The sequence below is a fragment of the Balneola vulgaris DSM 17893 genome, from assembly GCF_000375465.1.
GTDB classification, from domain to species: domain Bacteria; phylum Bacteroidota; class Rhodothermia; order Balneolales; family Balneolaceae; genus Balneola; species Balneola vulgaris.
In genome coordinates, this window is the sequence record NZ_AQXH01000009.1 from 1 (window position 1) to 50390 (window position 50390).

Here is a 50390-nt window from a genome sequence, read left to right on the forward strand (position 1 = left end):
TGAGGCCCGCCTACCGATTTAGGTAGGTTCGACCTGGTCGCCGTTGCGACCTCCTCTCGTGAGCACATTTGCAAAGCCTGTTTCATTTTTGGAACAGCCTTTTTTTATTTGGGGAAGTCGTTTTGAAATAGACTTAAAGGATAAATGGCTTAACCTGTCTACTGCTTGCCTTCCATGAAAACAGATTCAAGATTTTAGAATCCTAGATACTTTTCCTTTTAAGCAATCAAGTTTAATTCAAGTATCACATCTATTCCAGCTTTAGTAGTCTAATTCTGCTTTCAGGTTCAAACTCAATCGAATAAAGCATATTATTATCATCTAAATAGATGCTTATAGAAGAGTGATCTAACTTGTATGTTGCAATCTTATTCAAATTCCAATCATATTTGATTACATATTTACCTAAAGATGAAGATGGACCATTTGATACCTCACCTGAATATAGAGCATAAATAAAATCATCATTCGAGGTAGCAGCTATAAAAGCTCTCATGTCTGCATCCGCAGGGTAAGCATTACCATTATTAACCTCAGTTAGTGGTACGCCAAAGTGTGAATCAATTTCTTCTTTCAATATGGATCCACCAAAATCAATCAACGCAGCTCTAATAGCGTGTCGATAAAATAATGCGATTCTATTTTCTTTAAAGTTTATCACGGCATAAGAATGCCATCTTTGAGCTTCAGTAATAATTGATACTTCTGTATTAAGATTTAGGTCGGGATGCTTACCGATGCAATCCACTTTTTTCCCATCAATATCAAAAACTAATAGTTGACATCCAGGTGTAATACCAGCTCCGTAAAAGACATTATTATTAGTAAATATATTAGTAAAGAAATTTAACCCTTCTAAGATGATATAATCATTCTCTAACAGCTCAAATTCATTACTATAAGTTGCAATTCTTTTGTTAACTGCGTCATATACATATAGCATACTAGAATCATCATTTGAGAACATCACCCAAGGGTCTTCAAAATCACCTGGGCCTCTACCTTTATTACCAAAAGAATTTATTTGCTTAAGTTGAGTCTGATTTTCAAAAGTGAAGACATGTACAATAGGGGTATTTAGTCTATCAGTAACAATTACTTTTCCGTTTAAAATTAACAGATCGTTTGCTTGATAAAACTCAATATCACTTTCAATTATTTCAGAGGTACTATTTTGGATAGTGTTTTCATTTATTCCATATACCTTGCTTTGTGCATGTAAAGCTGTGTTGACTGCCGCAAAAATCAAAAAAGCAGTAGCAAAGAGGTTATATTTTGTGAAATTATTTGAGTACATATGATTCGAATTTTAAACCTGAGTACATATAGAATCTACTCAGGTTTTAAGGTTAATCTCAGTCGGTTAGCAACGGAAGTATTCAATTAACCACTACTGCTTTCCTTCCATGAAAACAGATTCAAGATTTTCTAGCCTCATTCTAACTTCACTAATGCTGGAGTTTCGAGCTCGGACGATAACAGTTAGCGTTGAGATAATTGAAAATCCTAAAAAGAATAAAAAGGTAGCTCCAAAGCCAAGTGTGATGCCAATAGTTTCAGAGATAAATTGAAATAGGGATGGTTTGAAGTTTCCAGCAAAGTCATAATCGAATATATCAGCAGGTAATGACATAAATTTCGTTGAAAGTAACACAACGAATGAAATGGTAATTATAAAGGTGATAGCCCAAGATGCCATACAAATTCTTTGTAGAATTTTGCTGTTTTTATTCTGTTCCTGAATTTTATTCATAATGTCTTCTTTGATAATATTCATGGCTATTTGTGTTTATTAATGTGTTCAAAATTCAATTTGGCCCGAATTGCTTTTTTACCGTAATAAATGCGGGATCGCACAGTGCCCAATTTTTCACCAATGATTAGAGCAATCTCTTCATAGGTCATTCCTTCCCAGTACTTAAGCAGCATAACCTCTTTCTGTGGAGCTGGAAGTACCGAAATAGCTTCTAACAGTGAGTCGTTTATTTCATTCAAAAAATCATCAGGTTCTTCTAGTGTTACAGCATCTTCAGAAATTTCATCAAGCTCTAATTCATAGCTTTTGGGCAGTTTATTTTTTAATCGAAGGTGATCGATTGCTTTATTTCTTGTTATCCTAAAAAGCCAAGTCTTAAACCCATGTGGGTTCATTAAATCTTTAATATTTAAATACACAGAGACCCATAGGTCTTGTAAGACATCCTCAGATTCTACAGCACCGATTATGTTTTTAATATGGGTGTGGGTTCGGCTACTAAACTCATCATAAAGTTGCTCGAAAGCCTTTATATCACCAGCTTGGCACCTCGTCACAAGTAGGTATAATCGAATGTTCGCTTTATGCTCTGAAAGGTTGTTCACAGTTTCTAGTTTTCTTAGTGACGGTGCATAAAACTGATAGTTCAAAAGAATGTAGAATTAATTCTGACTTACTGAGTGATAGATATTTAAAAGAATAGGGAGAGATTAGTTATCAGCGTGTAGATAGAAAAAGCAATAAGAAATTTACCAACGAATGCATTCGTACATGAAAGAAGATTCTGAAACTGAACCCCTTAGGAAAACAGCCCAGATTATTTCACCTTTCTACAAAATAATAGTGCTTGCGGAAGATGCTACATCGTTGGTTGAGGCACTTAGTTTGTGTTTAGCATCAATAAGTTTAGGAAACAAAGTGTCTATATTAAATTGACCAAACATGCCTAAATAGGCACCCGAAGTAGTATTCAATAATTGAAAAGAGTTAACTAATACTTCCTTGTAATCTTTGTTAGGTTGTAACTTAGTCCATAGTTCTTGGGCTTCCCTAAATTGATCAACAACTGCGATGCAAATAAAATTACTGTTCATATAATCCGCGATTGTACGATTACTAAAACACTCATCCTTTAATCGATTATGTTTCTCCGATTTTGGATCATAAAAATAGAAAAGCAAATGTTCACACTTAAACTCATTACTATATGAACTGAAGCTTTTACTTGGGTTGTAATTTCTAAACTCCACTAATGATTCAAACATTGGTTCTCCCCCTGTTGAAGATAAATGAGTGTTTTATTCGCTTACTCTGTTTTAGAAGGAAGCCGTTTAAAACATTTATCTAAATAATAAACAGTATGCTACAGTTAATTACAAGTTAAAAGTATGCGCTTGTTCTCGTAGCTCAGTTATAGGGTTCCACTACTAGCGATGAAAATGAAGGGCACAAAAAAAGCCTGTTCCAAAAATGAAACAGGCTTAACGCTTTTAGTACCGGAAATGTCCGATGCTTCAGGCGTAGGCGAATGTGCTATTAAGACGACATCGCCTAGCTTGAAGTTTTAAATTTCTTCGCCTTCGTCTTCTAATTGGCGACGTGCATACTCATTATCAGGATCGATTTTGAGGGCTTGCTCGTAATAGGTAGCTGCTTTATCCGACTGGCCACCACGCTTGATCATATCGCCCATTAAAATCCAGTTTTCAGCATCACGTGGATCTTTTTTGATGCGATCGATAAGGTATGGAATGGCTTCTTGGCCACGATCAGTCATCAGCATCAACATCACTTTACTACGATGTGCCGCAGAGAAGTCGCTTATTTCAATAGCTTTGTCAAAGTCAGCTTCAGCTTTTTCAAGATCTTCTTTTTGCATGTAGCTGTTACCACGAAGATTGAAATACACGGCATTGTCATCAGCAAGCTCAATAGCCTTGTTGATGTTCTCCATGCTTAAGTCGTGTTGACCTAATTGTTGCATGATAAGAGCCTCAAGGTAATAAGCCTCATGAGACTCTTCGTTTTCTTTTTGAAGCTCTCTAGCTATGTCTAAGGCGTGGTCAATGTCTTTATCTTGTAGTAACTCAAAGCCTTTGTTTAATTTCTCTTCGAAATTCATGGATTATTTTTCTTTGTGGGTTATATCTTCGTAGTCAGCGTCTTCTATCTGATCAATATTCTTTTTACGAGAAGTACCTGAGCTGGTGGTCCCTCCAAATCCCTGGAAGGGGTTAAATTGACTATTTTTCTTCTTGGAAGGTAAGAACATTCTGTTCACGTATCTCAAAAAAAATATAAATCCTACAATAAGTAGTAGTTTGATTACCATAATTCTTAAGGAGCAATATGAATATGTGTGTTGGAATGCAGAGGCATTTCAAAAATTTGTTGTTCTATATACTTGAGATGATCAGGATTGTTAACAAAGTCTATCTCGGTAGCGTTTATAGTAATTAACGGAGAACGGGTATAGTGATAGAAAAAATGATTGTACGCATCATTCAATTCTTTTAAATACTCTGGGGTGATGTGCTTCTCATAATCACGCCCACGTTTGGTAATGTTTTCCATTAACCGCTCAACAGAAGATTGCACAAAAATGACCAAATCTGGTTGTGGAGCTATGCCCGACATGATTCCATATATATTATCATAAAGAGCCATTTCGTCGTCATCTAAATTCAAGCGAGCAAAAATACGGTCTTTATCGAATATGTAATCTGATATGGTAAGCTGACTAAAAAGGTCTTGGCTCATCATATTTTGTTGTTGCTTAAAGCGACTTGCTAAAAAAGCTAGCTGCGTTTGGAACGCATAGCGCTCACGGTCTTCATAGAACTTAGGTAGAAAAGGATTTTCTTCGAATTCTTCGAGTACAACTCTGGCATTTTTTTTCTCAGCTAGAAGGTTTGCGAGCGAAGTTTTTCCGGCTCCAATCACGCCTTCAATAGCAATAAAATCAAATTGGTTCGACATCTACCAGCTTAGTTGAGTTTTCTCGATTCGAATTGTTGGAGCATGATCCATCATTTCTCCAATAGTTTGAGCATCCTTTGGGTCGTGCCAATCAGGAAAAACCTCCTTGAGAGGTTCTAAAACGAACAATCGCTTTTTATACTCTGCATGTGGAATAATAAGGGTATCTGTTTCAAGCACCAAGTCATCATAGGCGATAATATCAAGATCTATCGTGCGAGATGTCCACTTAGGATAGCGGGATGGGCGCCCTTGTTTTTTTTCCTGATTTTTGAGCTTTTTAAATAACTCTTCAGGGGAAAGTTCAGTGTTTATCACCATCACGGCATTCAGAAAATCTTGCTCACTTGGTCCTACAGGTTCCGACTGATATATAGAAGAGCAAAGAGGTTCAGATTCGCTTAAAGCACTTAAAAATTGCCGTGCTTGTTGTAACTGATTGTGAGGGTCGTCTAAGTTAGATCCTAAGCCAATAATTACCTCGGCCACGACAACACCACCTCCGAGTATGCCGTCTCGCCATCCATGGGAGGATTCAACTTTCGCAGGCGCACTTCTAGTTCTTCGGTTATAAAACTATTGTAGAGTTTTTCACCAATGTGTAAAGCCAAGTGCTCAATTAAATTCTTAGAGGGACCATTCATGATTTCAGCAACGATATCTCGTGCTTTGGCATAGTCGATGGTGTGAGCCAGCTCATCCGAAATAGCGGGGCGTTGAAGGGAAAGGGTGAAGGTTAAATCGATTTCAAAGTCATTCCCTTCTTTTTTCTCATGGTCGAAGTAGCCATGAAAGCCGCGAAATTTTAGCCCTTTGAGTATGAGCTGATCCATAGAACTAGAGACTTGCTACTTCAATACGCTGTTGTAACTCGTCGAGCATCTTCTTGTGTTTAGCACTCGTTGTTACACGCTCTTCTACCGTTGATATAGCATGAATTACTGTAGAGTGATCGCGACCACCAAAATGTAAACCAATGGTTTTTAAACTCGACTTAGTGTATTTCTTGGAGAAGTACATGGCTATTTGGCGAGCTTCAACAATCTCTTGCTTTCTCGTTTTCTCGCGTACTTTATTGGTGTCGATACCAAAGTAGTCGCAAACATAATTTTGAATAGACTCAATAGATAGCTGTGTATTCGACTCCTTCACCATGTCTTTTAATACACGCTTAGCCATGGCAAGGTCGATGTCATCAATGTTCTGTAGTGAAGCGTGAGCTAATAACTTGATGATGGCACCTTCTAAATCACGAACGTTAGATTTGAAGTTGTGTGCAATGAATTCAATAATCTCAGGATCAATTTCAATGCCGTTATCTTGAGCTTTGCGCTCTAAAATAGCATAACGCGTTTCGTATTCAGGCATCTGAAGGTCAGCACTTAATCCCCATCCAAAACGAGAAATTAAACGCTCTTCAATATCCGGTACATCTTTTGGAGCTCTATCACTACTGAGGATAATCTGTTTTCCATCTTGATGCAGTGCGTTAAAAATATGGAAGAACTCTTCCTGAGTTTTCTCTTTACCGCTGAAGAACTGAATGTCATCAACAATCAGCACATCAATGTTACGGTAAAACATCGAGAACTCACTAGCTCTGTTATTTCTGATAGCATGAACAAATTCATTGGTAAACGATTCCGATGAGATATACAGAACCGATTTCTCTTCGCCGAACTTCTGCTTAATCTTATTCCCAATACTTTGAGCTAAATGCGTTTTACCGAGTCCAGTAGGACCATAGATAAATAATGGGTTGAATGAGTTGTTGCCAGGGTTGTCGGCAATGGCCATGGCTGCAGAGCGAGCTAGGCGGTTACAGTCGCCTTCAATAAAGCGATCGAATACATAAGAGCTGTTTAGATTGGAGTCTACTTTAGTTTTACGGATTCCAGGAATAACAAAAGGATTCTCAATTCGCTCTGGGTAATAATCTTGATAGCCATTCATCTCCTGAGGCTGTACAGGTCCCATCGGGCGTTGCGGTAAGCGGATGGCACGGTTGTGCTCCATGTGTTCCGACTTCTCCATTACTATAGAGTATTCGAGTTTGCCCTCTGGCCCTAGAACTTTTGCTAGGGTAGAGCGAAGCATCGCAAAGTAATGCTCTTCAAGCCATTCGTACCAAAATTGACTAGGAACTTGGATGGTGAGTGTGTGCTCTTTTAGACTCACTGGTTTGATTGGTTCAAACCACGACTTAAACTTTTGGTAGCTAATGTTGTCCTTAATAATGTCTAAGCACTCGTTCCATGCCTCTTCAGCAGATATCATCCTCAATTCTTAAACTCCTACAAAATATTACGTGCTTTCCCTTTCCCGAAAAGAAAGCTTAGTTATCCACAGCGATTGTGCGCCGATTAATTTTTAACTCGATTTGAAAATGATGAATTATTCAACGCAAGTCAAACACTGAAAGTAGGGTTAGTCAAAAGTTATCCACATTTATATAAGCATGTTAAATGCTTGGGGCACAATGAAATAAAATTTAACTACGTAATTATGCCAATTGTTCTTGACAGGCCATAACATTGCCGTAACAAAGAATTAACCCAAGGATAGGTAGCTTAAGTTTTTTTTAATCTTTTTTTCCACAAGTTATCCACATTGTAAAAATGAGAGATTTTTACTGCTACTTCGTAAAAAAAATAGTCTAAAATCAACGTTGAATTACAACAAATCTATCTTTCTCGTCAAGATCTTTGAGCAAGCTTGTTTTCCAACCATGCTCATTAAATACACGCTGGGTTTCATCGCCATATTCTTCGTGGATTTCGAAGTACGCTTTTCCATTATCACTCAAGTTTTTATCGCAAAAGTCTGAGAGCGCTTTGAACATAGATGCAGTGCTCTCACAGAACAATGCCAAGTGGGGTTCAAACTCTTTTACTTCCGTGTCTAAATGGTCCAATTCACCATATAATATGTAAGGGGGATTCGAAACAATGAGATCGAATGGTGAAGTGTTATTCATTAGAGGTTCAAATAAACTGTGAACCTTAAAATTTATATCAACGTGATTTAGAGTGGCGTTCTTTTGGGCAAGATCGATGGCTTCTTCCGAGATATCAATGGCATGAACGTCCCAGTTTGTGCGTTCCATTTTTAAAGCAATAGGAATACAGCCAGATCCTGTTCCGATATCCAGAACTTGTAAAGAAGTGTCTTTAGAATATTCGTCGAAGATAAGTTGAACGAGTTGCTCGGTTTCTTGCCGAGGTATCAACACTCGTTCATCCACTTTAAGGGTGGCATTATAAAAGGTGGCTTCACCTGTTATATATTGGAGTGGTTCGTGAGCGGCCCTTCGTTTTACAAGAGGGCGCAGTATAGCTAATTCATCTTGGGTTAAAGGGCGGTCGTAATTGATATAGAGATCGAGTCTCTTTATTTCTAAAACATGAGCCAATAACCATTCAATACTCATTCGGGGGCTCTTAACTCCTTTCTCTTCAAAAAAAGGAGTAGCCCACTCTAACATGGAGAGTACAGTCCACTCATTCTGAGTGTTCGACATTATTAGATCTCGTCTTTGTCTTCTTCTACTACGTCTGAAACTTGTTCTTCTTGAACGGTTAGGCCAAAGCGCTTACCAAAGTCTAAAATGAAATCAATCACATTGGCTTCAACATTTCGGTCTTCTGAGAGGGAGCTTCCGCGAAAGCCCATGCGACCACCCGTTTTTTTCAGAATTATTTTATTCTGACGAGGGGTGCTTTCAAAAATGCAGGTTAAAGTAACACTTGAATTAATCTGCTTTTCATATTCCTCATATACCGCAACAAAGAGTTTTTCTTTATCACCTTCTTGGTGGTGCTCGTATAGAAATTTTGGTGGATAGTCTTTAAACATCTTCGCAGACATTCTCTTAAGAGTAGCTGCTGGACCAAACACTAAAAATGTGGTATGTGAGTTCATACGCAAATTGAATGATTTATTAAAAAAATTTGTGCTGAAAATAACATGTTATTCACTTAAGGCAATAAGAAAATCACTTATTTTTCGTTGATTTTATATTACCTTAAGTCTCTCTATTAAAAACACGGTCATGAAAAAATTATTTTTACTAGGCTTTATTCTAAGTTTTGCACTCACTTCAACTTCAGTTTTAGCCCAATTTGGGGAGCCAGAAGTACGTAGGCCCGATTCTCCCAAAAATTTATATGACGAAGGATACCGATCAGGATTCGGTTTTTTTGTGGGTGTTAGCGACTTCGGTTTAGGAGTGGGCGCCCAATATCGTAAGGTTTTCAGCAAATATACCGAGGGTCTCATCAACTTTAAGATTTCCGGAATCAAAGATCCTAGAGAGCAAACGTACATCGATTACTTCTTCGGCACCAAGACTATTCCAGATAAATATCGAAAGGTTGTTTCCTTTCCGTTAACCGTTGGTTTAAAAAAGCGACTGTTTGCCGAAACCATATCAGACAATTTTAGAGTATTCGCCAGTGCAGCAGGTGGCCCCGTATTAGCTTATACCTTCCCTTATTTCCAAGACATTAATGGTAATGGCTTCAGAGAAAACAATGTTTTCATTTATAACCTGAATGAACCAACCTACGATATTTTTACAGGTTGGAAAGATGGAGAGTCTCATTTTGGATGGACCGGTGAGATCCAGATGGGAATAGATTTCAATAGTAACTTTGCACGATTACAAAGCATGCAGTTCGGCTATACCTTTATGTACTTTGATGAAGGTCTACAGATTATGCAACCAAATCGTCCTGATTTAGACCCTCAAGGTCGAATTCAGTATGATGCTCAAGACCGTTTAATTGTTGAGCCAGACTATGACGCGAAAAGTTTCTACGGTACTGCGCAAATTAGCTTTGTATTTGGCTGGATGTGGAAATAGCCATAAGGCTCTTCCTATAATGATGCATTGTTGATGAGCTGATTGAACCAAACTTCCGGCTCCGATAAGTTATGCAATACGATATCGGCATCGGTTTCCATCAGCTCTTCATAACTATAGTTGCCCGTTGCAATAGCCACGCTTTTCATCCCGGCAAACTTCGCACATTCCACATCTTTAGGGGTATCACCAATTATTAAGAATTTGGAAGGATCAGGTTGAACCCCTAAACGATCTTTAACTTCATCTAGAGCAAGTAGTGGTAGATCATTTCTGTTTTTATGAAACTCGCCAAAGATGCCGAATGAGAATGGGTACTCAATTTGAGCTGCACGCAATTTAGCTTGTGCCGACCGTGGATAATTTCCTGTTAATAAACCCACTTCAGCATTCATAGCATCAAAAAAATCTATGGCTTGGTGAATGTAGGGTAGAGGCTCAACATGTTCGGGGGCAAGTAAAGTATCCGTTTGTTGGATATACCGTTCTTTTATCTGAGAATATAGGCTGTTGGAATAGCCATGGTTCACCAAAAAGGAATTTAGAATATCATGGTCAGTTCGCCCTGAAAAAGCGTCCTTTTCCATATTAGGGTAATCAATTTCAAACTCCTGCAAGATGGCGCGAAGCATAGGTCGAACAAAGGAGTGTTGAACTCTTAATAGAGTTCCATCAATATCGAAAAGGGCAATCCAAGGATGTGGCATATAATAATTGGGTGAATAAGAGTTAAAATAAGAATTCTTCGCGGAATTGGCTTTAAGAACATATTAAATCGTGGTACCTTTACGAATTCTTAAATTTTAACATGGAGAAGATTAATGAGTTTTATCGAAGACGTAGTTGCACGTCAGATTATTGATTCCAGAGGTAACCCAACCATTGAAGTAGATGTAATTCTTGATAGCGGTGCATTAGGGAGAGCAGCCGTACCATCAGGAGCTTCTACCGGTGAATTTGAAGCCGTTGAATTACGTGATGGTGATTCAAACGTGTACCTCGGCAAGGGAGTTCAACATGCCGTTCAAAATGTAAACACCACCATAGCTGAAGAGCTTAGAGGATGGCCTGTTTACAACCAACCGGCTATTGATCAGCTACTCTTAGATATAGATGGAACTCCAAACAAAGGTCGTTTAGGTGCAAATGCTATTCTTGGTGTTTCTTTAGCCGTGGCTAAAGCAGCTTGTAGTGAATTAGGTATGCCGCTTTGGAGATATGTAGGTGGGGTGAATGCTAAAGTTATGCCAGTGCCTATGATGAATATCATCAATGGTGGCTCGCACGCTGATAACAGTGTAGATCTTCAGGAATTTATGATTATGCCAGCTGGAGCAGAGTCATTCAGCCATTCTTTACAGATGGGAGCTGAAGTATTCCATAATCTAAAAAAAGTGTTAAGCGACAAAGGGTATAGCACCGCTGTTGGCGACGAAGGTGGATTTGCGCCGAACCTAAAGTCGAATGAAGAAGCATTAGAAGTGATTCTTCAAGCGATAGAAAAAGCGGGCTACACTCCTAAAGACGATATTTTAATCGCACTCGATCCTGCTTCGTCTGAGTTCTATAATGCAGACACAGGACTATATGAATTTAAGTGGAGCGACGGTTCTACTCGGGATACCGATGCTATGGTTGAATTCTGGCAAAACTGGGCAGACAAATACCCTATCATATCTATTGAAGATGGTATGGCAGAAGACGACTGGGATGCATGGAAGAAACTTACCGAAGCGATTGGCGACCGAGTACAGTTAGTAGGCGATGATCTTTTTGTGACGAACACGGAGCGTTTAGCCAAAGGGATCAATAACAACATTGCCAACTCTATCCTGATTAAAGTGAATCAGATTGGTACTCTTACGGAGACTTTAGATGCTATCGAAATGGCACATAAAAATAGTTACACATCGGTGATCTCTCACCGCTCGGGTGAAACCGAAGATGTTACTATTGCTGACCTTGCCGTGGCAACCAATGCAGGGCAGATCAAAACAGGATCTATGAGCCGTACAGATCGTATTGCAAAGTACAATCAACTGCTCCGCATTGAAGAGGAGTTAGGAGATCAGGCGATTTACCTAGGCCATGATGCATTCGGTTTAGATTGATCATTATCTCATATTTTTAAAAGGCAGTCTTTATTTTTTAGAGGCTGCCTTTTTTCATTTTTTGGTGCGAATATTTGTACTATTAACCTATGCGAATCACAGAACAGGAGCTCTTACATTTTAGAAATCACCTTAAGACAAAGGTAGAGTGGGCTCCACATCTTAATGTGATTACAGGCCCCAACGGTGCCGGTAAAACCAGCTTAATTGATGCCATCCACTTCCTATGCATGTCGAGAAGTTTTGTGGCCACTACCGATCAATATGTGATCCATAGTGATGAATCTTATTTCATGATTAATGGCCATTTTGAAGGGCAAATCCGTGCTTCATTTGATGTGGCTTGTTCCTATTCACGAGGTGAAGGAAAAAAGATTTTCGTGAACGACTCGCCCCTTGATCGCTTGTCTGACTTAATAGGAATGGTGCCCGTTGTGGTGCTTGCCCCCGACGATAAGAAGCTAACGCTTGAAGGCCCTGTAGAACGTCGAAGCTTTTTAGATTCTTTTATCAGTCAAATCTCCCCCGCCTATCTACGCGATCTCTTGGATTACCGTAAAATCAGAAGGCAACGGAATACACTACTCAAAGACTTTAAAGGACCTGTTTCAGTGTTGAAGTCCTATTTAGAGCCTTGGAATATGCAATTAGTAGAAACGGGCTCTCGCATTATCGCTATGCGCTATCAGGTACTTGAGAACTTTAAGGCATACTTAGAAAAAGACTATGCGATGATCTCGGGGATGGATTTAACTACAGGGTTGAAGTATCAAACGTTTTGCGAACCCTCAGCTGATGTGGAAGTAATAAAGGCTGCTTATGAAAAGGCTTTAGAGGAAACGGTAGATAAAGAAATTGAACGCGAACAAACATTAACGGGTCCGCATAAAGACGAAGTAGTTTTCTATTTAGATGATTTCGAATTGCGACGTTTTGGCTCTCAAGGGCAACATCGACTTTTTGCTCTTTCTTTAAAACTAGCGCAGCTTCATTATTACTCGGATGAGCTAGATGACTTGCCCATTCTTATGTTGGATGATGTTTTTGGTGATTTAGATCCCAAGAAAACAGAAGTGTTGTTGAAGGCGTTACAGGAACATGAAGGACAGATTTTTATAACCTCAGCCAATCCAGTACCTTTCGAAGAATATGTTAAGTTTGATGGCGACAGAAATAGATTCTACAAAGTTGAACATGGCAAAGTAGAGAGCATTCATGCGATTTGATGTACCTAAACCTTTAAGCGACTCCCTCCAGAAGTATCTGGATAAGTTTCCTCATAAAAAGAAATTGAGGCAGGGGATGGTACTGGCTGTATGGAATGAAGTGGTTGGGGAACGTATCTCTTCTCAAGTTAAGGACGTTCATTTTGAAGGCGATAGGCTAGTTGTGAAAGTAACCAATCAGGTATGGAGGCATGAAATTCATGCGAATAGGTTCGGGATTGCGAAGCGATTAAACACACGGGTAAAGTCGCAAGTTGTAGGGGAGATAATTGTTCGAAGTTAGTTGAATAAGCGGCTACACCCATCTATATTGAAATCATGTCAAACGCCCCAATACAAGAATTTAAAGAGCGAATTCTCGCCTTCATCCGAAAGGGTACTAAGCCAGGTACCGAGGAGGAAGACGCACGCATTTGGAGTAAAGAAAATGCCATTGTGTTTGTTGTGGCGTTCATCATCGCACTTAGTTTATGGTTTGCGGTAAACCTTAATGGCACTTTCAATATTACCGTTAATATGCCGCTTGAAATCGGAAATGTACCCGATGAAATGGCGCTTACCGATAAACTGCCTGAAAGTGTAGAAGTAAGCTTGAGTGGAACAGCACTACCACTTATCAGCCTCTATAACAATCCTCCAGCCATTCAAATTGATGTGGATGAAGCCGAAGTAAACATCTTCAATCAAGTCCGTCAACGAATGAATTCTGTTCAAGAAGTGGATGTAGTAAAGGTGGAGCCTTTGATTGTATCGGTGAACCTAGAGGAGAAAATCTCGAAAAAAGTACCAATAAAACTGAATTGGGAATTCGATTTCGAAAGTAGATATGGACTGATTAGCGGTCCAACCATAACCCCTGATAGCATCACTATTACAGGAGCGGCCTCTCATATTGCTAATTTTGATGAATGGGTTATTGAAGACACTCTTCGACTTGAAAATGTAAGTGACGATGTTCATGAGCTCGCTATTATTACCAATAACGATCCACTCGTTACTATTTCTCAAGATGTGTTAAGTATTGAAGCAGATGTATCGGAATTCACTGAAAGTGAAGTGAGTGTGTACATCCAAACGAGAGACCTTCCTCGTGGGCAAAGCATTACGTACAATCCAGCTTCGGTAACCGTTAAGTATGATGTGCCTCTCGAGCAATTCGCCGAAATTCAAAATACAATCCCATACGTTGTGTATGTGCCTTATCAAAAGATAGAAGAGGATATGAGCGGATTTGTAACGCCTGACGTGGAGCTCGTATCCACTAAGTATGCATTGAAACTACGCAGCTTCCAACCGAAAGCGGTAGCTTATTTTAGTGTAGTAGATCAGTAGTATACGTGTGACTAAGCTTCTGAGCTAATCGTTTCGAAAGGAACGATAACGTCATCCACTTCTTTAGTGCCCTCAAAATACGACAGTACTTTTAACATCACTTCATCCACCAGTACATCTGGACAAGATGCCCCAGAAGTAATAGCAATGCGAACTGGATTCTTTGCGGTATCCAACCAATCCTTTGTTTGTAGAATTTCTTTCTTCCACTGATCAAAATGGATGATTTCATCTGGGCCATGAAGTTCTCCGGCATCCCTTACATGATAAGTAGGGAAGGAATGCTCCAATATTTCCACTAGGTGCATGGTGTTGGATGAGTTATATCCACCAACAACGAGTGCGATATCCGCATCCATTTCAGCTAAGGCAAGCGTAGCCGATTGGTTTTCGTTGGTAGCATAGCATAAAGTATCGGAGGTGTCTGCAAAGTGTTCGAGAATATCCGATTCACCAAACTTTTGTATAGCCGCTTCCCTCAGGATTTCCATAACCTCCTGAGTTTCGGTAGCTAGCATGGTCGTTTGGTTGATCACACCAAAGCGTTTGAGGTCTTCCAATGGATTAAACCCTGGCGTTGCTTTATGAGCGAAATGTTCATCAAAATCTGAAAGTGGGCGCTTTTCCGTCATGATCTCAGCTAAGACTTTAGCTTCTTCGGGATTGAGCACCACTACTACTGCTGAATGCTGAGCGCTTTGTGAAAACGTAGCTCTGGTTTCCTCATGGCGATGTTTACCATGTACCACCAAGCTGTATTCTTTCTTCCCCAATTGTTTACCGCGCTTCCATACCTTTTCCACAAAAGGACAGGTAGTATTAAATTCGTAAGGATCGATTCCTACTTTTTGAAGCTCTTCTTGGATTTCCACTGTTGTACCAAATGCAGGTACAATTACAATATCGTCACTGTTTAGTGAGGAAATCGGAATACGCTCAGTTCCATCTGTATCAAATAAAAACTGCACGCCTTTGGCTAATAGATCTTCATTCACCGTTGGGTTATGAATCATTTCACTCAATAGATAGATGTTCTTATCCGAGTGCTCTTCTACGGCGCGATAGGCGATATCAATGGCGTTTTCAACGCCATAGCAAAACCCAAAAAATCGTGGCACATAAAATTGAACGGGACCAAAATCGAGGGTGGTTGGCTCCAAATCCTTCTTCATAGGATCAGTGATTTTAGTCGCTTCTTTCACCTTGCGGATGATAGGCGACTTATACATGTCTGGAATCTGGAATTTTTTACGAGCCAAAATGTGATCTATTGAATGTTGAGTGGTATCAAGCAGTATCTATCGAAGGGATAAATATACGGAGCTTCTGCAGAAACATCAGGAGGAAGAGGAGAGTTTCTTGGATCTTAGTTTTATTAAGCGATCTCGTCTACATCGCCCATTTTTACGCCAACTAATCGACTTACCCCTGTCTCAGGCATCGTTACACCGTACATCATTTCCGCTTTACTCATCGTCTTTTTGTTATGCGTAATGATGATAAACTGAGTGTCGTTACTGAAGTTCTTAATCATCTTTGCGAAACGTTCGATGTTGGCATCATCTAAAGGAGCATCTACCTCATCCAGTACACAGAATGGTGAAGGTTTTACCAAGTATATGGCAAATAGAAGGGCAATGGCGGTCAACGTTTTTTCTCCCCCAGATAGCTGTGAGATTCCCGAAGGACGTTTACCACGAGGTTGGGCTAAAATTTCAATCTTAGCTTCTAGTGGATCTTCCACATCTTGTTCAATAAGGAGATCGCAATTGTCGTCTTCAAAGAAAAGCGTTTTGAATACTTCCTGGAAGTTAGTTCTAATTTTCTCGAAGGTAGTGTTGAAACGCTCGGTGGCCGTTTCATTAATTTCATGAATGGTTTCTAGCAGCTGAGATTCAGCTTCCGTCAAGTCATTAATCTGCTCTTCGTAGAAATCTAGACGTTCTTTCTCTTCCTTGTATTCTTCAATAGCGAGTGGGTTTACTTCCCCAATGCTATTTAATTTTTGACGAAGCCAACTAATACGTTGTTTTGCTTCATCTGGAGTTTTGTCTTCTGGTAGCTCGCCTTCAACTTGCTTCATCAATACGCCATAGGTCTCCCAAATATGGTCAGCAAGCGATTGCGACTGCATCTCCATTTTCTCCTTAGCCATCGCTAAGTGATGAACCAGCTCTAAATTCGTTTCTTTTTTGCGGCGAACTTCTTTCAGCTCTTTATCAAACTGATTGATTTTACCACGTTGTATTGCCGCTGCTTCTTCTGCTTTCTGAAGGGCTTCATCAGCTTCTACTTTCAGCTCTTGATTGAGTTCAAGCTCTTCTTCAAGGGTGCTAATTTTAGCTGTGTATTCTTGAATGCGCGTCTTACTTTCTTCAGTAAGTTTATTGCGGTTTTCAATGCGGGCTTGAAGACTTGAAATACCCGTTTCTGCTCGGCGAACATCTCGTTCGTGGTTCTCAACTTTGTTCTTTAAATCCTGATGCTTCAGTTGGGCATCATTATAGCGCGTTTGAGCAATGCCACGGTCTTCTTCTAGCGACTCCAGTAAATCTTTTTTGTCTTGCTGCTGCTTGTCGAGCTCAAGCATATTGTTCTGAAGTTCGCGCTGTTTAGGCTGAATAGTATTCAACTCTTCCTGAGCGGTACCTTCATTCGACTTCAAGCTGTCTTTACGGTTTACTAACTCACCAATATTCTTTTGATATACCTGAATCTTTGAACTTAAGCTATGTTGCTGCTGCTCAAGTCGCCGAACTTCTTGCTCTTTTTCTTTTAAACCTTGGCTGAGAACACTAATATCAAGTTTCTGATATTTATCTACTATTTGAGCTAGATACTCTTCCAGCTTCTGAATTTCTTTATCGGTCTTGGTTTTTTCCGCTTCGAGCTTTTCGATTTTATCCTTTAAACCAACCCGAATTCCAGCATTCTTGTTTTTACTTCCACTTTGGTAAAAACCGGAGTTGGTAACTACTTCTCCGCTATAGGTAACTCCAATTGCGTTTTTGCTCTTTAGTTCAGAATAGGCCGATTCAACGTCTTCAAATACTTGAACATTACCGAGTAGTAATTGCTTTAATGCCGAGTATTCTCTTTTCGATTTCACATGATCAAATAAGCTGCCATCCTCAACATCGTAGGTTGCGGCAAGTTGATCTAATGGGATGAAGGTAGCTCTACCTTTGTTATTCTCTTTAAGCAACGTAGCGGCGCGCTTAGCCTCGCCAAGGGTCTTCACCACCACATAGTTCAATGCATCGCCTAGAGCCGCTTCAAGAGCTACTGCGTGCTTCTGATCGGTATCAAATATCTCCGATACTGTAGTCATGTCTTTGAACTCGAAGCGATGTTTTTCAATCAGGTACTTTACACTACTTGGGAAGGCTTCATTAGAGCTTGCCAAGTCGTTCATTAATCCAATTTCGGATTCGAGCGAAGACCTACGGCTTTGAAGGGTGCGCAGTTCGTCTTTTATCTCATTCTGCTTTTGCGCGAAACCTTCACGTTTTTCACGGGCTTCTTCTAACTCTTTTTCAAGATCGTCACGCTCTTCAGTAAGCGATTCCAGCTTCTTCTCAATAAGCCCCTGTTCGCCATTTAAATTGTCTATCTCATCGTTCAGGTCAACGATTTCATCATTAATTCGCTCTAGATCACCTTCTGTGTTCTCTAAACGCGATTCAATTTTAATTCGCTTTGTTTGAAGTTGACTCAGCTCGTTGTTAGCACGACTTAGTTGTACTTCAATTTCGTACAACTCATTTCTTTCGCGATTGTACTGTTGCTGAATCTGTGAATACTGCTTTTTTGACTCTTCAAGAATTCGTTCTGATTTCTCTAAATCTTCATCAAACGACTCTAACTTGGAACGACTATTGGTCAACAAATCCATGAGCTCTTTGAGGTCAACCTCGCCTTGCTCAATGTCTTTCTTGTACTCGTTGATAACCTTTTCTTCGTTCTGAATCTTTTCTTTTGTAATACGAAGCGAAGTGTCTGCTTCTCGGATGGCATTATGGAGTTGGCTCACTCTACGTTGAGCATCCGATTGTTGACGTTCTTTCTCGATTAACTGAGCACGTGCTTTTTCTTCAGCCGTTTCATACTCCTCGGCTGCTGCAGTAATCTCTTTCTTCTCTTTTTCAGCGTTACTTATTCGTTCTTGAAGTGGCTCTAATTCTTCTTGAATTTTTTTAAAGTCATGCAGAGTAAGCGCTTTATCTAGATGCTCTAGTTCTACCTTGTACTTCTTTGCTTTTTCAGCTTTTTCAGCCTGAATCTCTAACGAACGAGCTTTCTTTCGAAGTTCGATAAGGAGGTCATCAACACGCTGTAAATCTTTTCGAGTCTCATCCAGTTTACGTAGGGTGCGCTTTCTCTGGTCTTTATAGCGCGTAACACCAGCGGCTTCTTCAAATAATCGGCGGCGGTCGTTATTCTTATCATTAAGAATTTCTTCCACCATCTTAAGCTCAATCACAGAGTAAGCATCCGATCCCATTCCGGTATCCATGAATAACTCCATGATATCCTTCAGGCGGCAAGAGGTGTTGTTGATCAGGTATTCACTATCTCCTGAACGGTATAGCCTTCGGGTAATGGTTACTTCACTGTATTCGATGGGTAGAATGCCTTTATCATTCACGAAAGTGAGTGAAACTTCGGCCATACCCAGGGCTTTTTTCTTAGCCGTACCATTGAAGATTACGTTACTCATCGCAGATGAACGCAGCAACGACGGGCGTTGCTCACCCAGAACCCAGCGAAGGGCGTCTACGATATTGGATTTACCACAACCATTAGGGCCCACAATAGAGGTGATACCACTATCGAAAGAAACCTTGGTTTTATGAGCAAAACTCTTAAATCCCTGTAAACTGAGTTCGGATATATACATATGTTAATTCAATCTGCTCGGATGTCGAGATATAAGCTGATTTAATGGCCTTTCAACATCCATCAAACGGTTTAAACCGTCATGATTTCCTCTTCTTTCTTAGAGAGGGTTTCTTCCACTAGAGCAATGTTCTTGTCAGTGATTTTTTGTACTTCGTCCTCAGCTTCGAATTTTGAATCCTCAGGGAGAGAATCAGCTTCTACTTTCTTTTTGATTTCATCATTAGCATCACGGCGTGAGTTGCGGATACTAATACGAGCTTGCTCAGCTTTGTCTTTTGATAATTTAACGAGTTCCTTACGGCGTTCCTCAGTTAGAATAGGAAGCGGGATGCGAATAAAATCACCATCATTCATAGGGTTAAGCCCTAAGCCAGCGGCCATAATCGCTTTTTCAATATCGGCTAAAGCGGATTTGTCGTATGGCGATACCATCAACAACCGTGGTTCTGGAACCGATATGTTAGCGAGCTGTTGAAGCGGAGTTTGAGATCCATAATACTCAACTTTAACCCCTTCAATAAGTGCTGGATTTGCTTTACCCGCACGAATGTGAGAAAACTCTTTTTTTAGATATGCTACGGCATCTTCCATTTTGATGTCCGCTTCGTCGATAATTTCTTGTAATTCCTCTGGAATCATAACTAAAATGTCTTGTTAAATAATAAATGAGCCACTTTTATAACTTTGCGAAGTTACTAAAACTCATGGTTATTTCTTAAAGGTTTTTGTTAGACTGATTTGAATTGAAATAAAAAAGGGAAGTTCCTGAATTTCAGAAACTTCCCTTAAGAAAATAGTTTGAGGGCTTTACTCCCAAATTACGGTAGTACCTAAAGCTTCGCCGTCTACCACAATCTTCTTGAAATTCCCTTTAGTATTCATATCAAATACGATGATAGGGGTGTTGTTTTCGCGGCAAAGGGTGAAAGCGGTTAAATCCATTACCGAAAGCCTACGTTGAAGAACGTCATCACCGGTAATCACATCAAATTTTTGTGCATCAGGATTCTTTTCTGGATCTGAATCATAGATACCATCCACACGAGTTCCCTTAAGGATTACATCGGCTTCAGCTTCAATGGCACGTAGCGCACCAGCTGTATCGGTAGTGAAGTATGGGTTTCCAGTTCCAGCGCCGAAAATTACTACCCGTCCTTTTTCTAAGTGACGAACTGCACGACGACGAATGAATGGTTCTGCGATGGCTTCCATACGGATAGCGCTCATCAGTCGGGTTTTTACCCCTTGGCGTTCAAGTGCATCTTGAAGAGCCATACTGTTAATCATAGTTGCTAACATACCCATGTAATCGCCTTGAACACGATCCATACCTTCAGTAGCGCCTTTAACACCTCTGAAAATATTACCGCCACCAATAACGATGGATACTTCTACTCCCGCTTCTTGTACGCTTTTGATTTCTTCGGCGTACTGGGTAAGGATGTCACCGTCTATACCGTGACCTTGTGTCCCTAATAATGCCTCTCCGCTTAATTTTAGTAAAATGCGCTTGTACTTATTTGCCACTATACTCTGTTTTAAAAAATTAAAGGCCAAAAAAAAGGCCGTTCCGAATTGGAACAGCCTTAATGTAAGAAAAAAAGATTAAGCCTCTTCGCCTAATTGAATTCGACGGAATGACTTAACTAATGGAGTGTTGTTTTGCTCCAAATATTGTTTGATTGAGATGCCGTTATCTTTAACGAACTTCTGCTCAAGCAATACACGTTCTTCGTAGAAACGACGAAGTTTACCTTGAGCTGCTTTTTCAGCGATCTCAGCAGGCTTGCCTTCGTTGATTAACTGCTCTTTAGCAATTTCCAATTCTTTCTCAACAAGTGAAGAATCAACTTCGTCACGAGTAGTAGCAATTGGGTTCATTGCAGCAACTTGCATAGCTACGTCGCGAGCAACATCTTCGTTCTCAACCACGCCATCAAATTCAGCAAGTACACCTAGTTGGTTTCCAGCGTGGATGTAATCGATTACAGTTCCTTCAGTTTTCACTAAAACAACGGTAGAGATTTCGATTTTCTCACCAATTTTACCAACCATTTCTTGAAGGTGATCAGCAATAGTTTTGCCGTCAACTTCTTGAGCTAATAGAGCTTCTGGGTTTTCAGTTTCAGCTTCGTAAGCTGCATCTAAAAAGCTTTGTGCTTGTGCTTGGAAATCTTCGTTACGAGCTACGAAATCAGTTTCGCAGTTAATCTCGATAGCTACAGCTTTTTTAGCATCATCGCTTACTTTAGAAAGTACTAAACCTTCTTTAGCATCACGGTCGGCACGCTTGTCGGCTACTTTTTGACCTTTTTTGCGAAGAAACTCAACAGCAGCATCAAAATCGCCGTTGGTTTCAGCTAAGGCCTTTTTGCAGTCCATCATGCCCGCACCGGTCATGTCTCTTAGTTTTTTTACGTCAGCAGCAGAAATACTCATTTCTCTGAATAGTTTATAGAGTTAAAATTATTCTTCTTCTTCAGATCCAGCGTCAGCTTTGTCGGCGTCGGCAGTTTGGTCTGCATCTTTGCTTTTTCTTTTTCTTGAACGAAGCTTAGTTTTAACATCAGCTGAATCGTCATCCGATCCTTCTTTTGCTTCAACAGCCGCTTGTTCCATAAGCTCTTCTTCAGCGTTAGCTTCTCTTTCCGCAGAGCCTTCAATAATAGCGTCTGCAACTTGTGAAGAGATTAACTGAATAGTACGTGCAGAATCATCGTTACAAGGAATGATGAAATCAGGTACATCAGGATCACTGTTAGTATCTACCATTGCGATAACTGGGATATGAAGCTTGATCGCTTCGTTCACAGCAAGGTGTTCTTTAATGATATCTACTACAAAAATAGCACCTGGAAGACGACCCATGTTAGCGATACCGCCAAGGGTGTTCTCAAGTTTTTCCTGCTCACGTTCTAACATCAAGCCTTCTTTCTTAGTAAGCTCGTTGATAGTACCTGTAGTTTTCATTTTTTCAATCTCTTCCATACGGCTAATGCTCTTGCGAACCGTAGAGAAGTTTGTAAGCATACCGCCTAACCATCTGTGCGTTACAAAAGGCATACCCGCACGGATAGCTTCTGCTTTGATGATTTCAGTAGATTGTTTTTTCGTACCTACGAAAAGAATAGTCTTGCCAGCACGAGAAAGCTTTTGAATCTCGTCGAGAGCGTCTTGTAGGTAGTGTTGAGTTTTTTTGAGGTCAATGATGTGGATCCCGTTGCGTTGCATGAAGATAAAATCTTTCATTTTCGGGTTCCAGCGGCGAGTCAAGTGGCCAAAATGTGCACCTGACTTCAGTAATTCTTCTATTGAAGCTGCTTTAGGCATTTTTTCAGATATGTGTTTAGGTTTATCCGCTATGTGGGTCTTCCTTAACAACCAATCCTGACCTTATATCAGAACACCAGGTGTTAAGTCGCCACATATGTGTGGTTAAATTGTGTTGTATCGAAGTATAGCGAAGTAGGTATTAACGCTTAGAGAACTGGAACTTCTTACGTGCTTTAGGCTGACCGTATTTCTTACGTTCTACCATTCTATCGTCACGTGTAAGCAATCCATGCTCCTTAAGCATGCTGTGTACGCCTTCGTTCTCGCCGTCTAATGCACGTGCAAGAGCGTGTTGTACCGCACCTGCCTGACCAGATTTTCCACCACCACGCACAGTAACTTTAATGTCGAACTTGCCTTCAAGTTCAGTTACGTGAATAGGTAATAGCGCTATGTTCTGCATAGCTTTTACCGGTAGGTATTCTTCGATAGGAGTATTGTTGATTAAGAAAGAACCTTTTCCAGGCTTGATGTAAAGTCTGGCAGTTGAGGTTTTTCTTCTTCCGATGTAATTAGCTTGTGCCATTATTAAGATCGATTAAAGCTCGATGATTTCAGGGTTCTGAGCTGTCTGGTTATGCACTGGTCCAGCATAAACACGTAGGTTAGTCAATAAACGACGACCTAGTCTGTTTTTTGGAAGCATACCTTTTACAGCTTTCATTACAAGAGAGGTAGGATCTTTCTTAAGCATGTCTTCAGCACTTGTAAAACGCTCACCACCTGGGTAAAACGTGTGGCGGAAGTACATCTTATCAGTCATTTTCTTACCAGTAAGCTTCACCTTCTCTGCATTGATAACGATTACGTTATCGCCTACATCCATGTGTGGAGTAAAGGTTGGCTTATTTTTTCCTCTCAATATTGATGCTACAACAGTACTCACGCGACCTAACGGCTGATCTTCAGCGTCGATCAAAACCCACTTCTTCTCGATATCGGAAGCTTTGGCTGAGTATGTTTTAAAACTTAAAGTATCCACGATTAAACTCGTTTTATATGTTTTCTTGGAAAGTCGAAAAAGATAGGGGTATTTAAGTTAGATATCAATATCTAATTATACATTTGTTCCTCACAAGCAAGGGCAAACTCAAAAAAAATTACTTCTGCTCTTCTCTATCTCTCTCTTTAGGGTTATTGAGCTCGCTTAAAGAGCTGAATTTAACGAATTAAGAATGATCATGTGAAATCTGTTTAAGAAAAAGACAATGCTCAAAAAGATTTGTATCTTTATGGTCTATTCGAATTCAAAAACACATTTATAATGAGCGACAAATTTAAGAGCACCAAACTGACCTTTGATACAGGGAATGGTGAAGCTAATTATTACAGCCTGCCTAAGCTTAAAGAACTAGGCTATTCAAATATTGATACTCTCCCGTTTTCAATTAAAATATTGCTTGAAGCGGTATTGAGAGAATTTGATGGATATGCTATTACTGAACAGGATATTGAAACCCTTGCAACCTACAATGCTGCAAGCCCGCAAGGGGAAATTCCATTTAAACCATCTCGAGTAGTACTACAGGATTTTACAGGCGTACCTGCTGTAGTTGATTTAGCAGCATTACGTTCTGCTATGAAGCGCATGGGTGGTAACCCAACCGACATCAACCCTCAAGTACCCGTTGATCTTGTGATTGACCACTCGGTACAAGTGGATATGTTCGGGCAAGATGCAGCGTTGATGTTCAACGTTGAAAAAGAGATGGAGCGTAATAACGAGCGCTATGAGTTTTTGAAATGGGGTAAGGAAGCCTTTGATAACTTCCGTGTAGTACCTCCAGGGCGTGGTATTGTGCACCAGGTAAACCTTGAGTATTTAGGTCGCGGTGTATTCACCCGAACTGAAGAAGATGGTAGCATCACTGCTTACCCAGATACCTTAGTAGGTACCGATTCGCATACCACTATGATTAACGGACTTGGTATTCTAGGCTGGGGTGTTGGTGGAATCGAGGCGGAAGCAGCTATGCTTGGCCAACCAATCTCTATGTTAGTTCCGGAAGTAACAGGAATGAAGCTTACTGGGAAACTTCGTGAAGGCGTAACAGCTACCGATTTAACCCTAACCGTTACTCAGATGCTAAGAAAGCATGGAGTAGTAGGTAAGTTTGTTGAATTCTACGGCGATGGTATCAGCAACATGAGCTTGCCAGATAGAGCAACAATCGCAAACATGGCTCCTGAGTATGGCGCAACAATGGGCTTCTTCCCGATTGATGATGAGTCGTTACGCTACATGAGAAGAACGGGTCGTTCAGAAGAACTCGTTAAATTGGTTGAAAATTACACCAAGGCTCAAGGCTTATTCAGAACTGATGATATTCAAGATCCAGTATTCTCATCAACACTTGAGCTTGACTTAAGTACGGTTGAGACTTCGCTAGCAGGTCCTAAATTGCCACACGATCGTATTGCACTAAACAATATGAAAGAGGCTTTCAACAACTCGCTTACAAGTGATAACCCAACAATGGGCTTCAACTTAACGCAGCAGCAGTTAGCGAATAAAGGACTTTACAAAAATGGACAAGAAATTGAGATGAACCACGGTGATGTTGTAATCGCCGCGATCACTTCTTGTACCAACACTTCGAACCCAAGTGTAATGTTGGGTGCAGGTATCGTTGCTAAAAAGGCAGTTGAAAAAGGCCTTAAAGTTCCAGCTTATGTGAAAACATCACTAGCTCCAGGTTCTCGTGTAGTAACTGAATACCTAAATGAAGCAGGCTTAACAGAGTACATGGACAAGCTAGGCTTTAACTTGGTTGGTTATGGTTGTACTACGTGTATTGGTAACTCAGGACCACTTCCTGAGCCTGTAGAAAAAGCAATCCGCGAAGGTGATCTTATTGCCGCAGGTGTGCTTTCAGGAAACAGAAACTTCGAAGGTCGTATTCACCCATGGGTAAAAGCGAACTTCCTAGCTTCACCTCCATTAGTAGTAGCTTATGCTTTAGCGGGTACCGTTAACATCGACTTGAATAGTGAGCCACTTGGCCAAGACAAAGATGGAAACGATGTATACCTAAAAGACATCTGGCCAACTACTGAAGAAATTGCAGAGCACTTAGACAATGCAATTCGCCCAGACCTATTTGATAAGATGTATGGCGATATTTTTGAATCACCAACTTGGGAAGCAATTCCAGTATCAGGTGGTGACCAATTTAATTGGGACGAGAAGTCTACCTACATTCAAGAGCCTCCATTCTTTATGAATATGAGTGAAGAGCCACAGCCTATTAAGCCAATTAATGGCGCTCGTGCTCTTGTGAAAGTAGGAGATTCAATCACTACCGATCACATCTCTCCAGCAGGTGCTATTAAGGAAGACGCGCCAGCCGGTGAGTACTTGAAAGCCAACGGTGTTGAGAAAAAAGATTTCAACTCGTACGGTTCTCGTCGTGGTAACGATCGTGTGATGACACGCGGTACTTTTGCAAACGTTCGTTTTAAGAACCAACTAGCTCCAGGTACAGAAGGTGGTTACACTACCTATCTACCTACCGGTGAAGTGACATCTATTTATGATGCTTCATTAAAGTACAAAGAGAGCAATACACCACTTATTGCCATTGCTGGTAATCAGTATGGTACAGGTTCTTCTCGCGACTGGGCAGCTAAGGGTACTAACCTATTAGGTGTGAAAGCAGTTATTGCTGAGTCGTATGAGCGTATTCACCGTTCGAACTTAGTTCAAATGGGAGTACTACCACTTCAGTTTAAGTCTGGTGAAACTCCAGAAACATTAGGTTTAGATGGTACTGAAACATTCAATATCGATGTGGATGATAACATCAAAGCTCGTGGTGAAGTTAAAGTAACGGCTATCAAAGCGGATGGCACGGAAATCAACTTTATCACTGACAGTAGAATTGATACTCCTGTGGAAGTTGATTACTACCGCAATGGTGGTATCCTTCATACAGTACTTCTTGACTACCTAAAAAAGAGTAAAGCGTAAGTAGATTTACTTTTTATAGAATTCTCTAACCCTAGCTTTTTTTAAGCTGGGGTTTTTTGTTTTAAGGAGTGAATAGAGCATCTTTGAAGACTTGTAAAGAATGCCGGAAAATCACCAACATATGAAACTCCTTCTGCATGCGATTGAAGGGATAAATCGCACAGCAGAATTAAAACAGTTGCTCCTCAAGTGTATGGAGTCGGTATGTACGGTTATTAAATCAGAGGCGAGTTCTCTGATGTTACTCGACAAAGCCACAGGCCGCCTTCATTTAAGTATTCCTACCGGACCAGTTAAAGATCAAATTAAAGGCATGGTTATTCCTCGTAATAAAGGGGTAGCGGGATGGGTACTTAAAAATAAGAAGCCCTATCTGGTAAATGATATGTCAGAAAGTGAAGAGTTTTACGGAGATATAAGTGAAGACTTTACCACAAGGAATATGATTTGCGTTCCTATGTTCGATTCAAACAATGAAGCAGTAGGAATCATGCAGGCGTTAAATAAAAAAGGCGGCAAAGACTTTAATGAGAAAGATATTGAAACCCTTAATACACTTGCTGGGCATGCATCTCTTTCTATAGAAAAAGTGCAAGAAGTGGATACGCTCAAAAATGAGATTAATGAAAAAGATGAACGACTAAAAGAGCTCCACAAAGGTTTCGAAAATAACTTAAATGCCTTAAGTGCTTTTGTGCAATTGCAGGGTAAAATGCTTAGTGATGCTTCCGTTGAATTCATGATGAAATCAACGGGTGCCCGCATTGAAGCTATAGCTCAAGCTCATGAAGTGCTGTTCAAAACAGATAGTGAGCAAGAAGTTGACTTAGGTTTTTACTTATCACATCTAACCGAATCGATTTCGAATATATTTGAAGATCTCCCTAAAGATATTCGATACTCCTTCGATATTGATAAGGTGCATTTGAAAACAGATGAAGCACTAACTGTTGGATTAATTGTAACAGAAGTGATATTGAATATGTTTAGAGAGGCCTTTACCGGAATGGATAAAGGGGTGATTTCTGTCGCAATTAAAAAAGATGAGGGCGATAAAGTATTGGTGAGTGTTTCGGATAATGGAATAGGTTTATCTGCATTCCTTGATAGTACGGTAGATGAAAACCTGGCTTCGGTAATCATTAAAAAACTAGCTAGTTCGTTAAAGGCCAATTCGCAACAGATTCGAAATATAGATGGTGGCACTACATTCACCATTTTCTTTGCCCGCCAAGTGGATACCAAGTATTCGCTAACGCTCTAAGGAAAGCATAGTAAATTGTTTAGCGGCCATTGTACGTAATGGGCTTTTCAAGATTGTTTGAATCGCAAAATTGCGAAGAAGCGGTAAACGTTGTTTCCTCCCTAGCTTCATGTTGATTTCAGCATTTCTCGCAGCTTTTTTCACAATCTTACGAAAGGTTGTTTCAAATCTATCGAGTTGTTCTGGAATGCTATCTGCTTGAGTAGAGGCTAAAATTTTAGCAACTCTATATGCACCCATCCATCCTAAATTCATGCCTTGCCCTCCAATAGGACTAACAATATGGGCGGCATCGCCTAACAATATGCATCGATGATGAACAAATTTAGAAGCTACATAATGTTGTACTCCAAACGAACTGAGCATATTTACTTGCAACCCACTTAATTCAATGTTCAGTCGCTCTTTTACGAGTTCAGTAAGATCTGAAGGGGAAGGTTTTTTTAGCAACTTTGGAGTTTTTACAACCCACCTTCTCATTTTGTTAGGAAGTGGAAAGCATTCAATCATGCCTTCAGATGGCAGGTAAACCACAGCATCATCACCGAATGGGGTATTATCTTCGAAGTCGCCCATAATGTAGGTGTCGGGATAGGAATGCCCATTAAATGGTATCCCTAAAGTATCTCTGCAAAAACTGTTCTTACCATCACAAAGAAGCAGATAATCGGCTTCAATAATATAATCCATGTTATCACGTGTGTAGGAAACATGGCATGACTGTTTATGTGAAGTCACATTCGTAACCCGAGCTCCGGTAAGTAATGCATTTGGGTTACTACGATTGATATGCGCACGAAGTATAGTCTCTGTTTTAGACTGTGGACAGGCTAGTATATAGTTGTATGGTTCCGCTAGTTGGGCAAAGGAAATACTTCCTAACTTTTTATCAGGGGTATAGGCATGTCCATTATAAATTTTTATCCCTTCAGTTATGAAGGCATCTAAAACACCGATCTCGTCTAAGTATTTCAATGATACGGGATGAATACCTAGGGAGCGCGAATCAGGAACAGGCTCCAATCTTTTCTCTAATATGGTACAGTCGAATCCTGCTTGGTTTAGCATGATGCCTGCAAAAAGGCCAATAGGTCCGCCACCAACTATCACTATTTTCTTCATGCTGAATGATGTGAATAGGTGAGTAACAATCGAAATGGAAAGAGTCTTTGTACTTGCCAGTTTATGGGTGCACGTTCCGTTAATTCATGGTGAGTATAACTGCGTCGAATGGAAATAAGTCCATCAACTACTATCAGTGAATTTCTGAATAACAACCTTGCAAAGGTGGCAAATAGGGCGTAGCCTATATCGCTTCGTTCAATATCGTTGAAGATGACTTTGTGTGTAGATAGTTGTTCTGCATCCTTACAAACAGCATCGAATTCGGAGCTGTTTAAGTGATGTAATAAATGATTGGAGATAACGAAATCGAAAGTTCTTCCCTCATCCACTAAGTCAGAGCTTAGACCTTGCCTGAAAAATATATTGGAAGGGCAATCTAGTGAACGAACAAAGTCTAGTGCCCGGCGATCTAATTCTATACCTGTTATATCGAGTGTGTATCCTTCTTCAGAGGCTAAATCGTGTAGTAAAAAAGCAATGTCACCTCCACCAAAACCAATATCTAAAACGGTTGCCTTGCCATTGTTGGCTTTTAAAAAGGGGGAGATATGTGATTTGTAGATTTTCCGCCATTGTGAAAGTAGATTGTTAATGGTGTAGAATTGTTGGTAGGTAGCTCTTATGAGTTCTAAACTACATTCCTCACTATCCATATGTTCAGTTAAGTTCGTCGCTCGCTGTCGAAGAAATAGTGGCATATCAAATCATTGTGAATAGTCCGCTTTCAATGGTAAGACCAGGGCCAAAGGCCATAGGTAATACTTTATTACCACTTTGGTAATCCACATTCAACAAATCTGCTAAAACAAATAGTACCGTTGCACTACTCATATTTCCATATTCTTTTAGCACGGTTCTTGATGAGTGAATTTGTTGAGCTTCGAGCTGAAAGTGTTCTTCAACTTTATCGATAATTGAACGCCCACCAGGGTGGATGGCCCATTGATCGATGTCTTGATGAGACAATTCAAATTGATTGAATAGTGGTTGTAACACATCGTCTAAGTTTGCCTGAATTATATCGGGCACATAGGTAGATAAAACCATTTCGAAGCCATAATCACCAATATCCCAAGCCATATCCTTCTCCCCACTATCAGCTAAGGAGGATGCGAAGTTATTTATTTGAAAGCCGTGGTTTTCTGGTTTTTGAGCACTCATAATTAAACCAGCAGATCCATCCGCAAATACAGAACCTGATAATAATTGATCAACATCGGTGGAGCTTTGAAAATGTAAGGAACATAGCTCGGTGGCTACAATCATTACCACAGCATCTGGATCATATTCACAAAAAGCTTGAGCCATTTTCATTGCAGGGAATGCAGCATAGCACCCCATAAATCCAATATGAAATCGTTGAGTAGTCGGTTTTAGATGTAATGCTTTAACCAATTCATAGTCAGGTCCTGGTGCATAAAAACCCGTACAGGATACAGTTATCACATGGGTAATATCCTCGGGAGCGAAAGAACTTTCTTTTAATAACTTTGCGCCTGTTTCTTTAAATAACCGTGATGCTTCTTTCTTATAAACGTCATTTCTTATGGCCGTAGAGGGAGGAGCTAAAGTCGTAGTTCCGTTTAAAAATAAAGCTTCACCATTGGGTTCTTTGTGAAAGTCGGTAATAACGGAATGTCTTTTCTCAATACCAGATTGGGTGTAAATGCGATGTAGTATTGCTTGTGTTTTCCGATCTCCTTGTAAGTAGTGCTTCATGAGTTCACGGATGTTCTGCTGATGATTAAAACCATCAGGAACGGAGGTGGATATGCAATGGATATAAGAAGACATAGCGTTGTATTTATATACTAAATAAATACGCAGAACTAAAGGAGATAGTTCAAACTGTCTTAGGCAGAAGTGAGTTTGTTGAAGCGATAGTTATGCAGTACTGCAGCCACGCTTAAGCCTGAGATTAAACCAATCCACAGCCCTTCTGGCCCGAAGTCGGAGATGATGCCGAGGTAGTAACCAACGGGGAAGCCAATAAGCCAATAAGAAATAAAGTTCACAATCATAGGAACTCGTGTGTCTTTTAATCCACGCAGAGCTCCAAAGCCCCCTACTTGTAAGCCATCGGATATTTGAAATAACCCAGCCATAAATAGTAGCGACACAGACATTACACTAACCAAAGGATCATTGGTGTAAATAGCGATGATGGCATCAGGAATAGTAAATAATACAAGTGCGGTAAGAGTCATGATGCCTGCACAAATACCGATTCCTACAAAACCTCTAAATCGAGCTTTCGACATTGATCCCTGCCCCAGTGAAAAACCTACTCGTTGTGATATAGCTATCGATAAACCAAATGGAATCATATAGAGCGTAGCGGCCACATTAATAGCTATTTGATGGGATGCGGATGCTTCAACGCTAAGCGTTCCCATCAACACACTAACAGCTGCAAAGAGCAATACTTCCATAGCTGAACTAACACCATTAGGTAAGCCTACAGTGAGTAACTCTTTAATGATTTTAAAATCAGGGCCTTTGGTACGTGCAAATATATTGAAACGGTGAAAGGGCTTAAATTTGGCTGTAAAAATTATGAAGGCAATAGCCGCAAAAAGGTTTAATAATGAGGTGGCATAACCGGCACCTACAGCACCTAATTGAGGGAATCCTAATTTCCCATACATTAATACATAGTTGGCTCCTACATTAAGCACCAAACTTATTGCAGCAATGTACATAGCAGGCTTTGTAACGGATAATGCTTCACTAAAAAAGCGAACCCCAGCATAAGCAAATAGAGGGAGTATGCCCCATGAAATTGCATTCAAATATTCACTGGCTAATGGGATGATTTCGGGCGTAACTCCAACCCATTCCATAATGATGCCGAGATTGCGAATTAAGAAAAAGCAGGGCACGGATAAAAAAATGATTAACCAGAATAATTGACGAGCACTCATGCCAATTTCTTCAAATTTACGTGCGCCTAAAAGCTGTGAAGCTACAGGATTGATTGCAATCAAAGTAGACATGCAAAATATGGTAATGGGTAGGTACAAGGCATTACCAATGGCTACACTTGCTAAGTCTAAGGCTGAGAGATTCCCCGCCATCACCGTGTCGGTGAAGTTGAGCCCCATTCGCATAAGTTGAGTTGCTACGATGGGTCCGCCAAGCTTGAATAATATCTTGGACTCTTTTTTTATTTCATTTTGGGTACTCGACATGCCTGTGTATTAGGCGGTCAATGGTACGAACTTATCAACTGAATGCTAAATTAAGATTCAGGAATTTACCTCTTTTGAGCTACGTACTTTGATCAATTAGTAATCTTGAAAATCACTTCAAAGGTTGTGCCTTCACCGGGCATAGACACAAACCTTATTTCACCGTCGTGAGCCTCTATGATCTTTTTAGATATAGCCAACCCTAAACCCGTGCCGCTACTCTTAGTACTAAAATTAGGTACAAAAATGGATGATTGATTTTCTTCAGCGATGCCCTCACCTGTATCCGAAATTTGAACAATTACACGGTCACCTGCTTTTAGGCTGTTTATACTCACTTCACCTTTTTTAGGGATAGCCTCAATCGCATTTTTAATCAAATTAATAAACACTCTTCGAAGTTCATCCTTCACTCCTTGGATGAATATTGGTTCGGAATGCAAATCAACATTTAAGTGAATGCGCTCTTCATGGGCATACATTTCTGATACGGCACTTAGCACTTCGTTGATGTCCATTCTTTCTAAAGGCTGCTCAATAGGCTTGGCAAACTTTGAGAAATCAGAAGCGATTTTACTGAGCGATTCAATTTGTTCAATAAGGTTCTGGTTCACTTTAGAAAACTGAGCCTTAATTTTTTCATCAGATATATTCGGGTTATTAATTTGTCGCTCTAAATGCTGAAGGCTGAGCTTCATCGGAGTTAATGGGTTCTTTATCTCATGGGCAACTTGCTGAGCCATCTCCTTCCAAGCTGCTTCACGTTCAACCTCAACTAAGTTTTTTCTTAGATCTTGAAGGCGATAAACCATCACATTAAAGGCATTGGTTAAGGAACCGATTTCATCTTTACTTTTTACTGGAAGAGTGGTTTCAAGGCTACCTTCAGAGATCGTTTTAATCCCTTCATTAAGTTCTTCAAGAGGGGTGGTCATTTGATTTGCTATATAAGCGGCGCCTAAAATGAATACACCAAAAATAATGAAGAACATCCCAACCAAATAGCTGGTAGTTGATAGTAACTGCTCGTTGAATGAAGGCGTTTTCAGGAAGGTTGGGATAGCAGCGATATTAGTAACTTCCCCATTTAAAATAATTGGTTTGAAACCAATCAACAGGTCTTGGTCGCCTAACTTGTAAGATCTAATTTCAACATCACTACCATTATTGATGATTGCGTTAAATACATCCCATGGAACTTGTGATGGGAGTATATGCTGTGAAAATATTTGTGGCGCAGTAGATCCAATTAACTCACTCCCTTTAAAAAGTACCGCATCAGAATTCAATAAGTTGCTGGATAACAATAGCGTTTCAGTAACATCTTCATTGGAACTGTTTTCATAGGTATTAGCCACGCTTACCAACTTGTTATTCAAGTCATCAACTACAATTTCAGCACTTTGTTTGATAATGGTTCCCGATGAAGTAGCAATTAATGCGATTAAACATAGCATCGAAGCGATTACAAATCGATCAATAAGGCGATCTTTAAAGCGTATATTCGACCCAATTATGAGTATATCCTTTTGCCATTGCAGGATTAAGGTGACTAAGAATAGTGTAGCCAGTAAGTAGAAAAAGAAGCGGAGTAACCCAAAAGCATGATTAGCAAAGGTAGTATTGAATGTAGCAACTCGGATTACATTACCATCATCAATTTTCCAGTAATACTCTTTGATGTCTTGCCCACCTAAAGTAGTATTTCTATAGAATACCGAATCTTGTTCTATTTGCTCTAGAATCTCATCGGGTAGTACAGTTAAACTTGGGATTTCAATAGGCAGGCCATTGGTAGCACTTCTTTTTAATTCACCATTTTCATATTCACTGATCAAAAACGAAGAATTTTTTTCCTGTTCTTTTTTGCTAGCCACTACAGCTCGTAACGGTTTGCGGTACTGTGGTTGTTCCTGATACACGGAAGTGATAACCCAAGCAATTTTTCGTTCACTAGTTGGGGATTCAAAAACTGGAACCCAACCTTGACGATAAGTGGTGTAACTTGAAGATGGACGTTCAAGTGGATTCTCACGGATGATAGGTCTCAATCGATCACGACGAATCCTTTCCTGCTCGTAGGGTATCTCCAAGCTGAACATGTCGAAAGTTTTGGTCCAACCAGGTGCATTTAAATTGGTAGTAAATTCAGCTAATGGGTCTCCCTTCGTGTCTATAAGTTGGACGGAAAATGAATATGATTGCCACTCTTGTCTACTTTCAATTAAACTCGTTACCTCATCATTAAATTCAGAGATCAATTGATCACTCTGTTCTTCCAAATCAGTGACTTCTAATGCAGACAACTGTTTTTCCAATCGAATTAATATTTCGATAGTGATGTTTTCAATTTGGCTTTCAGAATTATGAGTAAATGATTTAGCCTGGTTTTCCATTACCGAATTTCGGCGTTCAATCTGCCCATTATAGAAGGGTACATACGAAATCACGGTAGCTACAAAGCAGATGAAAAGAATAAGCCTAAGCTTTGATTTGTACTGTAAGTGAAGGGTGTTTCTCCACGATAAATAGGAAATCGATATAAGAACTATGAAGATGGAAGAAGAGGTGTAAATCAGCCAATCGATATTGTCTTGAAGTCGAGTAAGTCCCACTAAATACATCCCAAGTATAAAACCGAAAATGATAAAAAAGAGGGTGGATAAACCTCGTGTACTTACGGTTTTGAACAAGATGACAATCAGATATACAATACTCCACGAAGCTGAAATCCATAGCATTCCTGAAAATGCATACAGCAGATATACAGAAAAGGAGGGAACTAGATTAAGGTCAGTAATATGAAGATTAGTATCTACGATATAGCCATACAGAGAAACTGAAATAGCGGTTGTAACAGAAGCGATAACCAACCCAAAGAGTGGGGAAATGATCGTGCTAGCTTTAATCCCCACTTTTACTTTAAAGTTTCTATTTGAGTAATAAAACTCAGAAATAAGTACCGCAAAAAGGAAGGCTAGAAATGCATTTAGTCCAAGATGAATGAGCTCTCGAAGTGATGAGTTAATACCAAGAATCAATTCGAGTTTTAAAGTGGGTAGAAGTAACCAAAGCAATGACCATCCAAGAATGAGGGAAATCAGTAGCATTAAAAAAGAACGCCTTGAATCAAATCGATTACTGAGATTGATCATCAACATGCCACCTACACCGAAAAAAACCAACAGCAAAAACATTTTTACTTTGGTATATAGTCGTTCTCTGTTTTGCTCAAAAAACAGTTGATCACTGTGTGAGGCATATACCGTTGTTGCCTCTAAGTTTGCATGAACAGCAACCGTTTTTTTGTAGATGATGTCATCAGGAACGGTAGAGAAGTACTTAAAATGTACAGGATATGGTAAATCGATATCTAAAATCTCAGAAGTCGTTAGTTCCGTATTACTTCCGATATCTAAGGTGTTTCGTTGCTTTAATTTTGTAGTGGTAACGAAACTATATTCGGTAGAATCAGCAGTGGTAAAGGCATTAATACCCTTCAGGTAATTTACATTTCTGTCTCTGAGTACATAAAGGGTAAACTTTTTAGGAACGAAAGGTGGGGGACCGTTAAGCTGTTCGGTATAGCCCGACCATACTATAAGCGAATCGTTCTTAAATAATGAAGCTCCCCAAAAACTTGGCTCATTTGATATAAGCTCATAAATCTCCTCTTCAGAAAGTTCATTATTGATGATTTGTGACTGAATAGCTCCAAAGGCTATGAGGCTTTGTTCTTCAAAGTTTTGCACATAATCTTGGAAAGCGGAAGCGGCTTTTTCGACACTTTCTGTGGCTAGCTTCTTAATTTCGGCTTCGTCAGGTTGTGACTTTAAGTGCCAAATTTCAGCTACTACATAACCCAGTCCTGCTAATATTAATAAAGCAGTATAGAAATAAATTTTATGGAAGTGTTCCCGATTCAATCGCTTAGTTAACTAAGTTTGTGATACTCTTTGGGTCATCACCATTTAGAATTTTGTGAATTGCCTGAACCGCTAACATACCAATGGCATCGCGAGTTTCAAAAGTAGCACTGGCAATATGAGGTAGCATGGTGCAATTGGGCGCAGTAAGTAAATGTGGGTAAACTTTAGGCTCTTCTTCAAATACGTCTAATCCAGCCCCCGCAATGTGTTTGTTGTGAAGAGCATGAGCTAAGGCTTTCTCATCAACAACCGGCCCTCTAGAAATATTGATTAGTAGCGCATGTTCTTGCATAAGCCCTAATCGTCTTTCATTAATCAAATGATGTGTTTCGGGAGTAAGTGGACAATTTACGCTCACAACATCACTTGTTGAAATGAGTTGATCTAGGTCTTTAATATATGACGCTTGTAATGGTTGCTCTTCTTTTTGAGAAAGAGGAGAGCGGTTGTGATAAGCGATGTTCATACCAAATGCTTTGGCACGATGAGCAAATGCTTGGCCAATTCTTCCCATGCCAATAATGCCTAATGTCTTTCCACGAAGCTCCAAACCTAAAAAGCCAAGTGGTTCCCATCCTTTAAAATGGCCTTCTCTTAAGTATTGCTCGGCATCATTGAATTTGCGTGAAACAGCCATGAGTAAGCCCATTGCAAAATCACCACAGGCCTCAGTAAGTACATCAGGAGTATTGGCAACTTTAATTCCAAGCTCGGTCGCGGCTTCAACGTCAATATTGTTATAGCCAACGGCAAAATTGGCCACTACTTTTAAGTTGGTGCCCGCTTGAAGTACATTTTTGGTAATGGGATTGGATAGCATGCATAGTAGAGCATGGTATTCAGGGATGGCTTCAATTAAAGCGTCTTCATTCTGAAAACGTCCTTTCTCACCAATTTCTACTGTGTATCGATCTGAGAGAAACTCAATCGATTTGTCAGGTATAGGCTCAGTTATTAGTACTTTTGGTAAAGATGAGCCCATATAAAACTACTTTGCCTCGTCTTTGATGTGCGTTACTTTAGCGTCGTTCCACATTCTTTCAATACCGTAAAACTCTCGCTTTTCTTGGCTCATTACATGTACTACGATGTTTACAAAATCTAAGATAATCCAGCTTCTTCCTTGAGCGCCTTCTTTTCTCCACGACTTTTCACCAGTTTGCTTGAGTACATCATCTTCAACAGCGTCGGCAAGGGCTTTTACTTGAACATCAGAGTTACCGTGACAAACCACAAAGTATTCAGCCAGTGTTGTGAGCTCAGACACGTCCAGCACCGTAATGTCGTTAGCCTTTTTACTGAGTAATGCTTCTGTAATTACATTTAAAACATCTGCAGGCTTTAAATCCTCTTCAGAATAGGCGTTTGAAAATTGTTGATTTTTAGGTGATTGGATATCAGTCATGGAAAATTATTATGTACTAATTATAGATCATTTGGGTATGATGCTCACTTTATTGAATGCTCTCATTCCCTCTGACCCAAAGGAGAATATACAGTATAGACCCTTATAGGGCGATTATATCAAAAAGTTCTGAAATGTATCGATGATCTTGTTGAACGATATAAAATCGTAATAAGGCGGCTTAATCTCAATGTGATTAAATAAAGCAGTATATCACAATAAAAGAATGGGAAAACGTCAGTTTTCCCATTCCTGCTCTAGGTTATGCGAGTTAGCTCAGGGTGAGCTTACAAGTTGTATAAATAGGTAGTGAGAAACGAAGTAATGAACGTTAGTTCAATCCTTTAACCTGAAATTCAGTTTTAAAAACGTCACTAATTTCTTTGATCTTGTCTTTAGCCATATCCGTAAGTGGGCTTGGTCGCCACTCGCCGGTTTCGGTGTCTTGGTATTGGTTTTCTGCAATTAAAATCACTGAGTAAATACCTGCAGTGACGCGTGGTTTAGCTCGCAGAGTTAATCGGGTATTTGCTTGCTTGATACCAAGTTTGCGTTCGTCTTCTGTAGCAGCTCTTTTCTTCCATCTAGTTTCGTAGAAGATTTCCCCTACATTGGCTTCGTTTCGTAGAATCTGATAGCCAAATCGTGTAAAAATTCGAGGGGTTTCAATATCAATAGTATTCTGTTTTGATACACCTAAGCGAACCTGATAAGTGTTACTGTTCGTGTTGATAGCTTTAGATGACGAACAACTTGCTAATGCTAAACTAAATACGGTAAAAGCTAAAAGTGCGACGCGAGAAAATGATGAATTATTCATAGGTAGTAGATTGAAAATAAAAGTCGCCACCACTATGCTACTATGGTAGTAGTGGCGGCAACTATAAGATTATTACTTATTGAGCGGCACCATCGTTGCCAACTCCACCAAAGGTGTAAATCTCCATTCCTAGAGATTGTAATTCACGCCCAGGAACTGGGAATTGATAGAATGTACCAGTGGTAAGTGTACCTGAACCACGACGATCTAGGTATGCACGAAGAGCATCTGTACCTGCACACTCAAGCATACGCTCGTAGTAAATAGCATCTAGTAACGAACCTTCACTGCCATCCGCGTTTAACGGAATAGAACCTGCAGGTACACCAGCTACGGTAACAGGTGCTAATTCACCATTGTTAACACGAGTGTCGTTAACGTATGGGAGTGCAAGAGCAGGCTCACCATTTTGAACATGAGCTTCCGCACGCATTAGGTCCATTTCTTCTATAGACATGATAGTCATAGTGCCTGTATAGTATGCGCCACTGTAGCGGTACCATTGGTAGTACGACATGTGGTAGCTACCACGATCAGGATTAGGAAGAGCTTCTGAACGGTAACGGAAGTATTTACCACCCGTTTCAGGATCACCAGCATCGGTAACACGACGGTCTGGCGTTTCGATTAGGAAAGGCTGACGATCGTTAGGCTCAGCATTGATCCAAGTTTGGTATGCACCTGAAGTATCGGCAGGGCCAATTAACTTGTAATCAGCATGAGATCTGTATGAACCATTGCTTTGAGCACGGTTTAGATAGTAGCTATAAAGACCAGAGCTACTTAGCGTAACATCAAAGTCCTCAGTGATACCATTGTCTAAGTGAGTAAGCACTTTATCCCAATCTAGAGCTGCACGCTCAGCTGGAGTACGAGCACCATATACCATGATACGAGCGATATAAGAATGAGCAACTTTAGCCATTTCGGTATTCGATAATGGGTTGCCATCAATCCACTCGCTAGGTAGTGTAAAGGTATTGTTTTCCATAAATGTGATTGCTTCTTCTAACTTTGCAATCGCGAAGTCTAATACTTCGTCATATGGGCGGTACTCTAATGCTTGCGCATCTTCAAGATCGGTATTCTCATCAGCAATAGAAGCCTGATCAAATAACATACCTAAGTAACCAAGGCTAACCCCTTGCATGAAACGAGCAAATGCTTCAGCGCGAGCTGTTACATCATCACCGTTCTCATCAGGAATTACTAACCCATTGTTGATAGCTGTAAGCCCTTCGTTTGCACTTGAAAGAGCAGAATACCATGCGTACCACTGATATCTTCCAATTTCGTGTGCTGAAGAAGTAGGGTTGTTTGTGTAAGCAACTCTTGGCTCAGAGCTTAACTCAAGCGAAGCGTTGTTAGCGTAAGTACCCGTAAACTCATCAGCCACAACGGGCATAGAGTTGATAGAGGTACCAGAAGTTTGAGTACGACCCCAAAGATCTTGAAAGGTACTTGAGATAAGTACTTCCACATCACCTGGGTTACTTAATGCTCGCTCGCGATCAGGAGCATTAGTATTTACTACATCAAGGTCTTGACAAGAGATGAATCCGGTAAGAGCTAGTACGGAAAATCCTTTTAGCACTTTAGAACGAATAGATCCCTTCGTTTTGTATTTATTTTTATTAAACATAATTAGGTAATTAAATTCTTTGATTCGATAAGTTTAGAATGCAATTTCAATGCTACCAGTGAATGAACGGGTAACTGGGTATCCAAAGCTGTCGTAACGGCTTAATACAGATCCTACTTCTGGATCGAATCCTGAGTAATTAGAGATGGTGAATAGGTTACGGCCAATCATACCAAATGAGATCGACTCAACACCATTTCCTAACCCTAAATTTGAAAGCTTATCTTTTCCTAAAGTGTACTTTAGGGCCACTTCACGAAGTTTTACGAATGAACCATCTTCAGCAAACTCTTGAGTGATGTTGTTGAAGTTGTACAGTGCGTAGTAGTAATCGAAAGGCTTCTTAGCAGCATCACTTTTTCCACTTTGATCCATATCACCGTGGCGTGAATGCTGGTATAGTCTCTGACGAGTTTGGTTGTATACATTACCGCCAATTTGAGCGTGTAAGTGAGTATGAACAGTGAACCCTTTGTAAAAGAAGTTGTTAAGGAAACCAAGATTTAAATCTGGTAAACTTGATCCAACTTTAACCAACTCAGGAAGACCTTCTTCATCAGTAGCGATAATAGGTGTACCCCATGAGTAATTTTCTCCATCAACTGTTACGTTGGTTCCCCATAGGTTATTAGTAAGACCATCTTTCCAAGAGTTGCCAGCGCCTACAGCCACTACATAGCCATCATCGTTAACCTGGAAGTTATCACGGAATGGTTGAAGACTCTCAGGTAGTTGATCTAAGCTTGTGTAGTGATATTCACCCCACATGTCGCCAAGACTTGCACCTGCTTCAATTAACTGTAATCCATCAAAAAATGAAGGGCGATTCCATTCTTCAATTTGACTGATTGAATGATCGGCAACAATGGTAGCAGACCATCTCATATCACGAGTATTGTAAATTTGAGCTTCAAAGGTAGCTTCTAAAGTTTTACCAGACTGAGAACCGTCATTTACCCACTGACTTGGGTAACCTGTTACCGCACGCTGTGGACGTTGTAATAACTGCTGCTCAGTAAGCTGCTTCACATAAGAAAACTGGAATGAGTACTTGTCTAATAAGATGAAATCAACACCAAACTCTTGCTCGGTCGTAATCTCTGGTTTTAGGTTTTTGTTACCTAAGGTGTTTTTTGAAACACTACCGCTTGATGCACTATAGCTCCAAGTTTCGTAACGGTAGCTGAATCCAGGACGTCCACCAGCTGTACCACGAGAGTAACGTAATTTGAATTCTGTGATGTCATCAAAAGTCCACCAGTCTTCCATAGATAGTCGGTAACTAAGACCAATACGATAGTAGTTGTTCCATCTAGCTTCAGGGCCAAATAATGAACTACCATCACGTCTTAATAATAAATCGGCGATGTATTTGTCGTCATAATCAAGTCCAGCTTGAATGAAGTAACCATTCGAACGGATGTCTTGAGATGAAGATGATGCAAACTGATCACGAGCAAAGCTTAAATCAGGTAGATCTGCTAATCCGAAATCTTCACCTTCAGCTCCAACATAGTTGTAGCTTTCACTTTCAAACATCGCACGAGCAGTAACACGGGTATTTAATTTCCCGAAACGCTTAAGGCCACTTAAACTTACAGAACCATTTAGTGCATCTGTGTAAGAAATTCCACGGCTTAGGTAACCATCAGAACGAGCATCGGAAGTAACCGATACAGGAGTTCCTTTTGGTACATAAGATTGACTCAAAATATCAGAGCGGTCATAACTCATATTCGCTGAAGCATTTAACCAATCAAATGGAGAGAACTTTAAGTCGATACTAGCTAAAGTTCGTGCTCTTTCTGTGAAGTTATCACGAGAAGACTGACGCCAAATTGGGTTTTCAGCATTTACTGATGGATCTGGCTGCATGATGTAATTGCCTTCTTCATCTTTAACGCCTAAATCAACCGTGTTAGGGTACATCAATAAATCCCAAAATGGAGAACCGGATAAGTTGTCTCTCTTAGAACGGTTGTGGTAAGCACTTGCACTAATGTAGAACTTATCACTAATAATATGATCTAAGTTTACACGGAAGTTATTACGCTGGAAACCATCGTTATTTTCTAAAGAACCTTCTTCCTGATAGTTGTTAGCTGATATCATGAAATTGGTTTTATCCAATCTTTGGCTAACACTTACACTATGTGTTTGGAAGCTACCTGGCTTAAAGAAAGTAGCTACGTTGTCGTACAATGGAACACCATAATCATTATCCATAATACGATCATCAGAAATAACACGAGAATTTGGGTCTGTAGTCACATTCCCTGATCCATCAATGAACTCACCTTGAGCGTTAGTCTGATAGTAATGGTGGATTGTAAGTGGAAGGCTCGTAGGAGCAGCAGTTAAACCTAGCTCACCACGATAAGTGATTCTAGTTTCATCAAGCTTTAATCCTTTACCACGTGATGTTGTAATAGAAATTACACCACCCGCAGCACGAGAACCGTATAGTGAAGCTGCAGCGGCACCTTTAATTACCTCAACATTTTCAATGTCTAACGACTCTAAATCAACTGTTGTACCACCAAATGAAGTACCAAGTACAACGCCATCTACTACATACATAGGGCTGTTGCTACTTCCTGAAATTGAGGTAGGAGTTCTTAGAAGAATGTTCACTCCGGTACCTGGCTGACCAGAACCACGAACAATTTGTACACCCGCTACTTTACCCTGAATTGCTCCAAGAGCTGAGTTAGTAGTTGGTACGGCCGCGATATTCTGCTTGCTTACTTTACCTACAGAAAAAGGAACTTTTTTCCCATCAATAGGATCAACCATACCACTAACCACAACCTCATCCATGGTTAAAGCATTTGGGCTCAATTCGAAGTCCATTTTGATCTGCTCGTCAGAGCCAACAGAAATCTCTTTAGTAACTTTTTTGTAACCCATTAAGCTAGCTGTGATCTCGTAATCACCTGGCTGAACATTTGTAAGTGAGTACATCCCATCAGCATTAGTAGGGGCACCTTTTCCAGTACCTTCTAAGAATACGTTTGCACCAGGGATGGTCTCACCCGTTTGAGTATCATAAACAGTACCAGCGATGATACTGTTTAGTACTACTTCATTACTACTCTTGTTTTCCATAATTACCACTTGGCCAGATGGAGATGCCATCACTTTAAGTGGAGTATTTGAAATAGCTGCAGTGATAGCATCTATAATGGAAATGTTTGATCTAGATAGTGTAACTCTCTTTTTAGGAAGAATTGCACGATCGTAAGTCAAACGGATCTTACCTTTTTTCTCGATAGCTTTTAAAGCATCTTCGAGCAATAGGTTTTTAAGATCGATATCAATTTTTTGTTTGAAAGCTGAGGTGCTCTCATTGTGTGCGTACCAATCTAATGGTACAAAGTTAGAATTTTGGTCCTGTCCGATTGCGCTCGGTTGAGCGAAACCAACGAACATTGCCAAAAACAAAGCAAACATTACAGTAGCATGTTTCCTCATAGTTTATCTCCTTCGTGTTGTGTTAACATTAAAGCCTCACCTAAAACTATTTTTGTGTTGGGTAAGGGTGCCTTGTTATCAAGGCGTGTTAAATGCAGCTTAACTTTGGGAAAACACATACGTGCCTTCTACTTTCCCATGTTTGAGGTTTAATGACATCGAAATGGCATCAAGAACCTCACTAAGCCGTTGATTTTCAAAGGTACCGGTGAGCCTTTTTGAGCCAATACTTTCCCCTTTTATCTCGCATTTAATATCGTACCATCGTTCTAGCTTCGTAATTACCGAAGTAAGCGGAGTGTCATTGAATATGAGTTGGCCGTTGATCCAACCTGTATACCATTCAATGTTTTCTATTCTTTGTATACTTATGTTGTCACCGTTAAAAGGTAAAATCCCAAGTGTACCAGCTGTTAAAATGGCCGGGGTGCTATTTCCCTCTATAGCATTAAATGAGACTTTACCTTCTGCCACGGCAACTTCTTGTTGAGTGAGTTCCGGATATGCGTTTACATTAAACTTTGTACCTAGAACTGTTACTAACCCATGATCTGATTCTACTTTGAATGGCTTTGAAGCATTATGTGTAATCTCAAAAAATGCTTCGCCTTCTATAAATACTCTTCGTTCTGTATCATTAAACCCTGACTTCAACACCAATCGGCTATCAGCGGCTAAATGAACTTTACTATTATCTGGGAGCTGTAAGGTTGAACGTTGACCTTTTTTATTAGTAAAGACTTTTTCAGGGGCCAACTCCACTACTTCTAATACAGAGGTGTTTGCAAAGTATTGGTAATAAGCTGTTACCGATGAAGCGACCACAAATAGTATCGCTGCTACTTTAAGGAGAGGTACAAGTCGATTGCGTGTTCTTGCAGACTTGTAACTGTGTAATTTATTCTGAGCTTTGCTTACGGAACGCTCGTCAATTTTTTGTTGAAGGGTATTCCAAGCCGCATCCGTATCCCAAAGTTGACGAGAACTACGGCTTGCTTCCCACGCTTCTTCAGCGCTTCTAAATAATTCTTGATTCTTAGGGCTAGATTGAGCCCATTGCTCAATCTTTTTAGACTCAGTTTCTGAAGTATTACCAGAAAAATACTTCGCTAATAAATCCCAATCTGAATTCCCCGGTTTTGGTCGGTAGCTCATACAAGTAAACTTTTATTTACCTGTAAGACACATTTTTAGTTAGGGTACCCCTACAACAGATTTAATTTTTTATTAACGTAAAGAAAATATTCAGTTCTTTTCGGAGTAGTTTTAAGGCTCTACCCATCTGAGTTTCTACCGTTTTAATTGATATACCCAATACTTTTGCGATCTCTCGGTATGTTAAATTGCTTTCTCTGCTAAGCATAAAAATTCGCCGTCGTTGGTCTGGCATGTTTTCAAATGCACTTTGTATGGCCCTATTTAAATCCTGAGCATAAAGTTCTTCCTCAACATGGGTGTGCGATAATTTGAGCGCGTCACTAGAGGGGTTGTCTAATGATTGATGGTCATTAGTTTTACTTTGAGATCGTAAATAGTTTAACGACCGATTTCGAACAGCTGTGAATAAATAGGATTTAATATTCCCAGTTGGGTTCCATTCTTCGCCTTTTTCATATATATGAAGAAACAACAATTGAACGATATCTTCAGCGCATTGGCGGTTTTTCACATACTGGAAGGCAAACTCACAAAGCTGAGCATAAAAATGCTTGAATAAATTCTCAAACGCACACTTATCCCCAGCACGTACAAGTTGTACACACTGCAAAATCTCCTCGTTTGATGGCTTTGATGAATAAATCATAAGTGAAAGCCAATGATTATTGTAACCCGTTTCCCATAATAAGTGGAGTATTGGCTTAGAAACTCCAAGAATAGATGATCGATAAAAAGATTTGAAAATAAAAACTTAGAGGTAGGTGGGCGTTAAAAATAGAGCACTCTTTAAGAATTATGCCCCAGCAAATTTTATAGATAAAGGCTGTTGTATTAATTACAATCGTTTAGTGAAGCTTGGGGTGTAAAAAAAAGTAACGGCTATTCAGTCTTTAGTTTTTCATAGTCGCTACCCAACACTACCGTTACATCTAAATAGAAATGAGGAGATTCTTCTCTAATGATGTTTTCTTCACTTACACCAAGGGCGAGAGCAACTCTACGTGCATTATCTAAAGATGAGCTTCTGGAAATAACCATGGTTTCCTGAACATCAAATCGTTCGAAGTTTCCTGTTTCAACAACATCAAACCCATTGTCGCGCAATAACCCAGTGAAGTTGTTGGCAATGCCAGGAACGCCGCAGCCATTAAGAACTTCAAGTTGAATGATTCGGCCTATAAGTTCTGTGCTTTGGTCAGCACGTTCATTAAATACTCTTGGATAGATAATACGTGTAGCAAGTGCAATAAGAAGTCCTAATAGTAGAACAGACAGGAAAGCAATTGCGGCATTTAGATAAAGGGGATTCGGTGAAGCCGATGCTCCATCTTTAGTTTCACTCATTCAAGAAGTCCAATCAATACCAGGGATTATACCGGTTATATCTATTATATCTGTTGTACCCATATCCAAACGGTGAGCCTAAATAAGAATTCGGCAGCTGCTGATACTGAAATCGAATCATAGCATTGTCGCTAATTTTATAATTTAACTCAGCATTGCTAATTAAAACTTGAGGCTTGTTTTGCGCTTGCCCATATAAGTTAGTGCCACCAAATGGAGAGTGGAGAAAAGAAACATCAACACGGCCATTCAAACGATCGTTGAATGCAATCTGCATAGTGTTGGTGTATGCATTAAGATTTTGGTAACTGCCACCATAAGAACCAAACGACATCGAATAAGAGTGGCTCATCTTCACGCGACTGAAAAATTTATTCAATCTACTCTGAACGGTAGCGCTAGTCGTATTTATTACCGAGCCTTGATAATCAAAAGGAGTAGACACATCGCCTCTCATTTGAGAGAATGCATCAGTGGTTATAAAAACAAAGACGAGTGTAAATAAGTAGATATATTTTTTCATGATGTATATGATTTGCCCTTCAACGATGAAATGCAGTAATAAGTATAAACAAACAGTCGGTAATAAGAAATAAGAGACTGCTTCTAATCGTGGTTGTTAAAAACTAGCTAAAGGGCTATATTATCCAACTTTTCAAATAAGCAATTTACTAACTCCATTCAATACGAGGAGAGATGAAACTCACCGATTTTAGATACGAACTCGAAGGCCTAAACGTGCCAGACAAACCATTAGAGAAAAGAGACGATGCACGTCTTATGGTTCTTAACAGAGCTGAAGAAACTATTGAACACCGTAAATTCTCCGATATTCACGAGTATTTAAATGAAGGCGATGTTATTGTGTACAATAATACGAAAGTATTTCCAGCTCGCCTGAATGGAAAGAAAGAGAAAACCGAAGCGGATATTGAAGTGTTTTTACTACGTGAGCTTCAACCAGAGAATATGCTTTGGGATGTGTTAGTTGAGCCAGCGCGTAAAATTCGAATTGGTAACAAGCTTTATTTCGGCGAAGAAGACCAAGAGCTCATGGCCGAGGTTGTAGATAATACAACATCACGTGGTCGTACCATTCGTTTCCTCTTTGAAGGAACCAATGATGAGCTGTATGAGCGTTTAGATGCTTTAGGAAAAATGCCATTACCTCCATACATCGAGCGTGAGCCTGTTGATGAAGATAAAGAGCAATACCAAACAATTTATGCTACTGAGCGTGGCGCGGTTGCGGCACCAACAGCAGGTATGCACTTTACTGAAGATTTGATCAAGAAGATTGAAGCTAAAGGCGTTGAGATGTTGCCTATTACCTTACACATCGGTTGGGGAACATTCAGGAATGTAGAAGTAGAGGATTTGACGAAGCACAGAATGGATTCAGAGAACTACTTTATTTCAAAAGACACTTCAGATAAAATTAACGTAGCACTAAAGTCTAAGAAGAAAAAAGTAGTGGCTATTGGTACAAGTGCTGTTCGAGCAATTGAAACAAGTGTGATGGCAAGTGGATTGTCAAAAATGGGTACAGGTTGGACAGACAAGTTTATATACCCACCTTACCAATTCAAGATTACTGAAGGACTAGTAACAAATTTCCATAGACCTGAGTCAACATTGCTCATGCTTGCTGCCGCTTTTGGTGGTTACGACTTCATGATGAAGGCGTACGAAGAAGCGAAGAAAGAAAACTATCGTCTGTTTTCTTTTGGCGATGCAATGCTTGTAATATAATTGAGTATTAAAGCCGCAATAATACCGGCTGCAGGATCCGGAACCCGTTTGGGTTCCGAGATTCCTAAACCTTTTCTTCCACTCGGTGGAGCGCCCATCTTACAGCATACCCTTTCGCAATTCATAAATATACCGGGTATGCACCAAATTATTATCGCAACTTCTGCTCCTTATATGGAGAAGGTGCGTGCGATTTGTGAAAAACTGAATGCTGGGCATATTCAATTCGATGTAATTGAAGGAGGGAGCGAACGGCAGTTTTCTATTCAGAATGCCTTGGAAACACTAGCTGATGAAGTTGAACTTGTTGCTATCCACGATGCAGTACGGCCATTTATTTCAGAGGAAGTTATTGTACAGTGCTTTGATACCGCTGAGAATTATGACGGAGCTATTGTTGCCGTTAGAGCTAAGGACACCTTGAAAAAGGTCAATACTGATTTAACCATACTGGAGACTCCTGATAGATCGGCGATGTGGCAGGCTCAAACGCCTCAGATTTTTCAGAAACATATCATCATTGAAGCAAATCAAAAGGCGATTGATGAAGGTTTTCTAGGTACCGACGATGCTTCATTGGTTGAATATGCTGGTTATGAGGTGAAAGTAGTGGAAGGAGAACGGGATAATTTTAAAATTACCTACCCCATAGATTTAAAAATTGCTGAATTCATTTTAAAGGAAAAACTATGAAGAGTATTCGGATTGGTTATGGTTATGATGTGCACAAATTTGGCCCCAATCGTGATCTTATTATTGGTGGGGTGAAAATCCCGTTTGAATTAGGTTTGGTAGGGCACTCAGATGCGGATGTGCTGCTGCATGCAATAACCGATGCTTTATTCGGCGCGCTCTCACTAGGGGATATTGGTAAGCATTTTCCAGATACAGATCCTAAGTATAAAAATGTAGATAGTAGAATTTTACTTAGAGAGGCTTACGACTTGATAAAGAAGCTCGGGTATGAGCTAGGTAATCTAGACGCTACAGTTGTAGCGGAGAAGCCCAAGCTAGCTCCCTATATCTACGCTATCAGAGAAACAATTGCCCAAGACCTTGCGGTAGACATAGAAGATGTTTCTGTTAAAGCCACCACTTCAGAAAAGCTGGGGTTTACAGGTAGAATGGAAGGCATTTCAGCTTCCGCTAGTTTGTTGCTATTTAAAATTGACCAAAATGGCTGACCAAATTATACACGGCATCATTGATTGGATAAGTGTGATGCCGCCTGTTGGGGTTTATCTGATCTTTTTTGCAATCGCATATCTAGAGAACATTATCCCGCCCGTTCCAGGAGATGTTATTGTCGCTTTCGGTGGATACTTAGCCGCGGAGGGACTCATAGATTTTTCATTAATACTTGCAGATACCGTTTTTGCATCCGTGCTCGGTTTTATGACGATGTATTGGTTGGGGCATAAATGGGGTAGTCAAATTGAAGAGAATAAAGACAGTCATTTCATTCTCAGGTTTTTCGATTACAAGTATTTTAAAAAAGGAAAAAAATGGATGGCAAGATGGGGGCAATGGGTCGTTTTTGGGAACCGATTCTTAGCAGGCACTCGATCTGTGATATCATTGACTACCGGAATGTCGGGATTAAATGTGCCATTAACGGTGATGAATTCATTTTTTAGTTCACTGCTGTGGAACGCGTTATTATTATTTGCGGGGTGGTATGTGCGTGATAATTGGGAAGTAATAGGGGGTTATCTATCCACGTACGGAAAAATAGTATTACTATTTATTGGATTAGTAGTAGGAATTAGATTTATATTCCGCGCTCGAAAAAAAGAAGGTGCAAAAAAAAATTCAAAAGAGTGAAATTTTTGCCCTATCTGATGTTGACTGTAAACTAAACAATCGTTAATTTTCCAGTCTTTCGAAAAAGCCAGTGTAGCTCAGTTGGTAGAGCAACGGTTTTGTAAACCGTCGGTCGTCGGTTCGACTCCGGCCACTGGCTCATTTTTTGAAATAATGGGGAGATACCAAAGCGGCCAACTGGGGCAGACTGTAAATCTGTTGTCGTAAGACTTCGTAGGTTCGAATCCTGCTCTCCCCACGAATAGCGAGCGTAACTCAATTGGTAGAGTGTCAGCCTTCCAAGCTGAATGTTGCCGGTTCGATCCCGGTCGCTCGCTCTCAGAGAAGCCGATATAGCTCAGTGGTAGAGCACTTCCATGGTAAGGAAGGGGTCGTCGGTTCAAGTCCGACTATCGGCTCAGGTCGGTAATCGTTTTTTTAACTTATACAAACAAACAAGATTTAATCATGGCAAAAGAGACCTTTCAACGCACCAAGCCGCATGTTAATGTGGGAACCATTGGACACGTAGATCATGGTAAAACTACCCTTACAGCGGCAATTACAACGGTAATGGCGAAGACTTATGGTGGAACGGCGCAAGCATTCGACCAGATTGACAATGCTCCGGAAGAGCGCGAGCGTGGTATTACCATTGCAACGGCGCACGTAGAGTACGAATCTGAGAATCGTCACTACGCACACGTAGATTGCCCAGGTCACGCCGATTATGTGAAGAACATGGTAACGGGTGCGGCGCAGATGGACGGTGCTATCTTGGTGGTAGCAGCAACAGATGGTCCTATGCCACAAACACGTGAGCACATCCTTCTTGCACGTCAGGTAGGTGTACCTCAGATCGTAGTGTTCATGAACAAAGTTGATTTAGTAGACGATGAAGAACTTCTAGAGCTTGTAGAGCTTGAAGTACGTGAGCTACTAAGCAGCTACGAATTTGATGGCGACGAGATTCCAGTAATTCAAGGTTCTGCTTTAGGCGCGCTTAACGG

47 protein-coding genes and 4 tRNA genes are annotated in these 50390 nt (G+C 40.2%); 16 read left to right on the top strand and 35 right to left on the bottom strand.

What is annotated here, in order from left to right; all coding sequences use genetic code 11:
• Nucleotides 1–250: 250 nt before the first annotated feature.
• From B155_RS0112065 to B155_RS0112125, 12 genes are all read right to left on the bottom strand, one after another.
• Entirely contained in the window at nt 251–1297 is a 1047-nt protein-coding gene (locus B155_RS0112065) for a BF3164 family lipoprotein (RefSeq protein ID WP_018128521.1), read from the bottom strand.
• 93 nt (nt 1298–1390) lie between these two features.
• A complete protein-coding gene (locus B155_RS0112070) occupies nt 1391–1777 on the bottom strand; it encodes a hypothetical protein (RefSeq protein ID WP_018128522.1) in 387 nt (128 codons plus the stop codon).
• Between the two features lie 2 nt (nt 1778–1779).
• Nucleotides 1780–2406 (bottom strand): RNA polymerase sigma factor, encoded by a 627-nt coding sequence (locus tag B155_RS0112075; protein ID WP_018128523.1) that lies wholly within the window; start codon nt 2404–2406, stop codon nt 1780–1782.
• A 180-nt stretch (nt 2407–2586) separates the two neighbouring features.
• Nucleotides 2587–3021, bottom strand: a complete 435-nt coding sequence (locus B155_RS13940) for a hypothetical protein (RefSeq protein WP_018128524.1) — start codon at nt 3019–3021, stop codon at nt 2587–2589.
• A gap of 299 nt (nt 3022–3320) precedes the next feature.
• A complete protein-coding gene (locus tag B155_RS0112090; RefSeq protein WP_018128526.1) occupies nt 3321–3878 on the bottom strand; it encodes a tetratricopeptide repeat protein in 558 nt (185 codons plus the stop codon).
• Between the two features lie 3 nt (nt 3879–3881).
• The gene (locus tag B155_RS13890; RefSeq protein ID WP_018128527.1) at nt 3882–4028 is read right to left on the bottom strand and encodes a hypothetical protein; all 147 of its coding nucleotides are present in this window, start codon (nt 4026–4028) and stop codon (nt 3882–3884) included.
• A gap of 65 nt (nt 4029–4093) precedes the next feature.
• Nucleotides 4094–4735: a deoxynucleoside kinase gene (locus tag B155_RS0112100; protein ID WP_018128528.1), complete on the bottom strand. Its 642-nt coding sequence runs from the start codon at nt 4733–4735 to the stop codon at nt 4094–4096.
• Nucleotides 4736–5224 (bottom strand): 2-amino-4-hydroxy-6-hydroxymethyldihydropteridine diphosphokinase, encoded by a 489-nt coding sequence (gene folK / locus B155_RS0112105; protein ID WP_018128529.1) that lies wholly within the window; start codon nt 5222–5224, stop codon nt 4736–4738.
• Nucleotides 5212–5568, bottom strand: coding sequence for a dihydroneopterin aldolase (gene folB / locus B155_RS0112110; RefSeq protein ID WP_018128530.1), 357 nt, complete (start codon nt 5566–5568; stop codon nt 5212–5214). Before folB ends, folK begins: the two co-directional genes overlap by 13 nt.
• 4 nt (nt 5569–5572) lie before the next feature.
• The gene (gene dnaA / locus B155_RS0112115) at nt 5573–7012 is read right to left on the bottom strand and encodes a chromosomal replication initiator protein DnaA (protein ID WP_018128531.1); all 1440 of its coding nucleotides are present in this window, start codon (nt 7010–7012) and stop codon (nt 5573–5575) included.
• A 385-nt stretch (nt 7013–7397) separates the two neighbouring features.
• The gene (gene prmC, locus B155_RS0112120; RefSeq protein WP_018128532.1) at nt 7398–8255 is read right to left on the bottom strand and encodes a peptide chain release factor N(5)-glutamine methyltransferase; all 858 of its coding nucleotides are present in this window, start codon (nt 8253–8255) and stop codon (nt 7398–7400) included.
• A 2-nt stretch (nt 8256–8257) separates the two neighbouring features.
• Entirely contained in the window at nt 8258–8656 is a 399-nt protein-coding gene (locus B155_RS0112125; protein WP_018128533.1) for a hypothetical protein, read from the bottom strand.
• Between the two features lie 130 nt (nt 8657–8786).
• On the opposite strand from B155_RS0112125, the gene B155_RS0112130 reads away from it, so the two are divergent.
• A complete protein-coding gene (locus B155_RS0112130) occupies nt 8787–9599 on the top strand; it encodes a hypothetical protein (RefSeq protein WP_018128534.1) in 813 nt (270 codons plus the stop codon).
• 14 nt (nt 9600–9613) lie between these two features.
• Here the strand turns inward: B155_RS0112130 and B155_RS0112135 are convergent, their stop codons facing one another.
• Nucleotides 9614–10306, bottom strand: a complete 693-nt coding sequence (locus B155_RS0112135; protein ID WP_018128535.1) for an HAD family hydrolase — start codon at nt 10304–10306, stop codon at nt 9614–9616.
• A 114-nt stretch (nt 10307–10420) separates the two neighbouring features.
• Here B155_RS0112135 and eno point away from each other — a divergent pair, with 114 nt between their 5' ends.
• From eno to B155_RS0112155, 4 genes are all read left to right on the top strand, one after another.
• Nucleotides 10421–11710 carry a phosphopyruvate hydratase gene (gene eno, locus B155_RS0112140; RefSeq protein WP_018128536.1) on the top strand — a complete coding sequence of 430 codons (1290 nt, stop codon included), beginning with the start codon at nt 10421–10423 and terminating at the stop codon, nt 11708–11710.
• Nucleotides 11711–11799: 89 nt separating this feature from the next.
• Nucleotides 11800–12936, top strand: a complete 1137-nt coding sequence (gene recF, locus B155_RS0112145) for a DNA replication/repair protein RecF (protein WP_018128537.1) — start codon at nt 11800–11802, stop codon at nt 12934–12936.
• Entirely contained in the window at nt 12926–13219 is a 294-nt protein-coding gene (locus B155_RS0112150) for a DciA family protein (RefSeq protein ID WP_018128538.1), read from the top strand. Before recF ends, B155_RS0112150 begins: the two co-directional genes overlap by 11 nt.
• Before the next feature lie 35 nt (nt 13220–13254).
• Nucleotides 13255–14268 carry a CdaR family protein gene (locus tag B155_RS0112155; RefSeq protein ID WP_018128539.1) on the top strand — a complete coding sequence of 338 codons (1014 nt, stop codon included), beginning with the start codon at nt 13255–13257 and terminating at the stop codon, nt 14266–14268.
• An 11-nt stretch (nt 14269–14279) separates the two neighbouring features.
• Here the strand turns inward: B155_RS0112155 and ispH are convergent, their stop codons facing one another.
• The 8 genes from ispH to rplM form a co-directional block, all read right to left on the bottom strand.
• A complete protein-coding gene (gene ispH, locus B155_RS0112160; protein WP_018128540.1) occupies nt 14280–15497 on the bottom strand; it encodes a 4-hydroxy-3-methylbut-2-enyl diphosphate reductase in 1218 nt (405 codons plus the stop codon).
• A 146-nt stretch (nt 15498–15643) separates the two neighbouring features.
• On the bottom strand, nt 15644–19168 hold the full coding sequence (gene smc, locus B155_RS0112165; protein WP_018128541.1) for a chromosome segregation protein SMC: 3525 nt from the start codon (nt 19166–19168) through the stop codon (nt 15644–15646).
• A 71-nt stretch (nt 19169–19239) separates the two neighbouring features.
• The gene (frr, locus tag B155_RS0112170) at nt 19240–19809 is read right to left on the bottom strand and encodes a ribosome recycling factor (protein ID WP_018128542.1); all 570 of its coding nucleotides are present in this window, start codon (nt 19807–19809) and stop codon (nt 19240–19242) included.
• A gap of 168 nt (nt 19810–19977) precedes the next feature.
• Nucleotides 19978–20697, bottom strand: a complete 720-nt coding sequence (gene pyrH / locus B155_RS0112175) for a UMP kinase (protein ID WP_018128543.1) — start codon at nt 20695–20697, stop codon at nt 19978–19980.
• A 78-nt stretch (nt 20698–20775) separates the two neighbouring features.
• Nucleotides 20776–21609, bottom strand: coding sequence for a translation elongation factor Ts (tsf, locus tag B155_RS0112180; protein ID WP_018128544.1), 834 nt, complete (start codon nt 21607–21609; stop codon nt 20776–20778).
• 27 nt (nt 21610–21636) lie between these two features.
• On the bottom strand, nt 21637–22500 hold the full coding sequence (gene rpsB, locus B155_RS0112185) for a 30S ribosomal protein S2 (RefSeq protein ID WP_018128545.1): 864 nt from the start codon (nt 22498–22500) through the stop codon (nt 21637–21639).
• 142 nt (nt 22501–22642) lie between these two features.
• Nucleotides 22643–23029: a 30S ribosomal protein S9 gene (gene rpsI, locus B155_RS0112190; RefSeq protein WP_018128546.1), complete on the bottom strand. Its 387-nt coding sequence runs from the start codon at nt 23027–23029 to the stop codon at nt 22643–22645.
• 12 nt (nt 23030–23041) lie between these two features.
• Complete coding sequence (gene rplM / locus B155_RS0112195) at nt 23042–23485, bottom strand: 50S ribosomal protein L13 (RefSeq protein WP_018128547.1); 444 nt, start codon at nt 23483–23485, stop codon at nt 23042–23044.
• A gap of 282 nt (nt 23486–23767) precedes the next feature.
• Here rplM and acnA point away from each other — a divergent pair, with 282 nt between their 5' ends.
• Nucleotides 23768–26473 carry an aconitate hydratase AcnA gene (gene acnA / locus B155_RS0112200; RefSeq protein WP_018128548.1) on the top strand — a complete coding sequence of 902 codons (2706 nt, stop codon included), beginning with the start codon at nt 23768–23770 and terminating at the stop codon, nt 26471–26473.
• Between the two features lie 121 nt (nt 26474–26594).
• A complete protein-coding gene (locus tag B155_RS0112205; RefSeq protein ID WP_169331303.1) occupies nt 26595–27737 on the top strand; it encodes a GAF domain-containing protein in 1143 nt (380 codons plus the stop codon).
• On the opposite strand, the gene B155_RS13480 is transcribed toward B155_RS0112205, so the two are convergent.
• The 14 genes from B155_RS13480 to B155_RS0112285 all read right to left on the bottom strand — a co-directional run bounded on the left by B155_RS13480 (nt 27726) and on the right by B155_RS0112285 (nt 46348).
• A complete protein-coding gene (locus tag B155_RS13480; protein WP_018128550.1) occupies nt 27726–28859 on the bottom strand; it encodes an FAD-dependent oxidoreductase in 1134 nt (377 codons plus the stop codon). The genes B155_RS0112205 and B155_RS13480 overlap by 12 nt on opposite strands.
• Nucleotides 28856–29560, bottom strand: a complete 705-nt coding sequence (locus tag B155_RS0112215) for a methyltransferase domain-containing protein (protein ID WP_026167348.1) — start codon at nt 29558–29560, stop codon at nt 28856–28858. The genes B155_RS13480 and B155_RS0112215 overlap by 4 nt, the downstream gene beginning before the upstream one ends.
• Nucleotide 29561: 1 nt before the next feature.
• Nucleotides 29562–30656: a type III polyketide synthase gene (locus tag B155_RS0112220; RefSeq protein ID WP_018128552.1), complete on the bottom strand. Its 1095-nt coding sequence runs from the start codon at nt 30654–30656 to the stop codon at nt 29562–29564.
• A gap of 59 nt (nt 30657–30715) precedes the next feature.
• Nucleotides 30716–32053, bottom strand: a complete 1338-nt coding sequence (locus tag B155_RS0112225; protein ID WP_018128553.1) for an MATE family efflux transporter — start codon at nt 32051–32053, stop codon at nt 30716–30718.
• Nucleotides 32054–32145: 92 nt separating this feature from the next.
• On the bottom strand, nt 32146–35979 hold the full coding sequence (locus tag B155_RS0112230; protein WP_018128554.1) for a sensor histidine kinase: 3834 nt from the start codon (nt 35977–35979) through the stop codon (nt 32146–32148).
• A gap of 4 nt (nt 35980–35983) precedes the next feature.
• A complete protein-coding gene (locus B155_RS0112235; protein WP_018128555.1) occupies nt 35984–36964 on the bottom strand; it encodes a 2-hydroxyacid dehydrogenase in 981 nt (326 codons plus the stop codon).
• 6 nt (nt 36965–36970) lie between these two features.
• Nucleotides 36971–37387 carry a ribosome silencing factor gene (gene rsfS / locus B155_RS0112240; protein ID WP_018128556.1) on the bottom strand — a complete coding sequence of 139 codons (417 nt, stop codon included), beginning with the start codon at nt 37385–37387 and terminating at the stop codon, nt 36971–36973.
• Nucleotides 37388–37718: 331 nt separating this feature from the next.
• Complete coding sequence (locus B155_RS0112250; RefSeq protein ID WP_018128557.1) at nt 37719–38207, bottom strand: hypothetical protein; 489 nt, start codon at nt 38205–38207, stop codon at nt 37719–37721.
• A 76-nt stretch (nt 38208–38283) separates the two neighbouring features.
• Complete coding sequence (locus B155_RS0112255) at nt 38284–39849, bottom strand: RagB/SusD family nutrient uptake outer membrane protein (RefSeq protein WP_018128558.1); 1566 nt, start codon at nt 39847–39849, stop codon at nt 38284–38286.
• Nucleotides 39850–39882: 33 nt separating this feature from the next.
• Nucleotides 39883–43323: a SusC/RagA family TonB-linked outer membrane protein gene (locus B155_RS0112260; RefSeq protein ID WP_018128559.1), complete on the bottom strand. Its 3441-nt coding sequence runs from the start codon at nt 43321–43323 to the stop codon at nt 39883–39885.
• Between the two features lie 99 nt (nt 43324–43422).
• A complete protein-coding gene (locus B155_RS0112270) occupies nt 43423–44478 on the bottom strand; it encodes a FecR family protein (protein ID WP_018128561.1) in 1056 nt (351 codons plus the stop codon).
• 61 nt (nt 44479–44539) lie between these two features.
• Nucleotides 44540–45127, bottom strand: coding sequence for an RNA polymerase sigma-70 factor (locus tag B155_RS0112275; RefSeq protein WP_018128562.1), 588 nt, complete (start codon nt 45125–45127; stop codon nt 44540–44542).
• A 233-nt stretch (nt 45128–45360) separates the two neighbouring features.
• Entirely contained in the window at nt 45361–45825 is a 465-nt protein-coding gene (locus B155_RS0112280; RefSeq protein WP_018128563.1) for a LytR C-terminal domain-containing protein, read from the bottom strand.
• A gap of 13 nt (nt 45826–45838) precedes the next feature.
• A complete protein-coding gene (locus tag B155_RS0112285) occupies nt 45839–46348 on the bottom strand; it encodes a hypothetical protein (protein ID WP_040368578.1) in 510 nt (169 codons plus the stop codon).
• Nucleotides 46349–46521: 173 nt separating this feature from the next.
• Here B155_RS0112285 and queA point away from each other — a divergent pair, with 173 nt between their 5' ends.
• The 9 genes from queA to B155_RS0112330 form a co-directional block, all read left to right on the top strand.
• Nucleotides 46522–47577, top strand: coding sequence for a tRNA preQ1(34) S-adenosylmethionine ribosyltransferase-isomerase QueA (gene queA, locus B155_RS0112290; protein WP_018128565.1), 1056 nt, complete (start codon nt 46522–46524; stop codon nt 47575–47577).
• Nucleotides 47578–48270 carry a 2-C-methyl-D-erythritol 4-phosphate cytidylyltransferase gene (ispD, locus tag B155_RS0112295; RefSeq protein WP_018128566.1) on the top strand — a complete coding sequence of 231 codons (693 nt, stop codon included), beginning with the start codon at nt 47578–47580 and terminating at the stop codon, nt 48268–48270.
• Complete coding sequence (gene ispF / locus B155_RS0112300; protein WP_018128567.1) at nt 48267–48761, top strand: 2-C-methyl-D-erythritol 2,4-cyclodiphosphate synthase; 495 nt, start codon at nt 48267–48269, stop codon at nt 48759–48761. The genes ispD and ispF overlap by 4 nt, the downstream gene beginning before the upstream one ends.
• The gene (locus B155_RS0112305; RefSeq protein WP_018128568.1) at nt 48754–49401 is read left to right on the top strand and encodes a DedA family protein; all 648 of its coding nucleotides are present in this window, start codon (nt 48754–48756) and stop codon (nt 49399–49401) included. Before ispF ends, B155_RS0112305 begins: the two co-directional genes overlap by 8 nt.
• A 66-nt stretch (nt 49402–49467) precedes the next feature.
• Nucleotides 49468–49540, top strand: a tRNA-Thr gene (locus B155_RS0112310).
• Between the two features lie 16 nt (nt 49541–49556).
• Nucleotides 49557–49639, top strand: a tRNA-Tyr gene (locus tag B155_RS0112315).
• 6 nt (nt 49640–49645) lie between these two features.
• Nucleotides 49646–49718, top strand: a tRNA-Gly gene (locus B155_RS0112320).
• A 9-nt stretch (nt 49719–49727) separates the two neighbouring features.
• Nucleotides 49728–49799: transfer RNA gene (locus B155_RS0112325), tRNA-Thr, on the top strand.
• A gap of 49 nt (nt 49800–49848) precedes the next feature.
• Nucleotides 49849–50390: GTP-binding protein (locus tag B155_RS0112330; RefSeq protein WP_018128181.1), on the top strand; the 542-nt coding region annotated here is incomplete at its 3' end.

Bases quoted from the DNA above. Each gene is read 5' to 3' on its own strand.
- B155_RS0112065 (WP_018128521.1), bottom strand. From the start codon at position 1,297: ATGTACTCAAATAATTTCACAAAATATAACCTCTTTGCTACTGCTTTT.
- B155_RS0112070 (WP_018128522.1), bottom strand. From the start codon at position 1,777: ATGAATATTATCAAAGAAGACATTATGAATAAAATTCAGGAACAGAAT.
- B155_RS13940 (WP_018128524.1), bottom strand. From the start codon at position 3,021: ATGTTTGAATCATTAGTGGAGTTTAGAAATTACAACCCAAGTAAAAGC.
- B155_RS0112090 (WP_018128526.1), bottom strand. From the start codon at position 3,878: ATGAATTTCGAAGAGAAATTAAACAAAGGCTTTGAGTTACTACAAGAT.
- B155_RS13890 (WP_018128527.1), bottom strand. From the start codon at position 4,028: ATGTTCTTACCTTCCAAGAAGAAAAATAGTCAATTTAACCCCTTCCAG.
- B155_RS0112100 (WP_018128528.1), bottom strand. From the start codon at position 4,735: ATGTCGAACCAATTTGATTTTATTGCTATTGAAGGCGTGATTGGAGCC.
- folB (WP_018128530.1), bottom strand. From the start codon at position 5,568: ATGGATCAGCTCATACTCAAAGGGCTAAAATTTCGCGGCTTTCATGGC.
- dnaA (WP_018128531.1), bottom strand. From the start codon at position 7,012: ATGATATCTGCTGAAGAGGCATGGAACGAGTGCTTAGACATTATTAAG.
- prmC (WP_018128532.1), bottom strand. From the start codon at position 8,255: ATGTCGAACACTCAGAATGAGTGGACTGTACTCTCCATGTTAGAGTGG.
- B155_RS0112125 (WP_018128533.1), bottom strand. From the start codon at position 8,656: ATGAACTCACATACCACATTTTTAGTGTTTGGTCCAGCAGCTACTCTT.
- B155_RS0112130 (WP_018128534.1), top strand. From the start codon at position 8,787: ATGAAAAAATTATTTTTACTAGGCTTTATTCTAAGTTTTGCACTCACT.
- B155_RS0112135 (WP_018128535.1), bottom strand. From the start codon at position 10,306: ATGCCACATCCTTGGATTGCCCTTTTCGATATTGATGGAACTCTATTA.
- eno (WP_018128536.1), top strand. From the start codon at position 10,421: ATGAGTTTTATCGAAGACGTAGTTGCACGTCAGATTATTGATTCCAGA.
- recF (WP_018128537.1), top strand. From the start codon at position 11,800: ATGCGAATCACAGAACAGGAGCTCTTACATTTTAGAAATCACCTTAAG.
- B155_RS0112150 (WP_018128538.1), top strand. From the start codon at position 12,926: ATGCGATTTGATGTACCTAAACCTTTAAGCGACTCCCTCCAGAAGTAT.
- B155_RS0112155 (WP_018128539.1), top strand. From the start codon at position 13,255: ATGTCAAACGCCCCAATACAAGAATTTAAAGAGCGAATTCTCGCCTTC.
- ispH (WP_018128540.1), bottom strand. From the start codon at position 15,497: ATGTATAAGTCGCCTATCATCCGCAAGGTGAAAGAAGCGACTAAAATC.
- smc (WP_018128541.1), bottom strand. From the start codon at position 19,168: ATGTATATATCCGAACTCAGTTTACAGGGATTTAAGAGTTTTGCTCAT.
- frr (WP_018128542.1), bottom strand. From the start codon at position 19,809: ATGATTCCAGAGGAATTACAAGAAATTATCGACGAAGCGGACATCAAA.
- tsf (WP_018128544.1), bottom strand. From the start codon at position 21,609: ATGAGTATTTCTGCTGCTGACGTAAAAAAACTAAGAGACATGACCGGT.
- rpsB (WP_018128545.1), bottom strand. From the start codon at position 22,500: ATGCCTAAAGCAGCTTCAATAGAAGAATTACTGAAGTCAGGTGCACAT.
- rpsI (WP_018128546.1), bottom strand. From the start codon at position 23,029: ATGGCACAAGCTAATTACATCGGAAGAAGAAAAACCTCAACTGCCAGA.
- acnA (WP_018128548.1), top strand. From the start codon at position 23,768: ATGAGCGACAAATTTAAGAGCACCAAACTGACCTTTGATACAGGGAAT.
- B155_RS0112205 (WP_169331303.1), top strand. From the start codon at position 26,595: ATGAAACTCCTTCTGCATGCGATTGAAGGGATAAATCGCACAGCAGAA.
- B155_RS13480 (WP_018128550.1), bottom strand. From the start codon at position 28,859: ATGAAGAAAATAGTGATAGTTGGTGGCGGACCTATTGGCCTTTTTGCA.
- B155_RS0112215 (WP_026167348.1), bottom strand. From the start codon at position 29,560: ATGCCACTATTTCTTCGACAGCGAGCGACGAACTTAACTGAACATATG.
- B155_RS0112220 (WP_018128552.1), bottom strand. From the start codon at position 30,656: ATGTCTTCTTATATCCATTGCATATCCACCTCCGTTCCTGATGGTTTT.
- B155_RS0112225 (WP_018128553.1), bottom strand. From the start codon at position 32,053: ATGTCGAGTACCCAAAATGAAATAAAAAAAGAGTCCAAGATATTATTC.
- B155_RS0112235 (WP_018128555.1), bottom strand. From the start codon at position 36,964: ATGGGCTCATCTTTACCAAAAGTACTAATAACTGAGCCTATACCTGAC.
- rsfS (WP_018128556.1), bottom strand. From the start codon at position 37,387: ATGACTGATATCCAATCACCTAAAAATCAACAATTTTCAAACGCCTAT.
- B155_RS0112250 (WP_018128557.1), bottom strand. From the start codon at position 38,207: ATGAATAATTCATCATTTTCTCGCGTCGCACTTTTAGCTTTTACCGTA.
- B155_RS0112255 (WP_018128558.1), bottom strand. From the start codon at position 39,849: ATGTTTAATAAAAATAAATACAAAACGAAGGGATCTATTCGTTCTAAA.
- B155_RS0112260 (WP_018128559.1), bottom strand. From the start codon at position 43,323: ATGAGGAAACATGCTACTGTAATGTTTGCTTTGTTTTTGGCAATGTTC.
- B155_RS0112270 (WP_018128561.1), bottom strand. From the start codon at position 44,478: ATGAGCTACCGACCAAAACCGGGGAATTCAGATTGGGATTTATTAGCG.
- B155_RS0112275 (WP_018128562.1), bottom strand. From the start codon at position 45,127: ATGATTTATTCATCAAAGCCATCAAACGAGGAGATTTTGCAGTGTGTA.
- B155_RS0112280 (WP_018128563.1), bottom strand. From the start codon at position 45,825: ATGAGTGAAACTAAAGATGGAGCATCGGCTTCACCGAATCCCCTTTAT.
- B155_RS0112285 (WP_040368578.1), bottom strand. From the start codon at position 46,348: ATGAAAAAATATATCTACTTATTTACACTCGTCTTTGTTTTTATAACC.
- queA (WP_018128565.1), top strand. From the start codon at position 46,522: ATGAAACTCACCGATTTTAGATACGAACTCGAAGGCCTAAACGTGCCA.
- ispF (WP_018128567.1), top strand. From the start codon at position 48,267: ATGAAGAGTATTCGGATTGGTTATGGTTATGATGTGCACAAATTTGGC.
- B155_RS0112305 (WP_018128568.1), top strand. From the start codon at position 48,754: ATGGCTGACCAAATTATACACGGCATCATTGATTGGATAAGTGTGATG.